Source organism: Arthrobacter sp. 05N425 (assembly GCF_056397125.1).
Genome location: NZ_JBFTMU010000001.1, coordinates 571,330 through 626,625, shown reverse-complemented (window position 1 = coordinate 626,625; position 55,296 = coordinate 571,330). Strand labels below are relative to the sequence as shown.

General features: G+C 67.1%; 54 protein-coding genes, 5 tRNA genes, 1 other RNA gene and 1 pseudogene (2 of these 61 cut by a window edge). 33 read left to right on the top strand and 28 right to left on the bottom strand.

Features of this window, described 5'->3' with window-relative positions; translation table 11 throughout:
* From AC1DGE_RS02895 to aceE, 3 genes are all read right to left on the bottom strand, one after another.
* Nucleotides 1-268, bottom strand: the 5' portion of a protein-coding gene (locus AC1DGE_RS02895) for an ACP S-malonyltransferase (protein WP_476892356.1). 662 nt of this gene lie to the left of the window's left edge; only the first 268 of its 930 coding nucleotides appear in the window; its start codon is at nt 266-268; its stop codon lies beyond the left edge, outside the window.
* Nucleotides 269-356: 88 nt separating this feature from the next.
* Nucleotides 357-1,601 carry a PucR family transcriptional regulator gene (locus tag AC1DGE_RS02890; protein WP_441417521.1) on the bottom strand — a complete coding sequence of 415 codons (1,245 nt, stop codon included), beginning with the start codon at nt 1,599-1,601 and terminating at the stop codon, nt 357-359.
* Nucleotides 1,602-1,742: 141 nt separating this feature from the next.
* Complete coding sequence (aceE, locus tag AC1DGE_RS02885; RefSeq protein WP_476892357.1) at nt 1,743-4,523, bottom strand: pyruvate dehydrogenase (acetyl-transferring), homodimeric type; 2,781 nt, start codon at nt 4,521-4,523, stop codon at nt 1,743-1,745.
* A 420-nt stretch (nt 4,524-4,943) separates the two neighbouring features.
* Here aceE and AC1DGE_RS02880 point away from each other — a divergent pair, with 420 nt between their 5' ends.
* From AC1DGE_RS02880 to AC1DGE_RS02860, 5 genes are all read left to right on the top strand, one after another.
* A complete protein-coding gene (locus AC1DGE_RS02880; protein ID WP_175320867.1) occupies nt 4,944-5,363 on the top strand; it encodes a DUF3052 domain-containing protein in 420 nt (139 codons plus the stop codon).
* A complete protein-coding gene (locus AC1DGE_RS02875; RefSeq protein ID WP_476892358.1) occupies nt 5,360-5,860 on the top strand; it encodes a peroxiredoxin in 501 nt (166 codons plus the stop codon). Before AC1DGE_RS02880 ends, AC1DGE_RS02875 begins: the two co-directional genes overlap by 4 nt.
* 14 nt (nt 5,861-5,874) lie before the next feature.
* Nucleotides 5,875-6,795, top strand: coding sequence for an NAD-dependent protein deacetylase (locus tag AC1DGE_RS02870; protein ID WP_441417524.1), 921 nt, complete (start codon nt 5,875-5,877; stop codon nt 6,793-6,795).
* 97 nt (nt 6,796-6,892) lie between these two features.
* Nucleotides 6,893-6,968 (top strand) — tRNA-Val (locus tag AC1DGE_RS02865).
* A gap of 503 nt (nt 6,969-7,471) precedes the next feature.
* Complete coding sequence (locus tag AC1DGE_RS02860) at nt 7,472-7,762, top strand: hypothetical protein (protein WP_441417525.1); 291 nt, start codon at nt 7,472-7,474, stop codon at nt 7,760-7,762.
* 246 nt (nt 7,763-8,008) lie between these two features.
* On the opposite strand, the gene AC1DGE_RS02855 is transcribed toward AC1DGE_RS02860, so the two are convergent.
* The gene (locus AC1DGE_RS02855) at nt 8,009-8,737 is read right to left on the bottom strand and encodes a FadR/GntR family transcriptional regulator (RefSeq protein ID WP_476916847.1); all 729 of its coding nucleotides are present in this window, start codon (nt 8,735-8,737) and stop codon (nt 8,009-8,011) included.
* Between the two features lie 226 nt (nt 8,738-8,963).
* Between AC1DGE_RS02855 and gndA the strand changes: the two are divergent.
* Nucleotides 8,964-10,388 (top strand): annotated as a pseudogene (gene gndA, locus AC1DGE_RS02850) (NADP-dependent phosphogluconate dehydrogenase); the annotation flags it as partial.
* 37 nt (nt 10,389-10,425) lie between these two features.
* Here gndA and epsC read toward each other — a convergent pair.
* From epsC to msrA, 3 genes are all read right to left on the bottom strand, one after another.
* A complete protein-coding gene (gene epsC / locus AC1DGE_RS02845) occupies nt 10,426-11,010 on the bottom strand; it encodes a serine O-acetyltransferase EpsC (RefSeq protein ID WP_138769044.1) in 585 nt (194 codons plus the stop codon).
* A 37-nt stretch (nt 11,011-11,047) separates the two neighbouring features.
* Nucleotides 11,048-11,983, bottom strand: a complete 936-nt coding sequence (gene cysK / locus AC1DGE_RS02840; RefSeq protein WP_441417528.1) for a cysteine synthase A — start codon at nt 11,981-11,983, stop codon at nt 11,048-11,050.
* 66 nt (nt 11,984-12,049) lie between these two features.
* A complete protein-coding gene (gene msrA / locus AC1DGE_RS02835) occupies nt 12,050-12,574 on the bottom strand; it encodes a peptide-methionine (S)-S-oxide reductase MsrA (RefSeq protein WP_441417529.1) in 525 nt (174 codons plus the stop codon).
* Nucleotides 12,575-12,685: 111 nt separating this feature from the next.
* Between msrA and AC1DGE_RS02830 the strand changes: the two genes are divergently transcribed.
* Nucleotides 12,686-13,585, top strand: coding sequence for a Nif3-like dinuclear metal center hexameric protein (locus AC1DGE_RS02830; protein ID WP_476916846.1), 900 nt, complete (start codon nt 12,686-12,688; stop codon nt 13,583-13,585).
* 62 nt (nt 13,586-13,647) lie between these two features.
* Nucleotides 13,648-14,385 carry a zinc ribbon domain-containing protein gene (locus AC1DGE_RS02825; protein ID WP_441417531.1) on the top strand — a complete coding sequence of 246 codons (738 nt, stop codon included), beginning with the start codon at nt 13,648-13,650 and terminating at the stop codon, nt 14,383-14,385.
* A 59-nt stretch (nt 14,386-14,444) separates the two neighbouring features.
* On the opposite strand, the gene AC1DGE_RS02820 is transcribed toward AC1DGE_RS02825, so the two are convergent.
* The 3 genes from AC1DGE_RS02820 to AC1DGE_RS02810 are packed head-to-tail and all read right to left on the bottom strand — an operon-like array spanning nt 14,445 to nt 16,342.
* Nucleotides 14,445-15,209, bottom strand: a complete 765-nt coding sequence (locus tag AC1DGE_RS02820; protein WP_476916845.1) for a YaaA family protein — start codon at nt 15,207-15,209, stop codon at nt 14,445-14,447.
* Between the two features lie 55 nt (nt 15,210-15,264).
* Nucleotides 15,265-15,462: a hypothetical protein gene (locus tag AC1DGE_RS02815; protein ID WP_476908683.1), complete on the bottom strand. Its 198-nt coding sequence runs from the start codon at nt 15,460-15,462 to the stop codon at nt 15,265-15,267.
* 4 nt (nt 15,463-15,466) lie between these two features.
* A complete protein-coding gene (locus tag AC1DGE_RS02810; RefSeq protein ID WP_476916844.1) occupies nt 15,467-16,342 on the bottom strand; it encodes a slipin family protein in 876 nt (291 codons plus the stop codon).
* A gap of 110 nt (nt 16,343-16,452) precedes the next feature.
* On the opposite strand from AC1DGE_RS02810, the gene rnpB reads away from it, so the two are divergent.
* Nucleotides 16,453-16,846: RNase P RNA component class A (gene rnpB, locus AC1DGE_RS02805), an RNA gene on the top strand.
* Between the two features lie 69 nt (nt 16,847-16,915).
* Here rnpB and AC1DGE_RS02800 read toward each other — a convergent pair.
* The gene (locus AC1DGE_RS02800) at nt 16,916-17,068 is read right to left on the bottom strand and encodes a hypothetical protein (protein ID WP_175320881.1); all 153 of its coding nucleotides are present in this window, start codon (nt 17,066-17,068) and stop codon (nt 16,916-16,918) included.
* A 283-nt stretch (nt 17,069-17,351) separates the two neighbouring features.
* Here AC1DGE_RS02800 and AC1DGE_RS02795 point away from each other — a divergent pair, with 283 nt between their 5' ends.
* The 4 genes from AC1DGE_RS02795 (at nt 17,352) to AC1DGE_RS02780 (ending at nt 20,483) form a co-directional block, all read left to right on the top strand.
* The gene (locus tag AC1DGE_RS02795; RefSeq protein ID WP_476908684.1) at nt 17,352-18,845 is read left to right on the top strand and encodes a glyceraldehyde-3-phosphate dehydrogenase; all 1,494 of its coding nucleotides are present in this window, start codon (nt 17,352-17,354) and stop codon (nt 18,843-18,845) included.
* A gap of 65 nt (nt 18,846-18,910) precedes the next feature.
* Complete coding sequence (locus AC1DGE_RS02790) at nt 18,911-19,120, top strand: hypothetical protein (protein ID WP_175320883.1); 210 nt, start codon at nt 18,911-18,913, stop codon at nt 19,118-19,120.
* A gap of 150 nt (nt 19,121-19,270) precedes the next feature.
* Complete coding sequence (locus AC1DGE_RS02785) at nt 19,271-20,068, top strand: HNH endonuclease family protein (RefSeq protein WP_441417536.1); 798 nt, start codon at nt 19,271-19,273, stop codon at nt 20,066-20,068.
* A gap of 127 nt (nt 20,069-20,195) precedes the next feature.
* The gene (locus tag AC1DGE_RS02780) at nt 20,196-20,483 is read left to right on the top strand and encodes a hypothetical protein (RefSeq protein WP_441417537.1); all 288 of its coding nucleotides are present in this window, start codon (nt 20,196-20,198) and stop codon (nt 20,481-20,483) included.
* Between the two features lie 19 nt (nt 20,484-20,502).
* Here AC1DGE_RS02780 and AC1DGE_RS02775 read toward each other — a convergent pair whose 3' ends face one another.
* Nucleotides 20,503-21,069 (bottom strand): hypothetical protein, encoded by a 567-nt coding sequence (locus AC1DGE_RS02775; protein WP_441417538.1) that lies wholly within the window; start codon nt 21,067-21,069, stop codon nt 20,503-20,505.
* 99 nt (nt 21,070-21,168) lie between these two features.
* Nucleotides 21,169-22,131, bottom strand: a complete 963-nt coding sequence (locus tag AC1DGE_RS02770; protein WP_476892366.1) for a 1-phosphofructokinase family hexose kinase — start codon at nt 22,129-22,131, stop codon at nt 21,169-21,171.
* A 135-nt stretch (nt 22,132-22,266) separates the two neighbouring features.
* On the opposite strand from AC1DGE_RS02770, the gene ppk2 reads away from it, so the two are divergent.
* Nucleotides 22,267-23,208 carry a polyphosphate kinase 2 gene (gene ppk2 / locus AC1DGE_RS02765; RefSeq protein WP_476916843.1) on the top strand — a complete coding sequence of 314 codons (942 nt, stop codon included), beginning with the start codon at nt 22,267-22,269 and terminating at the stop codon, nt 23,206-23,208.
* A 158-nt stretch (nt 23,209-23,366) separates the two neighbouring features.
* Here ppk2 and def read toward each other — a convergent pair whose 3' ends face one another.
* The 4 genes from def to orn form a co-directional block, all read right to left on the bottom strand.
* Nucleotides 23,367-23,939, bottom strand: coding sequence for a peptide deformylase (def, locus tag AC1DGE_RS02760; RefSeq protein WP_306909767.1), 573 nt, complete (start codon nt 23,937-23,939; stop codon nt 23,367-23,369).
* A gap of 46 nt (nt 23,940-23,985) precedes the next feature.
* The gene (locus AC1DGE_RS02755; protein ID WP_476916842.1) at nt 23,986-25,140 is read right to left on the bottom strand and encodes an acyl-CoA dehydrogenase family protein; all 1,155 of its coding nucleotides are present in this window, start codon (nt 25,138-25,140) and stop codon (nt 23,986-23,988) included.
* Between the two features lie 107 nt (nt 25,141-25,247).
* A tRNA-His gene (locus tag AC1DGE_RS02750) sits at nt 25,248-25,320 on the bottom strand.
* Nucleotides 25,321-25,451: 131 nt separating this feature from the next.
* Complete coding sequence (gene orn, locus AC1DGE_RS02745) at nt 25,452-26,099, bottom strand: oligoribonuclease (protein WP_476916841.1); 648 nt, start codon at nt 26,097-26,099, stop codon at nt 25,452-25,454.
* A 158-nt stretch (nt 26,100-26,257) separates the two neighbouring features.
* Between orn and mptB the strand changes: the two genes are divergently transcribed.
* Both mptB and map read left to right on the top strand, forming a co-directional pair.
* Nucleotides 26,258-27,823 (top strand): polyprenol phosphomannose-dependent alpha 1,6 mannosyltransferase MptB, encoded by a 1,566-nt coding sequence (gene mptB, locus AC1DGE_RS02740; RefSeq protein ID WP_476916840.1) that lies wholly within the window; start codon nt 26,258-26,260, stop codon nt 27,821-27,823.
* 40 nt (nt 27,824-27,863) lie between these two features.
* Nucleotides 27,864-28,631 (top strand): type I methionyl aminopeptidase, encoded by a 768-nt coding sequence (gene map / locus AC1DGE_RS02735; RefSeq protein WP_476916839.1) that lies wholly within the window; start codon nt 27,864-27,866, stop codon nt 28,629-28,631.
* A gap of 31 nt (nt 28,632-28,662) precedes the next feature.
* Here the strand turns inward: map and AC1DGE_RS02730 are convergent, their stop codons facing one another.
* A complete protein-coding gene (locus AC1DGE_RS02730; RefSeq protein WP_476916838.1) occupies nt 28,663-29,172 on the bottom strand; it encodes a LapA family protein in 510 nt (169 codons plus the stop codon).
* A 237-nt stretch (nt 29,173-29,409) separates the two neighbouring features.
* Between AC1DGE_RS02730 and AC1DGE_RS02725 the strand changes: the two genes are divergently transcribed.
* Nucleotides 29,410-30,426 carry a magnesium and cobalt transport protein CorA gene (locus AC1DGE_RS02725; protein ID WP_476916893.1) on the top strand — a complete coding sequence of 339 codons (1,017 nt, stop codon included), beginning with the start codon at nt 29,410-29,412 and terminating at the stop codon, nt 30,424-30,426.
* An 89-nt stretch (nt 30,427-30,515) separates the two neighbouring features.
* On the opposite strand, the gene AC1DGE_RS02720 is transcribed toward AC1DGE_RS02725, so the two are convergent.
* Nucleotides 30,516-30,588: transfer RNA gene (locus AC1DGE_RS02720), tRNA-Arg, on the bottom strand.
* A gap of 256 nt (nt 30,589-30,844) precedes the next feature.
* Between AC1DGE_RS02720 and AC1DGE_RS02715 the strand changes: the two genes are divergently transcribed.
* The 3 genes from AC1DGE_RS02715 (at nt 30,845) to ettA (ending at nt 33,694) form a co-directional block, all read left to right on the top strand.
* Nucleotides 30,845-31,387 carry a single-stranded DNA-binding protein gene (locus tag AC1DGE_RS02715; protein ID WP_476916837.1) on the top strand — a complete coding sequence of 181 codons (543 nt, stop codon included), beginning with the start codon at nt 30,845-30,847 and terminating at the stop codon, nt 31,385-31,387.
* A gap of 35 nt (nt 31,388-31,422) precedes the next feature.
* Nucleotides 31,423-31,923, top strand: coding sequence for a DUF6993 domain-containing protein (locus AC1DGE_RS02710; RefSeq protein WP_476916836.1), 501 nt, complete (start codon nt 31,423-31,425; stop codon nt 31,921-31,923).
* Between the two features lie 88 nt (nt 31,924-32,011).
* A complete protein-coding gene (ettA, locus tag AC1DGE_RS02705; RefSeq protein ID WP_346960802.1) occupies nt 32,012-33,694 on the top strand; it encodes an energy-dependent translational throttle protein EttA in 1,683 nt (560 codons plus the stop codon).
* 78 nt (nt 33,695-33,772) lie between these two features.
* Here the strand turns inward: ettA and tesB are convergent, their stop codons facing one another.
* Nucleotides 33,773-34,753: an acyl-CoA thioesterase II gene (tesB, locus tag AC1DGE_RS02700; protein WP_476892370.1), complete on the bottom strand. Its 981-nt coding sequence runs from the start codon at nt 34,751-34,753 to the stop codon at nt 33,773-33,775.
* Between the two features lie 63 nt (nt 34,754-34,816).
* Here tesB and AC1DGE_RS02695 point away from each other — a divergent pair, with 63 nt between their 5' ends.
* Nucleotides 34,817-35,476 (top strand): DUF8185 domain-containing protein, encoded by a 660-nt coding sequence (locus AC1DGE_RS02695; protein ID WP_476916835.1) that lies wholly within the window; start codon nt 34,817-34,819, stop codon nt 35,474-35,476.
* Nucleotides 35,477-35,519: 43 nt separating this feature from the next.
* On the opposite strand, the gene AC1DGE_RS02690 is transcribed toward AC1DGE_RS02695, so the two are convergent.
* The 4 genes from AC1DGE_RS02690 to AC1DGE_RS02675 form a co-directional block, all read right to left on the bottom strand.
* Nucleotides 35,520-36,149, bottom strand: a complete 630-nt coding sequence (locus AC1DGE_RS02690; RefSeq protein WP_476916834.1) for a CG0192-related protein — start codon at nt 36,147-36,149, stop codon at nt 35,520-35,522.
* 36 nt (nt 36,150-36,185) lie between these two features.
* Nucleotides 36,186-36,566, bottom strand: coding sequence for a GNAT family N-acetyltransferase (locus AC1DGE_RS02685; RefSeq protein WP_476916833.1), 381 nt, complete (start codon nt 36,564-36,566; stop codon nt 36,186-36,188).
* Between the two features lie 198 nt (nt 36,567-36,764).
* Nucleotides 36,765-37,223 (bottom strand): globin, encoded by a 459-nt coding sequence (locus tag AC1DGE_RS02680; protein ID WP_441417552.1) that lies wholly within the window; start codon nt 37,221-37,223, stop codon nt 36,765-36,767.
* Nucleotide 37,224: 1 nt separating this feature from the next.
* Nucleotides 37,225-37,884: a mechanosensitive ion channel family protein gene (locus tag AC1DGE_RS02675; protein WP_476916832.1), complete on the bottom strand. Its 660-nt coding sequence runs from the start codon at nt 37,882-37,884 to the stop codon at nt 37,225-37,227.
* Nucleotides 37,885-37,972: 88 nt separating this feature from the next.
* Between AC1DGE_RS02675 and AC1DGE_RS02670 the strand changes: the two genes are divergently transcribed.
* Nucleotides 37,973-38,980: an NAD-dependent epimerase/dehydratase family protein gene (locus AC1DGE_RS02670; RefSeq protein ID WP_441417554.1), complete on the top strand. Its 1,008-nt coding sequence runs from the start codon at nt 37,973-37,975 to the stop codon at nt 38,978-38,980.
* Here AC1DGE_RS02670 and AC1DGE_RS02665 read toward each other — a convergent pair.
* Both AC1DGE_RS02665 and pepN read right to left on the bottom strand, forming a co-directional pair.
* Nucleotides 38,968-39,495 carry an OsmC family protein gene (locus tag AC1DGE_RS02665; protein ID WP_441417555.1) on the bottom strand — a complete coding sequence of 176 codons (528 nt, stop codon included), beginning with the start codon at nt 39,493-39,495 and terminating at the stop codon, nt 38,968-38,970. The genes AC1DGE_RS02670 and AC1DGE_RS02665 overlap by 13 nt on opposite strands.
* A gap of 105 nt (nt 39,496-39,600) precedes the next feature.
* The gene (gene pepN, locus AC1DGE_RS02660; RefSeq protein ID WP_476916831.1) at nt 39,601-42,153 is read right to left on the bottom strand and encodes an aminopeptidase N; all 2,553 of its coding nucleotides are present in this window, start codon (nt 42,151-42,153) and stop codon (nt 39,601-39,603) included.
* 144 nt (nt 42,154-42,297) lie between these two features.
* Here pepN and AC1DGE_RS02655 point away from each other — a divergent pair, with 144 nt between their 5' ends.
* From AC1DGE_RS02655 to AC1DGE_RS02645, 3 genes are all read left to right on the top strand, one after another.
* Nucleotides 42,298-43,299: a hypothetical protein gene (locus tag AC1DGE_RS02655; RefSeq protein ID WP_441417557.1), complete on the top strand. Its 1,002-nt coding sequence runs from the start codon at nt 42,298-42,300 to the stop codon at nt 43,297-43,299.
* A 72-nt stretch (nt 43,300-43,371) separates the two neighbouring features.
* Nucleotides 43,372-43,866, top strand: coding sequence for a ribose-5-phosphate isomerase (locus AC1DGE_RS02650; RefSeq protein ID WP_476916830.1), 495 nt, complete (start codon nt 43,372-43,374; stop codon nt 43,864-43,866).
* A complete protein-coding gene (locus AC1DGE_RS02645; RefSeq protein WP_476916829.1) occupies nt 43,866-44,798 on the top strand; it encodes an Fpg/Nei family DNA glycosylase in 933 nt (310 codons plus the stop codon). Before AC1DGE_RS02650 ends, AC1DGE_RS02645 begins: the two co-directional genes overlap by 1 nt.
* 94 nt (nt 44,799-44,892) lie before the next feature.
* Here AC1DGE_RS02645 and AC1DGE_RS02640 read toward each other — a convergent pair.
* Nucleotides 44,893-44,963: transfer RNA gene (locus AC1DGE_RS02640), tRNA-Gly, on the bottom strand.
* 131 nt (nt 44,964-45,094) lie between these two features.
* Here AC1DGE_RS02640 and AC1DGE_RS02635 point away from each other — a divergent pair.
* From AC1DGE_RS02635 to AC1DGE_RS02600, 8 genes are all read left to right on the top strand, one after another.
* Nucleotides 45,095-45,169: transfer RNA gene (locus tag AC1DGE_RS02635), tRNA-Pro, on the top strand.
* Between the two features lie 68 nt (nt 45,170-45,237).
* Entirely contained in the window at nt 45,238-46,659 is a 1,422-nt protein-coding gene (gene tig / locus AC1DGE_RS02630; protein WP_476916828.1) for a trigger factor, read from the top strand.
* A gap of 246 nt (nt 46,660-46,905) precedes the next feature.
* Nucleotides 46,906-47,517, top strand: a complete 612-nt coding sequence (locus AC1DGE_RS02625) for an ATP-dependent Clp protease proteolytic subunit (RefSeq protein WP_175321079.1) — start codon at nt 46,906-46,908, stop codon at nt 47,515-47,517.
* A 38-nt stretch (nt 47,518-47,555) separates the two neighbouring features.
* A complete protein-coding gene (locus tag AC1DGE_RS02620) occupies nt 47,556-48,215 on the top strand; it encodes an ATP-dependent Clp protease proteolytic subunit (protein WP_441417867.1) in 660 nt (219 codons plus the stop codon).
* A 210-nt stretch (nt 48,216-48,425) separates the two neighbouring features.
* On the top strand, nt 48,426-49,706 hold the full coding sequence (gene clpX, locus AC1DGE_RS02615) for an ATP-dependent Clp protease ATP-binding subunit ClpX (RefSeq protein WP_441417561.1): 1,281 nt from the start codon (nt 48,426-48,428) through the stop codon (nt 49,704-49,706).
* 159 nt (nt 49,707-49,865) lie between these two features.
* Nucleotides 49,866-50,471 (top strand): mycothiol-dependent nitroreductase Rv2466c family protein, encoded by a 606-nt coding sequence (locus AC1DGE_RS02610; RefSeq protein WP_441417562.1) that lies wholly within the window; start codon nt 49,866-49,868, stop codon nt 50,469-50,471.
* A gap of 336 nt (nt 50,472-50,807) precedes the next feature.
* Nucleotides 50,808-52,637 (top strand): glycoside hydrolase family 15 protein, encoded by a 1,830-nt coding sequence (locus AC1DGE_RS02605; protein WP_476916827.1) that lies wholly within the window; start codon nt 50,808-50,810, stop codon nt 52,635-52,637.
* 96 nt (nt 52,638-52,733) lie between these two features.
* Nucleotides 52,734-53,027, top strand: a complete 294-nt coding sequence (locus tag AC1DGE_RS02600; protein ID WP_441417564.1) for a putative quinol monooxygenase — start codon at nt 52,734-52,736, stop codon at nt 53,025-53,027.
* A gap of 127 nt (nt 53,028-53,154) precedes the next feature.
* On the opposite strand, the gene valS is transcribed toward AC1DGE_RS02600, so the two are convergent.
* Nucleotides 53,155-55,296: the 3' portion of a valine--tRNA ligase gene (gene valS / locus AC1DGE_RS02595; protein ID WP_476916826.1), read on the bottom strand. It continues 477 nt past the right edge of the window; 2,142 of the gene's 2,619 nt are visible here — the last part of the coding sequence; its start codon lies beyond the right edge, outside the window; the stop codon is at nt 53,155-53,157.

Below are 55,296 nucleotides of genomic sequence, written 5' to 3'. Positions count from 1 at the left end.
AGTGTCCGGCGAGGATGACCGGGAGGGTGCCCAGTTCGACGTCGAAGAGCGACTTGGCGGCCACGAGTCCGGCGGCGACGATCAGGGGCTGCGCGACGGCGGTGTCCTTGATGGTCTCCTCATCGGAGGTGGTTCCGTGGGCGGTGAGGTCGATACCTGCTATTTCGCTAAGGGAGGCCAAATGGCCTGCGACGGGAGGCAATTCCAGCCAGGGGGCTAGAAAACCAGGGGTCTGGGAGCCCTGTCCAGGGCAAACGATTGCAAGCACGTATCCAGCTTTCCAAATTGCCGCGTGATTCATCGGTACTCTCATGCACCAAGCTCACTGGGTCAGATTGTAGGAAGTCTACAACGGGTCAGGAGTTGTTGCGCGACGGCTGGCGTTCCGCGGAGGGCCTGGGCGGGGCCGAGAGCCGGCCCACCACGAGCGCCGCCTGGAGCACAAAAGCCTCCCGGGGGATCAACGGATCCCAGCCCGTGACGTCGCAGACACGCTTGAGCCGGTAGCGCACGGTGTTGGCGTGGACGAAAAGCTCGCGGGCGGTCGCTTCAAGCGAGTGGCCGAGTTCGAGGTAGGTCCCGAGGGTCTCCACGAGGCCGTTGGACGCCGCGACCAGCGGCCGGTAAATGTTCTTGACCAGGGAACGCCGGGCCGCGTCGTCACCGGAGATCACGCGCTCGGGCAGGAGGTCATCGGCAGCCACGGGACGCGGCGCGGAGGGCCACGCCTTGGCTGCGGTCAGGCCGGCGAAGGCGGACTGAGCGGAGCTGCTGGCCTCCAGCAGGGATCCGGCCTCGGCGCCGTAGACCACCGGCCCCGGGGCGAAGAGCTCGCTGAGTTTCTGGCAGGCCGTTTCGCGGTCCTGCACGCCGCCCAGGATCAGGATCAGCCGGTCGCCCTGGATCCCGACGAGGGCGTCCTCGGCGAAGCGCCCGGCCGTGCGGCGGAGTTCGCTGACGTAGCTGGCGCTGGGTTCCGACGGGGAATTCCCCACCATCACGGTGAAGCGTTCCTGGGCTTTCCAGCCCAAGGCGGCGATCCGGGAGCGCAGCGCGTCGGTGTTTTCGCCGCGCAGGATCGCGTCGACAATCAGCGCCTCCAGCCGGGTGTCCCAGGAACCGCGGGTCTCGGCGGCGCGGGCGTAGACGTCGGCCGCGGCGAAGGCCACCTCGCGGGAGTAGCGCAGCACGGCCTCGCGCAGGCCGGCCTGGTCGGCTTCCGGGGCGATGATCGGCACCTGCTCCTCGACCACCTCCACGACGATCCGGATCAGCTGCAGCGCCTTCTGCAGGCTGATCGAGCGGGTCAGCTCGGTGGGGGCGGTGCCAAAGACATCGGAGAGGATCCAGGACGGAGAGCTGGGCCGCTCGAACCAGGTGACAAAAGCGGCAATGCCGTTCTGCGCGACCATGCCCAGGGCGGAGCGCTCATCGGAGTTCAGCCGGCTGTACCAGGGCAGTGATTTCTCCAGCTGCCGCAGGGTCGTGGTGGACAGCTGGCCCACGCTGGCCCGGAGCTTCTTCAGCGTCTCGGCCTTCTCCGGGGTGAGCGCCCGCACGGACGGCTTGCGTTTTGCGGGAGTGGTGGTGGGCTCTGCCATGCATCGAGCATACGGTGCCCGCCGTCCAAGCTCCATTTGTGCAAAGGCTACAAGTCCCTTTGGGCTGCGTCACAGGCTTAAACGCCCGACGGCGGCCCCCACCCGAAGGTGGGAACCGCCGTCGTGCGTTCGCTTTGGAGACTAAGAGTCGCCGCCCGCGTTGCCGGTGGTGCCGGCGTTGACGTTGAGCAGGCGGTACTTCTCGATTGCCTGGGCCGGGGCCTGGGCGTCGACCTCGCCGCGGCGGGCCAGCATCTGCAGGGAACGGACCACGATCGAGTGGATGTCGTTCTTGAAGAAGCGGCGAGCGGCGGCGCGGGTGTCCGAGAAGCCGAAGCCGTCAGCGCCGAGCGAGGCGAACTCGTTCGGGATGAACTGGCGGATCTGGTCCGGAACGGCCTTCATGTAGTCCGAGACCGCCACGATCGGGCCGGTGGCGCCGGCGAGCTGTTCGGTGACGAACGGGACGCGGGCCGGCTGACCCGGGTTGAGGAAGGCGTCTTCCTCGGCGGCCATGGCGTCGCGGCGCAGTTCGGTCCAGGAGGTCACGGACCAGACATCGGCGGAGACGCCCCAGTCCTCGGCGAGGAGCCGCTGGGCTTCGAGGGCCCAGGGGACGGACACACCGGAGGCCAGGATCTGCGTGCGCGGGCCGTCGATCTTGGCCGGTGCCAGCAGGTAGATGCCCTTGATGATGCCCTCGACGTCGAGTTCGGCGGGTGCCGGCGGCTGGACGATCGGCTCGTTGTAAACCGTGATGTAGTACATCAGGTTCCGGGCCGGGTCGTTGTCCGCCGGGCCCGGACCATACATCCGGTGCAGGCCATCACGCATGATGACGCCGATCTCGTAACCGTAGGCCGGGTCGTAGGTGACGACGGCCGGGTTGGTCGAGGCAAGGATCGGGGAGTGGCCGTCGGCGTGCTGCAGGCCCTCGCCGGTCAGCGTGGTCCGTCCGGCGGTCGCGCCGATGATGAACCCGCGGGTCATCTGGTCGGCGGCGGCCCAGAAGGAGTCGCCGGTGCGCTGGAAACCGAACATCGAGTAGAAAACATAGATCGGGATCAGCGGTTCGCCGTGCGTGGCGTAGGACGTGCCCGCCGCGGTGAAGGCGGCGACCGAACCGGCCTCGTTGATGCCGGCGTGCACGATCTGGCCGGCAATGGATTCCTTGTAGGCCAGGACGAGGTCGCGGTCCACGGACAGGTAGTTCTGGCCGTTCGGGTTGTAGATCTTCGCCGTCGGGAAGAACGCGTCCATGCCGAAGGTGCGTGCCTCATCGGGGATGATCGGCACGATCCGGGAGCCGAAGTCCTTGTCCCGCATCAGGTCCTTGAGCAGCCGGACGAACGCCATGGTGGTGGCGGCCTGCTGCTTGCCGGAACCGCGGTTGGCGACCTCGTACGCCTTGTCGCCCGGCAGGGTGACGTCGGTGTGCTTGGAGCGGCGTTCGGGGACGAACCCGCCGAGGGCGCGGCGGCGTTCCATCAGGTACTGGATCTCCGGGGCGTCGGCGCCGGGGTGGTAGTACGGCGGCTGGTACGGGTCGGCCTCGAGCTGCTCGTCCGTGACCGGAATGCGCAGGTGGTCGCGGAAGGCCTTCAGGTCCGCCAGCGTGAGCTTCTTCATCTGGTGGGTCGCGTTGCGGCCCTCGAAGTGGGTGCCCAGGCCGTAGCCCTTGACCGTGTGGGCCAGGATGACCGTCGGCTTGCCCTTGAACTCGGTGGCGGCCTTGTACGCGGCGTAGACCTTGTTGTAGTCGTGGCCGCCGCGCTTGAGGTTCCAGATCTCCTGGTCCGTCATGTCCGCGACCATGTCCTTGGTCTGCGGGGTCTTGCCGAAGAAGTGCTCACGGACGAATCCGCCGGATTCGGCCTTGTACGTCTGGTAGTCGCCGTCGACCGTCTCATTCATGATCTTCACGAGCGAGCCGTCTTCGTCCTTGGCGAGCAGGTTGTCCCACTCGCGGCCCCAGACGACCTTGATGACGTTCCAGCCGGCGCCGCGGAAGAACGCCTCGAGCTCCTGCATGATCTTGCCGTTGCCGCGGACCGGGCCGTCGAGGCGCTGCAGGTTGCAGTTGATGACGAAGTTGAGGTTGTCCAGCTTGTCGTTCGCGGCGAGCTGCAGCAGGCCGCGGGACTCCGGCTCGTCCATTTCGCCGTCGCCCAGGAACGCCCAGACCTGCTGGTCCGAGGTGTCCTTGATGCCGCGGTTGTGCAGGTAGCGGTTCGACTGCGCCTGGTAGATGGCGTTCATCGGGCCGATGCCCATGGACACGGTGGGGAACTCCCAGAACTCCGGCATGAGGCGCGGGTGCGGGTAGCTGGAGAGGGCGTGGCCCTCCTTGGACTTCTCCTGGCGGAAGCCGTCCAGGTCCTCCTCGGTCAGCCGGCCTTCCATGAAAGCGCGGGCGTACATGCCGGGGGAGGCGTGGCCCTGGAAGAAGACCTGGTCGCCGCCGCCGGGGTGGTCCTTGCCGCGGAAGAAGTGGTTGAAGCCGACCTCGTAGAGGGTCGCCGCACCGGCGTAGGTGGAAATGTGGCCACCGACGCCGATCTCGGGACGCTGGGAGCGGTGCACCATGACGGCGGCGTTCCAGCGCAACCAGGCGCGGTACTTGCGTTCGATCTCTTCATCGCCGGGGAACGGCGCTTCCTGGTCCACCGGGATGGTGTTGACGTAGTCGGTGGTGGTCACCATCGGCACGCCCACGCTCTGCGCGCCGGCCCGCTGGAGCAGGCTCCGCATGATGTATTGGGCACGCTCGGTGCCCTGTTCCTGAATCAGGGTGTCCAGGGACTCCAGCCATTCGGCGGTCTCTTCCGGATCACGATCAGGCAGCTGGTTAGTCAACCCGCTGAGGATATGGGAGGTATCTTCTCCTGCAGCCACGTCCAACCTCTCTTTGAGCGCATTCATCGGCACCCTCAGCTCCGGCAGGGTAACTGCCTGGCGTGAACGCGACGTGTGCGACATATCGGTAACAGCAGCCCGGTCCTGTACGCCGGGCTAGGTCCAATCACAACCATGCCTGCCTGTATTAGCGGTCGGTTGTCCGCGCAGGCAAAGTCGTCATCAGCCACTCTAGCCGTGTCAGTCCGCGGATGCGTAGCTGTCCTATGGGGCCACCGCCGTATTTCACGGGCATACTGGTTCTGTGACGTGGACCCCCTCCGGGGCCCGCGGAACGGCCGGTGTGACGCAGAATATGGCGGATCGCGGCGTTAGCAGCTTGAAGCAAAGGCCCAAAGGGTGTTGGCTTGTAGTAATGGAAATCACTAGCACCATTGGGTCCACCAAGCAGTACACCAAGAAGTACAAACAGCATAGGAGCAACACGTGAGCGAGGCCGACGCCGCCACTTCGGTAAATGTGGCGGAAAAATTGGGTTTCAAAAATGGAGATCTGATTCAAGAATTCGGTTATGACGACGACGTCGACTTCGACTTGCGCGACGACATCGAGGACCTCACCGGCTCGGAACTCTTCGACGAGGACGACCATGAGGTGGTCGACGCCGTGATCCTCTGGTGGCGGTCCGACGACGGGGACCTCGTTGACACCCTGGTCGGCTCGCGCACCACTCTGACCGAGGGCGGCGTGGTCTGGGTGCTCACCCCGAAGAACGGCCGGGTGGGCTACGTCTCACCGGCCGACATCCAGGATGCCGCGCCCACCGCAGGCCTGCACTACACCACGTCCGCTGGCGTCTCCAAGGAGTGGAGCGCCACCCGGCTGGTCACGCGGAAAAACAAGTGACCCAACCCGGCGCAGGAGTGGCGCTGGCAACCGCCGTGCCGGCGGTCGGCCAGCCCGCCCCCGACTTTGAGCTGGTCAACCAGTTCGGTGAGCCGGTCCGGCTGTCGGAACTGCGCGGACGCAATGTGGTCCTCGTGTTCTTCCCGTTCGCGTTCTCCGGCATTTGTACGGGCGAACTTTGCGAAATCCGGGACAACCTTGCGCTCTTCGAGGACGCCGACGCCGCCGTGCTGGGGGTTTCGGTGGACAGCAAGTTCGCGCAGCGCGCCTACGCGGAAAAGGAGGGTTACTCCTTCGACCTCCTTGCGGACTTCTGGCCGCACGGTGCCGTGGCCGAGCGCTATGGCGTCTTTGACCCCGACAGCGGCATGGCCAAGCGCGGCACCTTCATCATCGACGCCCACGGAACGGTCCGCTACGTCGTGGTGAACCCCCGCGGCCAGGCCCGGGATTTCACCGAGTACCGCGCCGCCCTGGCGGGGCTCGCAGGGAACTGACGGGGACAGGCGCGATGCGGCAGCGGCGACCCGGCGTCGGCATGACTGGCTTTGCCAGCCTGCCGCCGGTCGTTGCCGCCGAACCGGCGCGGAGCGAACTCGAGGTCCTGCGGGAAATCCACGGCGTCCTCGCGGGGGAGCGCTTCGCGTTGCTCACCGGCGCCGGGCTCAGCACGGATTCGGGCATCCCGGATTACCGGGGCCCCGGGGCGGCTCCGCGGGCGCCCATGACCTACCAGGAATTCATTGGCGACCCCGAGAACCGCCGTCGCTACTGGGCGCGGAACCACATCGGCTGGTCCCATCTGCGCCGCGCCGATCCTAACGACGGCCATGCGGCCGCCGCCCGACTCGAGCACCGCGGGCTCCTCACCGGCCTGATCACCCAGAACGTGGACCGGCTGCACGAGGACGCCGGGAGCGTCAACGTGGTGGACCTGCATGGCCGCTTCGACCGGGTGGTCTGCCTGGCCTGCCATCGCCGCTACAGCCGCTCGTTGCTGGCCGGCGTGCTGGAGGAACTCAACCCTGACTTCCTGACGGAAGCACTCGCCGCCGGTGTCGTGGAAATGGCCCCCGACGCCGACGCCACCGTGGAAGATTCGGAGCTGATCGCGGGTTTCGTCGTCGCCAACTGCCCGGCCTGCGGCGGCACACTGAAACCCGACTTTGTCTACTTTGGCGAGAACGTGCCCAAGGACCGGGTTGAGCGCTCCTACGCCATGGTGGACGACGCCGCGGCCCTGCTGGTGGCCGGTTCCTCCCTGACCGTGATGAGCGGACTGCGGTTCGTCCGGCACGCCGCCAAGCAGGGCAAGGCGGTGGTGATCATCAATCGTGGGCAGACCCGCGGCGATGACCTGGCCACCATCAAGCTGGAGGCAGGCGTCAGCGAATCGCTGACCTGGCTCGCCGCGGAGCTCCCCTCACTGTGAGGCGTTCCGGCCCGGCGGACGATTGGCGTTTCCGGCGCCGTTTCGGGTAGAGTCATTGTTCGTTGGTGGACGCACTGAAGTGCGGAAACAGCATCTTGGGTCTTTAGCTCAGCTGGTAGAGCGCCACGTTTACACCGTGGATGTCATCGGTTCGATCCCGGTAGGACCCACCAAGGAAAACCCCGTCGCGGCAGGCCTAAACGCCCGCCGCGGCGGGGTTTTTTGCTCTCCATGTGCTGTGTCCTGCACTATTCCCGCGCCTAAAAGTAGCCGGAACTATCTGTGTGCTCACATATCGGTTGGCAACGCGCGGGCGCTACGCTGCTGGCCCCGAGGGCCACTGCTCGCCGCGGGGGTCGGCAGGGGGCGCCCCGGCCGAGCAGGGAGTGGGGGATTCCGAACCGATAATAAGCTAAGTGATATTGTTATCTTACTTATTTGGGGGGCGACTTGTTAGGTTTACGTTCTTTTTTTGCCAGGTTTTGGGCTACAAAATGCCGGCTATGCGGGATTCCTGTTCCGGATTCCCGGGTCCCTTACTGCAAGGAGCAGCACCAGACGGAGTTCGAATCCGCAAACGCCTGGTAGTGGAGCGCGGCCCCGCTGCCCATGCGCTGTCGGCCATCCAAGTCCGGACTGCACCAAAATGTCGGTGCCTGTCCGTACCGTCACCGGCATGGAACATGTGATCGTAAAAACCGGCCCTGACGGACATCCGCGGGCCGTGGTCCGCGGTGGCCGCGAATGGGTGGTTGGCGCGGAACCCGTGCGGTGGTTTGAGCGCGTGAGCTGGTGGGAGGCCGAGCGCCGGATGCCGAAGGGACTGAGCCGGGTCGATGTCGAGGTGTGGCAGGTCCAGGCCAGGCTGGGCCGGAACAGCGGATCGGCCCTAACTACGATGGAAATCATCCGGGACGGCCTCGGCGGAGGCTGGCGGCTCCGGGACGCGGTGGCGGACGCCGCCTGACCAGCGCTCACCCGCGGCAAAAGCTTCCGCGCAATGGAAAAGCCTGAGGGCAATGGAAAAGCCTCCGGGCAATGGAAAAGCCTTCCACCGCGACTATTGGGGGATGCCGCGGTGGAAGGCTTGTTAGAAATATACCGTGAATGCGTCCAAATGTGAAACGCCTAGCGGTTGAATTTGACCATCGACGGGACTAATCCGGGCCCCGCGACTGTCTATCGGAAGCCGTGCCGCTGCCGTGCGGGCGGACTAGCGGGGCTGGACCGGGACGAAGACGCGGGGCTGGTCCTTCCAGCTGGGTTCCATGTCCGCGATTGTCTCGCGCATGATCTTGTTGGAGGCCTCGCGGGCGGCCACGCCGTCGCCGGCCGCAATCGCCTCCGCCACGTCCACGTGCCACTGCAGCGCGGAGGCCCTCGGATGGTCCGGCATCAGACCGTGGACGGTGCGGCCGGTCAGCGTCTCGGCCACCTGGCCCACCATGTTGGCGAACATCTCGTTGCCGGAACCGGTCAACAGCAGGGAATGGAACTGGATGTCCAGCTCGAGGAACCGAGGCACGTCGCCGGCCACGCCCGCCTCCCGCATGGCGTGGGAGATTTCCACCAGCCGGCTGCGGAGTTCATCCGGGGCGTTGGCGGCCGCCAGTTCGGCGGCCACCGGCTCCACCGCGGTGCGCAGCTCGGCCAGGGAGCGCAGCTGGGCGCCGCGGCCCTCGCCGGCCAGGCGCCAGCGGATCACGAGCGGATCGAAGGGATTCCAGCGGCTGGCGGGGAGCACCCGGATGCCGACACGTTTGATGGTCTCGACCAGCCCCAGGGACTGCAGCACGCGCACCGCCTCGCGGACCACCGAGCGGGAGACCTTCAGCTCATCCTCGAGGTGCTCGGCCAGCATGACATGGCCGGCGGGGAGCTCGCCGGCGACGATGCGGGCTCCCAGATGCTCGATGGCGCGGTGATGCAGGCTGGTCGACATAGTCGTAAGCATAGTGGCGCAGGCCGCAATCCCGGGGCTACAGGCGCAGTGGCCGCCGAAAATCATAGACTGTTTGTGACGCGCCGTATTCCGCCACGTGGGCGCTGCTTTCCTGCAGTCAGCGGAAATACATATGGTTTATTGACAGCCACTGATCCCAAGAAGCGTGTTCCGCAGCAACTGCGGGACGAACTGCACTCGATGCACAGAATGAATTGGAGTTTTGATGTCAGCACACATCGGTGTCACCGGCCTTGCGGTGATGGGGGCCAACCTGGCCCGGAACCTGGCCCGTAACGGCTTCACCGTTGCCCTGCACAACCGTTCCGTGGAGAAAACCGACGCGCTCCTCGAAAAGCACGGCCAGGACGGCGACTTCGTCCGCACCGAAACGCTGCAGGAACTCGTTGACTCGCTGGAGAAGCCGCGCCGCGTGCTGATCATGGTCAAGGCCGGCAAGCCGGTGGACTCCGTGATCGAACAGCTCGAGCCGCTGCTGGAGGCCGGCGACATCATCATCGATGCCGGCAACTCGCACTACGAGGACACCCGCCGCCGCGAGGCCGCCCTCGCGAAGAAGGACCTCCACTTCGTCGGCATCGGCGTCTCCGGCGGCGAGGAAGGCGCGCTCAACGGCCCCTCGATCATGCCCGGCGGCTCCAAGGAGTCCTACGAGGCGCTCGGCCCGCTGCTGGAAAAGATCGCAGCCCACGTCGACGGCCAGCCCTGCTGCGCCTGGATCGGCACCGACGGCGCCGGCCACTTCGTCAAGATGGTGCACAACGGCATCGAATACGCCGACATGCAGGTCATAGGCGAGGCCTTCGACCTGCTGCGCTCCGGCGCGGGCATTGAGCCGGCCGAGCAGGCAAAGATTTTCGCCGAATGGAACAAGGGCGAGCTCGCTTCCTTCCTGATCGAAATCTCCGCCGAAGTCCTCGGCCACGTCGATGCCAAGACCGGCAAGCCGTTCGTCGACGTCGTGGTGGATGCCGCCGGCCAGAAGGGCACCGGCCGCTGGACGGTCATCTCCGCCCTTGAACTGGGTTCCCCGACTTCCGGCATCGCCGAATCGGTCTTCGCCCGCGCGTTGTCCTCGCAGGCGGAGCAGCGCAAGCTGGCCCAGGAACTGCTGGCCGGCGGCGAGGCCGCCGTCGAGGTCCCCGAGACTTTCGTCGAGGACGTCCGGCAGGCACTGTACGCCTCCAAGCTGGTCTCCTACGCGCAGGGCCTGGACATGCTCACCTCCGCCGCCAAGGAATACGGTTGGGACCTCAAGCTGGACGAGATCGCCTCGCTGTGGCGCGGCGGCTGCATCATCCGCGCAGAGCTGCTGAAGGAGATCACCAAGGCCTACGCCGCGGACGAGAAGCCGGCGAACCTGCTGTTCGCGCCGGCCTTCACCAAGGCGATCGCCGAGGTCCTCCCGGCCTGGCGGCGCGTGGTGGCCACCGCGGTGCAGCTGGGCATCCCGGTGCCGGTGTTCTCCTCCTCGCTGGCGTACTACGACGGCCTGCGGCGCAAGCGCCTCCCGGCCGCCGTGATCCAGGGCCAGCGCGACCTCTTCGGTGCACACACCTACGGCCGCATCGACACCGAGGGCACCTTCCACACCCTCTGGGGCGAGGACAAGTCCGAGATCTCGGCAGTTTTGGGGCCGCCGGCCGCTGTCTTTATGACTGCGTGCCTTAGATGCGGTACTCGATCAGGTACTCGGCCGGGTCGACGGCGGGTTTGGTTTCGCGCTGGGCGTCGCGGTGCCGCCAGGTGGCGGGCACTCCGGTCAGGATCGATTCGGCCGGGGCGTCCTTGACTACGACGGCGTTGGCGCCGATGGCGCTGTCCCGGCCGATCGTGATGGGGCCCAAGACCTTGGCTCCGGCGCCGATGACGACGCGGTCCTCGATGGTGGGGTGCCGCTTGATCTTTGCGAGCGAACGGCCGCCGAGCGTGACACCGTGGTAGATCATGACATCCTCGCCGATCTCGGCGGTTTCGCCGATCACAACGCCCATGCCATGGTCGATGAAGAAGCGGCGGCCGATCGTGGCGCCGGGGTGGATCTCGATGCCGGTCAGGAAGCGGGCCAGCTGGGAGATCAGCCGCGCAGGGAAGCGCAGCGAAGGGTTCTGCCAGAGCCGGTGCGTCAGGCGGTGCGCCCAGATCGCGTGCAGGCCGGAGTAGGCAAAGAAGTTTTCGAAAGAACCGCGCGCCGCCGGGTCGTGGGACCGGGCGGCGTCGAGGTCTTCCTTCAGTCTTGCGAAGAAGCTCACAAAGACCTTTCTACGAAATCTTGGGACAGGGCTGGGCTTAGCCGCGGATGTCGTCGTACAGCACGGTGGAGATGTAGCGCTCCCCGAAGTCGCAGACAATGGCAACAATCAGCTTACCGGCGTTCTCCGGGCGCTTCGCGAGCTCCAGGGCCGCCCAGACGATCGCGCCGGAGGAGATGCCGCCGAGGATGCCTTCCTTGACGCCCAGCTCGCGGGCCACGCGGACCGAGTCCTCCAGGGTGGCGTCAATGACCTCGTCATAGACGTTGGTGTCCAGGATTTCCGGCACGAAGTTGGCGCCGAGGCCCTGAATCTTGTGCGGGCCCGGGGCGCCGCCGTTGAGGATGGGGGAGTCCTTGGGCTCGACGGCGATGATCTGCACGTCGGGCTTGCGCTCCTTGAGTACCTGGCCGACACCGGTGACGGTTCCGCCGGTGCCGACGCCGGCGACGAAGATGTCCACCTTGCCGTCGGTGTCCGACCAGATTTCCTCGGCGGTGGTGCGGCGGTGCACCTCGGGGTTGGCCTCGTTGGCGAACTGCTGCGCCCAGATGGAGTTCTCCGTGTTGGCGACGATCTCCTGGGCCTTCTCCACGGCTCCGCGCATGCCCTCGGAACCGGGGGTCAGCACAATTTCTGCGCCGTAGGCGCGGAGCATGACGCGGCGTTCGGTGGACATGGTCTCGGGCATGGTGAGGATGACCTTGTAGCCGCGGGCGGCGCCGACCATGGCCAGGGCGATGCCCGTGTTGCCGGAGGTTCCCTCGACGATGGTCCCGCCGGGCTTGAGTGCACCGGACTTCTCCGCGGCGTCGATGATGGCGACGCCGATCCGGTCCTTGACGCTGTTGGCCGGGTTGTAGAACTCCAGCTTGACCGCCACCGTGGCGTCCAGGCCTTCGCTCAGCCGGTTGAGGCGGACCAGCGGGGTGCCGCCGACCAGCTGGGTAACATCGTCATAGATCCGTGCCATGGGTAGGTGTGCCTATCTGTGAGGAGGAATTCTAAGGTCAGCGTAACGAGGGCGCTCAGGCCCTAGCTAAGCATTAAGCCATGCAGAGTAATATTTCCTGGCCTTCGCCAGCTTCGGGTTGATGATCACCTGGCAGTAGCCCTGTTCGGGGTACTTCGCGTAGTAGTCCTGGTGGAAATCCTCCGCCACGTGGAAGACCGGCAGGCGGCTCACCTCGGTGACGATCGGGTCCGACCACAGCTCCTGGTTCCGGCCGATCGCTTCCTCGAAAAGGATCTTCTCCTCGGTGGTCTCGTAGAACATCGAGGACCGGTACTGGGTGCCGACGTCGTAACCCTGCCGGTTCAGCGTCGTGGGATCGTGCAGGGCGAAGAACATGTCCAGGATGACCTCGGCCGGGATCACCTCCTCGTCGAAGGTCACCGCCACCACCTCGGCATGGCCGGTGGTGCCGGAGCACACGCTGTAGTAGTCGGGGTTGCGGTCGTGGCCTCCGGTGTAGCCGGAGACGACCGAGCTGACACCCTTGGTCTTTTGATAGACGGCGTCGAGGCACCAGAAGCAGCCCCCGCCGAGGACGAAAGTTCTCATGTCCTGTTCAATGGACGAAGGGCCCGGATCATTCCCGAACCCGGCATTCCGCCAGCATCCGGGACTCCCGGCAGGGGTGGCTGGCACCGCGGATAGGGTAAAAATGAGGTTATGGAACCTGAGAACACCGACGTTTCAGCGCAGCCCGACGAAGCTACCCGCCCCGGCGAGGCCGCCACGCTGGGCATGATCCTGCTGGCCGTCGAGGAGCTCTGGCCCGAATCGCTGGCGGAGGAGTGGGACGAGGTAGGCCTGGTGGCCGGGCACCCGTCCGCCGAGGTGAGCAGGATTCTCTTCGCCGTGGACCCCACCCTCGAAGTCATCGAGGAAGCCGTCGCCTGGGGCGCCGAACTGCTCATTACGCACCATCCTCTGCTGCTCAAGGGCGTCACCTCCGTTGCCGCCAACACCCCCAAGGGCAAGGCGGTGCACCGGCTGATCGAGTCAGGGACCGCACTGCTGACAGTGCACACCAACGGTGATTCCGCCGTCGGAGGCGTCTCCGACGTACTGGCCGACGCGCTGGGCCTGCAGGACGTGGTGCCGCTGACGCCCGCCGCGAACGGCCTTCCGGAGGAAGGGATCGGCCGGGTCGGGGACCTCGTCGACGTGCAGACGCTGGGGGACTTCGCCGCGCGGGTCTTCGGCATCCTTCCCTCCGTGGCCGGCGGCGTCCGTGTTTCCGGCGACCGGGACGGCCTGGTGCGACGTGTGGCCCTGTGCGGCGGCGCGGGCGACTCGCTGTTCAACGAGGTCCGCGCGAGCAACGCCGACGTCTACCTGACCGCGGACCTGCGCCACCATCCGGCGTCGGAGGCCCGCGAGGCTGCCGTCAATGACCGGCCGTACCTGATCGACGTCTCGCACTTTGCGAGCGAGTGGCTGTGGCTGCCGGCGGCCGCCGAGGCCTTGGGGAATGTGCTGACCGACCAGGGCCACGACATTGAGATCCGGGTCAGCAGCACCAACAGCGACCCCTGGGACTTCATTCTGACTCCGGGCGGCGACTAGAGTCTAGGGAGCGCCGGTACGGTGCCCGGCTCCGGCCGGTAAGTGAACAAGCGGAGGAAATAGTGGCCAAGGCAGCACCGGCGGAACAGTTGAAGTTGCTCGAATTGCAGGGACTCGATGCCAGGCTCAAGTCCCTGTCCAACCGCCGCCGCAGCCTTGAAAGCGACTCCCGGATCACCGACCTGGAGGCTGCCCTCAGTGTGGCCAACGGAGAACTCGGGACCGCGAAGGTGGCGGTGCACGACGCCGAACTGGAACTCAAGCGCGCCGAGGCCGACGTCGAGCAGGTCGCCTCCCGGATCGAACGCGACGAGGCCAGGCTCAACAGCGGCACCGGGCTGTCCAAGGACCTCGTGGCCCTGCAGCGCGACATCGCGTCCCTGAACAAACGCCGCTCGGATCTTGAGGACGTTGAACTCGAGGTCCTGGAGCGGCTGGATTCGCTGCGCCTGCGCCAGGCCAGCCAGCAGCAGATCGTTGACGATATCCAGGGTTCCTTTGGCACCATCCGCGCCGAACTGGACGAACAGCTCGCCGAAGTGGCCGCGGAGATGACCGTGGTGCGCGGCCAGCGCGCCGAGTTCGCCGAGGGACTGGACGCGGGAATGCTCGCCGTCTACGAGAAGACGCTCGCCAAGCGCGGCGTCGGCGCGGCCCGGCTCTTCCACGGCACCTCCGAAGGATCCGGCATGCAGCTGAGCCCCGGTGACCTCGCCGAGATCAAGGCCGCAGCCGAGGACGACATCGTCTTCTGCCCGGATTCCGGGTGCATCCTGGTCCGCTCCGCCGAGTGGGCCTAGCCCCCAAGTGACTCGCAGTTGTTGTCGTTTAGAGGCGTCTAAACGACAACAACTGCCAGCTAGTTGGGCAGGATGAGGTTGAGGGTGTGCGGCTTCCGGGCCGTGCCCTGGACCAGCTCCGCGGACCATTTCTCGGCGGCGGCCTTGTGCAGCTGCGCCGGGGTCTGCGGGGTCTTGCCGCGGCGGGCCAGCAGGTGCCGGGCAAGCTCCCCGCGGGTGTGCTTGGCGAAGTGGCTCACCACCTTTCGGACGCCGTTGACCTCCGTGAAGACGTTCACCGCCACGGTCCGCTCGGGCGGGGGAGCCCAGGCCGCGGCGTAGGTGCTGGAGCGGCAGTCGACCAGCAGCTCGCCGTCCGTTGCGGCGGCCAGGGCCTCAGTTAGCTGCGGCTTCCAGAACGAGGCCAGCCGTCCGACGTCGGGCAGGGACGTGCCCATCGATAGCCGGTACGCCGGCACCCGGTCCGCAAACCGGATCGCGCCCCAGAGCGCGGAGATCACCAGCACGTTTTCGTCCGCCTTCTTCCGCTGCGCCGGAGTCAGCGAGCGGTAGTCCAGGGCGTCGTAGAGGACGCCGGAATACACCTGGTGGGCGGGCGCGGCAGGCTCGGCGTGCAAGCGGGTGTTGCGTTCGACGTCGGCCTTCAGCGAGGCGCCGACGCCCAGCAGCGCCAGGGCGTCTTCGTGCGCGCTGACGGTGCCGAGCGCCTCGAGCACCTTTGCGCGGTAGGCGTTGAGGCCGGGGAAGCTGAGCGAATCCGCGTCGACGGCGTCACCGCCGGTCGCGGGGGTCTTGCCTTCGGAGGGCGGCAGCAGAATTAGCACCGTACGATCCTACCGGCGGCCAGGCGGCTGCAGCCGCGCGCGGCCCGGCGTCGGGCTAGCGCCGATGTCCGGTGTTGTCGAGGCCCACGAAATTCGACTGGCCGACTGTCTTGGCCCGCTGGATGTCCCGCCGTGCCCGCTCGGATTCCGGGTCGCTGCCCAGCCGCGCGTGCTTCCGGCGGGTCAGGAGGTCACGCACGACGGTCGCGACGACCAGCAGTCCGGCGCCGACGGCAAGGAGCAACAGTTCCATGAGGTCAGGCTACCTTCGTTGGCGCCGCCGGGACAGGGGGAGGCGCCGTGGTCGCCACGGGGGTGGGGCCGGCGGCCTGGGCCGGCGCCGCTACCGCTGCCTGGGCGGCCTTGGTCTCCCGGGCCAGGAACGCGGACAGCTCGCCGATGGTGCTCATCAGCGGCGCCGGGAAGACCACGGTGGAGTTCTTGTCCACCGCAATCTCGACGAGGGACTGCAGGTTCCGCAGCTGCAGGGCCAGCGGATGCGCCATCATCATGTCAGAAGCCTCACCGAGCGCCGCAGCCGCGATCGACTCGCCCTCGGCGGCAATGATCTTGGCCCGCTTCTCCCGCTCGGCCTCCGCCTGCCGGGCCATGGCGCGCTTCATGCTTTCGGGAAGCTGGATGTCCTTCAGCTCCACGAGCGTGACTTCGACGCCCCACTCCAGGGTGAGTGCGTCCAGGATTTCGCGGATGTCGCTGTTGATGTGTTCCGTTTCGGACAGGGTCTGGTCCAGGCTGTGCCGGCCGACCACCTTGCGGAGCGTCGTCTGGGCGATCTGGTTGATCGCGGCAGCCACATTTTCGATCGCCACCACCGACTTCACGGCGTCGATCACCCGGTAGTAGGCCACCGCGGAGATATCCACGCTGACGTTGTCCTGGGTGATGATGCCCTGCGACTGGATCGGCATGGTCACGATCCGCAGGCTGACCAGCTGCAGCCGGTCGATCACCGGGATGATAAAGCGCAGCCCGGGCATCCGGACTCCGATCACCCGGCCCAGCCGGAACAGCACGCCCTGCTCATACTGGCGCACAATCCGGATCGAGGCCCGGGCCAGGATGAGCACGAGCGCGGCGATGATCAGCCAAATGACGACGGCGGTGAAATCCATCCGAATCGCTTCCTTGCCTGGCGGGGTTGCTGCTTTCATTCTCCCACCGGCAGGCCCAAAAGGCGCCGGTGCGGTGAGCCTGCGGGGCAGCCCGTAGAATGAGAACCGGATGGGTTGACCAGGCGGCCGCGCGTCACGCAAGTGGCTCGAGGAACGTCCGGGCTCCGCAGGGCAGGGTGGTGGGTAACGCCCACTCGGGGTAACCCGCAGGCCAGTGCCACAGAGAATAGACCGCCTGCCCCAGGGCCGTGTCCGCACGGTCGGGGGAGCAGGTAAGGGTGAAACGGTGGTGTAAGAGACCACCAGCTTCCCGGGTGACCGGGAAGGCTAGGTAAACCCCACCCGGAGCAAGGCCAGACAGGACACGTTTGAGGGCTGCCCGCCCGAGTGTCCGGGTAGGCCGCTGGAGGGCGTCGGCAACGGCGTCCGTAGATGGATGGCCGCTACTCCCGCGCCGGCAACAGCGCGGGAACACAGAACCCGGCGTATCGGTCAACCCATCCAACCAAACGAAAAGGACCGGCACCGTGTGGTGCCGGTCCTTGCCGTTTGGATCGAGGTGTAGGTGTCGGATCAGGCCTTGGCCTTCCGCTTCACCCAGCCCCACGCCGCCGTGGCGACGAACAGGACCAGGCCGATGACGGCCAGCCAAAGCAGGCCCTTCACGACGAAGCCCAGGATCGAAAGAATGAGCCAGATGACAAGTAGTGCAACTATGAGTCCCATCTGGACATCCTACGTCAAGGGCTGGGTGACGCGGCGGACCCCGCTCGTGTGAGTGATTTCACGCCGCCTCCGGCCCCCTGGACCGGCGCCCCGCTCTAGAATGGATAGCGAACGTAGATGTTCTGCCACCGGGTCTGCGTTCGCCGCCGGTGGCTTTTTCTTTGCGCTCCATGCAGGCGCCCGGGGTGGACCGAATCCCCGCCGCGTCCAGGTTCCGGAGATCCGCCGGCAGCCGACTTCCGCATACGAGGACGTATGTGGTGGATTTTAGGAAGGTAGTTCTGTGAGCCAGACGTCAGATTCTTGTCTTGATACGTGGATGGGCCGGGAGGCGCTCGCCGAGGCCATGATTCCGGTGATCGGCCGGCTGTACCGCGAAAACAACGTGGTGACGTCCATCCACGGCCGGAGCCTGATCAACAAGTCCACCATGAACATCCTCAAGGCGCACCGTTTTGCCCGCCGGATGAGCAAGGAAGAGCTGCGCCTCGAAGAGACCGCGCCCCTGCTCGACGCCCTCACCAAGCTGGACCTCGGCGCGGCAGCCATCGACATTGCCCGCCTGACCGAAAAGTACCGCGTAGAAGGCAACGGCATCAGCCTGGACGACTTCCTGCGCGAGGAGCTGGCCGAAGTGGTCGGCAAGCGCGGCGGCGACGACCGCACCAGCACCGACGTCGTCCTCTACGGCTTTGGCCGCATCGGCCGGCTCCTGGCCCGCCTCCTGGTCGAGAAGGCCGGCGGCGGGCACGGCCTGCGGCTGCGCGCGATCGTGGTGCGCCGAGGGTCGGACAACGACCTCACCAAGCGCGCCAGCCTGTTGCGCCGCGACTCGGTGCACGGGTCCTTCGAAGGCACCATCAAGGTGGACCTCGAGAACGACACCATCACTGCCAACGGCGTCCAGATCCAGGTCATCTACTCGGACAACCCGGCCACGGTGGACTACACCGCCTACGGCATCCACGACGCACTGGTGGTCGACAACACCGGCCGCTGGCGCGACGCCGAGGGCCTCTCCCAGCACCTGCAGAGCAAGGGCGTTTCCCGCGTTCTGCTCACCGCCCCGGGCAAGGGCGAGCTGAAAAACATCGTGCACGGCATCAACCACGCCACCATCACGGATTCGGACAAGATTGTTTCGGCGGCGTCCTGCACCACCAACGCCATCACGCCGGTACTAAAGGCGATCAACGACCGCTACGGCGTCGTGCACGGCCACGTAGAGACGGTCCACTCCTTCACCAACGACCAGAACCTGATCGACAACTTCCACAAGGGTGACCGCCGCGGCCGCTCCGCCGCGCTGAACATGGTCATCACTGAGACCGGTGCCGCCAAAGCTGTCGCCAAGGCCCTGCCCGAGCTCCTGGGCAAACTGACCGGCAGCTCCATCCGCGTCCCCACCCCGGATGTCTCCCTGGCCATCCTGAACCTGAGCCTGGAAAACGGCACCACCAAGGATGAGGTCAACGACTACCTGCGCGAGATGTCGCTGCACTCGGAGCTGCGCAAGCAGGTCGACTACATCGATTCGCCCGAGGTTGTCTCCACCGACTTCGTCGGCTCCCGCCGCGCCGGCATCGTCGATGGCCTCGCCACCATCAGCAACGAGAAGAACCTTGTCCTCTACGTCTGGTACGACAACGAATTCGGTTACAGCTGCCAGGTGGTCCGTGTGATGGAGGAAATGGCCGGCGTGAACCCGCCGTCGTTCCCGGCCAAGGACGCGGCCGCGACCCTCGAAGCTGCCGGGCTGCCGGTCGAGGTCGGGTAGCCCCACTTTGGACCTTCCCGGCCGGTTCGCTGGAATCGGCCGGGAAAGGGAACCACAATGGAGCCATGGAACAGAACTCGGCTGTGGAGCACGAAACCACCCTGGAACATGCCCTCGACGTAGCCCGGCGGAACGCCAAGGAAGCCAAGCGCCTCCTCGACGACGCCCGAGCCAAACGCGAGGCCGGCGAGATCGACGACGCGCGGGTCAGCCAGTTGGAAGCGCTGCTGAATCTCGCCGAGGAGGACCTCCGCCGGGTCACCAAGGAACAGTGACCGCTCGGCACTGACCAGCCGGCGGCCGTCCGGCCGCCAGCCCCGGGGCATAGCCTGTCCTGTCCTGCACACTGTGGACAACCGGGCCGCTGTCGGTGCCCCGGCCTAGGCTGATGAGGTGCAGCAGCCCCATCCCTCCCCGGAACTTCCGTGACCGTCACCTGGCGCGACTTCAGGCGCGCCCGGCGCCGGTCGCGCCAGGCCTGGGCATTGCTGGGCGCCACGATGCTGGCGTTGCTGGCTGGCCTCGGCTGGTTCTTCACCGCCGGCCAATTTGCGATCGCAGAGCCGAGGGTGGCGGGGCCCACCGAGGCTCCCGTGCTGGCGGCGGGTTGGATGAAACCGGTCGCGCCGGTTCGGGCCGTGCCGTCCGGTCTCGCCGTGGACCTCCTGTCGGTGCTGCCGGTCAAGGGCCGCGCAGCCAGCGGCAACTACAACCGCAGTGCCTTTGGCCAGGCGTGGCTCGACGTCGACCGTAACGGCTGTGACACCCGCAACGACATCCTCCGCCGAGACCTGGCCGGCGCCATGTTCACCGAAGGCTCCCGCTGCCGGGTCGGATCCGGGACCTTCCAGGAGCCCTACACCGGGCGGACCATCGCCTTCCAGCGCGGTGCGGCGTCCAGCAAAGCCGTGCAGATCGACCACGTCGTGGCGCTGGGGGACGCCTGGCAAAAGGGGGCCCAGCAGCTGAGTCCGCTGCAGCGCCAGCACCTCGCCAACGATCCGCTGAACCTCATTGCCGTGGACGGGCAGGCCAACCAGGACAAGAGCGCGTCCGACGCCGCCACCTGGCTGCCGCCGAACAAGGCGTTCCGCTGCCACTACGTCGCCCGGCAAATCTCGGTGAAGGCCGCCTACGGGCTGTGGGTAACGCCGGCCGAAAAGGACGCGATGAAACGGGTTCTCGGTGCCTGCCCGGGGCAGCAGACCATCGTGCCGCGCTGATGTCCGGGCTGATTCGCGCTGCTGTCTGCGCTGTTGGGAGCGGAACGATTCCCGGCTCATTGACACCCGACACTGCCAGGTCTAGGACTGGAATCGTCAGCTACGGCCCACCACTCGAGGAGTAGAAATGGCCTACGGAGTTGTGCACTTTTTTCCGGGAGGAACCAAGGAACAGTACGAGGCGTCCATTGCCGCGGTTCATCCCGGCGAAGGCCGCTTGCCGGAGGGGCAGGTCTTTCATGCCGGCGGCGCATCGGCCGGTGGATGGACAATCATGGCGGTCCACGATTCCCAGGAGAGCTGGGAGAAATTCCGTGACGGCATCCTGATGCCCAAAATGCAGGCCGGCATCGAGGGCGGCTTCACATCCCCGCCGGAAGAGACCGTCATTGAGCTTTACAAGGTGATGCCTTAGGACACAGGCCGTCCGGCAGTCAGAACAGCAATGAGACGAGGCACCAGCAGGCCACGACCAGCCCCACGACCAGCATCGGGACGTTCCACTCGGACACGACCGTGCGCTCGGCCGAACTCTGGCCGGGGCCGCTGGTTGCGCCCGGCTGCCTGGCATCCTGCCAGGCCCGGACAATCGCATCCCGTCCGCCCGACGTCGGAGGCTGGCCCATGCGCTCATTGGACGGCAGCATCCCGAAGGGGCGTTCCTTCCAGTCCCGGGCCTGTTCGAACCCGGTGCCAAAGGCGCTGGGCGGCGTCGGGGCACCCCAGCTGACATACTTCCTACCGGCAGCCCTCACCGTGACGGAGTAGCGGACCTCGACGTCGTCCACGGCGGCGAACGGGATCCGGTGCCGTCGGAGCCCGTTGACCACGTCAAACTTGTCGGCTCCCACGATCAGCCTCGGCTGCCACTGCGTCAGATAGACCAGCAGGGCCGCGGCAGCCAGCCACGGCGCGGCCGCCACGGCAGCCCCGCCCCTTCCCGCGAGCATCAGCCAGCCCATGCCGGCAGCGCTGCCTCCCCAGACCAGGAGCGATACCACCCGGCCGGATGGCTCCTTGAAGGTGCGCGGCCTCGGTCTTGAGCTTGTTTCGGTTTCCCCCATGCGCCACATCATGCCAGCGGAGTGCCGGTTTCCCGGCTAGGCCCGGGCGGCTTGTTCCGCGAGTTCTGCTTCGAGCCGCTCGACGTCGGCCCGGTGGCAGAGCTCGGTGGCGCGTGTGGTGACAGTCGCGCTGCCGGCAGCGACCGCCGAACGGAACGCATCAGCCAGCGTGCGCCCCTGCGCCAGCCGGAGCACGAAGGCTGCCAGGAAACTGTCGCCGGCACCGACCGTGCTCTGCACCCGTACCGGCGGCACGGCCAGACGGAGCGTGCCGCCCTGGGACGCCAGGACTGCTCCCTGGCCGCCCAGGGTCAGCGCGACATGTTCGGCGGATCCGTCGGCCACCAGCGCCATGGCGGCGTCGAGCTCGCTTTGCTCGGTCTCCAGGGTCGTGCCGAAATGCAGCCCGAGCTCCCGCCGGCTCGGTTTGACCAGGAAGACCCCCTCGGACAAGGCGGCGGCCAGGGCCGGTCCTGAGGCGTCGACGACGCAGCGCGCATTCTGCTCGCGCGCGAGCCTGGCCACCTCGGCGTAGAAGTTATCCGGTACACCGGGGGGCAGGCTGCCGCTTGCCACCACGTACCCGCCGGGCTGGATGGAATCCGCCACGAGCGCCAGGCACAGCCGCCACTCGGGTTCACTCAGCTCGGGTCCCTGCAGGACAAAGCGGAACTGCTTGCCGGTGGAGGTCTCATCGACAGTGAAGTCCTGCCGGGTGCTGCCCTGGATCGGAACCACCAGTGTGGGGAGCCGCTCCGCTTCGATCAGTCTCCGGTAGGCCTCGCCCGTGGGGCCGCCCGCCGTGTAGATGGCCAGGGGACGTCCGCCGAGCCGTTGGACCACCCGGGCCACGTTCACGCCGCCGCCGCCCGGATCCAGGCGGCTGGGTCCGCAACGGAGCTTATGACCGCTGGTGACCACCCCGGTGGTGGTGCTGATGTCCAGGGCGGGGTTCACGGTGACCGTGAGGATGGGCTGCGCCGGCGTGGTGGCTTCCATGGGGCCAAGCATAAGAGCACGGCGTTCACACTGTCCCCGGGCCTAGATCCCCTTGTGGGCAGTGGGGCGCTCCGCAAGAATGGGCGCGGCAGGACAGGAGGCTGGAATTCAGCCGCCATTACTGGGACGGGAACCATGGCACATCGCAAGGCAGGCGCCGTCAAAGGCAGTGCCGTCAAGGGCAGTGCCGGCAAGGGCAGTGCCGGCAAGGGTAGCGCCGGGCGGGAGCCCACGCGCCATAAGGACGGCCCGGGGGAGGAGCCGGGGCAGCCTGGCCGGCTGCCTCTCGGCGTCTACACCGCGGAACTGGCGCGGCTCCAGGCGGAGCTGGTTGCGTTGCAGGAATGGGTCCGCAGCACGGGCGCACGGGTTCTGGTGATCTTTGAAGGGCGCGACGCCGCCGGCAAGGGCAGCGCCATCAAGCGGGTCACCGAGTACCTGAATCCCCGCGTTGCCCGGATCGTGGCGCTGCCGGCGCCGACCGAGCGGGAGCGCGGTGAATGGTACTTCCAGCGCTACGTACAGCACCTGCCGGCGGCCGGGGAAATCGTGCTGATGGACCGCTCCTGGTACAACCGCGCCGGCGTCGAACGGGTGATGGGATTCTGCACGCCCGCGGAACACAAACGCTTTATGTCCCAGTGCCCGGTCTTTGAACGGCTGCTGATCCAGGACGGGATCCTGCTGTTCAAATACTGGTTCTCGATCAGCCACGCGGAGCAGGAACGGCGGTTCAGGTCCCGGCTGGAGGATCCGCTGCGTCAATGGAAGCTCTCGCCGATGGATCGGGAGGCGATCCTGCGGTGGGAGGACTACTCGCGGGCCAAGGACGACATGTTCATGCAGACGGATACCGCGGAATCGCCGTGGTTTGTGGTGGAGGCAGAGGACAAACGCCGGGCCCGGATCAACATGATCGCCCACCTGCTCTCCAGCATCGACTACACCGAAGTCAGGACGGAGCCGGTTACCCTCCCGCAGAGGCCGCGCGCCGTCAATTACACCCGGCCGCCGCGGGACTTGTTCCGCTACGTCCCCGACCATGCCGCCCAGCTGCTGAAACCGAACGAGGACTAGCCCGCCGGGGCGTAACTCCACGGCGGAAATTCCACACTTTTGGGGGCGGCCGCCGGCGCGTCCCGCGAAATTCGCGGCGATTTCCTGCGTGTTGGCGTCAAAGGTGGGGAGACTCCGCGCCTGCTGGCGCAGTCCGAACGGGGACTAGCCCGCCGGGGCTAGTGGCCGAAGGGATCCGGGTCTACACCCGGCATCCAGGTCAAACCGGGGACGCCCCAGCCGCTCTTCTTGGCCTGCTTCATCGCCTTACGGGCGTAGCGGTCGATCAGCCTATTGACGTACAGCTTGCCGTCCAGGTGGTCGTACTCGTGCTGGATCACGCGCGCGAACCAGCCCGTCGCCTCGAACTCGACGGGTTTGCCGTCGCCGTCGAAGCCCTGCACCCGGGCCCATTCGGCGCGTTTGAGCGGGTACTGCCCGCCCGGGAAGGACAGGCAGCCTTCCTCTTCCTCGTCCGGGTCCGGCAGCGCCCCGGAGACTTTGGAGAGGGTCAGCACCGGGTTGACGACGACGCCGGAGGGCGGGGCGCCGTCGTCGTTGGCGTACTTGTACACGAAAAGCCGCTTGCCCACACCGACCTGGGGCGCGGCCAGGCCGACGCCGTTGGCGGCGTCGTTGGTCTCGAACATGTCCGCGATCAGGGTGCGGAGTTCGTCGTCGAAGACTTCAACTTCGGCGGCCCGGCGGTGCAGCACGGGTTCGCCCCAGATCGTGATGGGTAGGACTGTCATGTCGAAAAAGTTCCTTTAGTGCTGTTGGCTGCTGGTGCTGCGACGGTCAGCCGGCAATGGTGCGGCCGACGACGTCGCGCATGATTTCGTTCGTGCCGCCGAAGATCGTGAGCAACCGTGCCGCGAGGAAGGCCTGCGCCACCGGGTACTCCAGGATGTAGCCGTAGCCGCCATGCAGCTGCAGGCACCGGTCGGTGACGGACTTGGCCCGTTCGGAGGCCCAGAGCTTGGCCCGCGCCGCCGAGGCGGCGTCGAGTTCACCCGCGTTGAAGGCCCGGATGGCCTGGTCCACGTAGGTTTCAGTGACCTCGACCTCGGTGAGGATGTCGGCCAGTTCGAAGCGGCTGTTCTGGAAATCGATGATCCGCTCGCCGAACGCGTTACGGTCCTTTGTGTACGTCACGGTCGCCTCGTAGACGGCGCGGACGACGGCGGAACTGGCGACGGCGATGGCCAGCCGGCCCTGGGGGAGCTGCTCGGCGGCGTACTGCAGCCCCTTGCCTTCTTCGCCGACCAGGTCCGCGTGCGGTACCCGGACGTTGTCGAAGAACAGCTCAGCGGTGTCGGAGGCCTTCAGCCCCATTTTGTCCAGCTGGTTGCCGGTGTTGTAGCCCTCGGACTTGCGCACCATGAACAGCGTGAAGGAGTCGCGGCCGCCCCGCCCGGTGCTGCCGTCGGTGCGGGCCAGGACCAGGGACGCGTCGCCGGAGATGCCGTTGCCGATGAAGGTCTTCTGGCCGGTGATGAGCCAGTCGTCGCCGTCGCGCACGGCCTTGGTGCGGATGCCGCGGAGGTCCGATCCGGCGCCGGGCTCGGTCCAGGCGACCGAGGTGACCGTCTCGCCGGAGACCATGCCGGGCAGCCAGCGCGCTTTGAGATCGTCGGAGCCGTAGGCCAGCAGGTGGGGGAGGACCATGTCATCGTGCAGGTGGAAGGCCAGCCCCACGGCAAGGTGGTTGCTCTTGGCGAACTCCTCGTCCAGCACGGCACGGAAGCGGTAGTCGTCCATGCCCAGGCCGCCGAATTCTTCGGGAACGGCGAGCCCCAGCAGGCCCTGCTCGCCGGCCGCGGTCCAGAGCGAACGGGGCATCATGTGGTCCTGGTCCCACTGGCCGTAGTGCGGGGCCACCGCCCGCGCGTTGAACTCCGCAGCCATCTCACGGAACATCTCGTGGTCTTCTTCAAAGAGCTGGCGCTTCATCGCGGTTCCTTCCACGCACGGACGAGACTGGACAGACAACAAAGGCCGCACCGGATATCCGGTGCGGCCTTTGGAAAAGGTCGGACAATTCTGCCGTCCTTTGTGAGGGTGAGCGACGGGGGTTGAACCCGCGACCTCCTGGACCACAACCAGGCGCTCTGCCAACTGAGCTACGCCCACCATGTGCCCCGCCATGCCTTCCGGCGAACCGGCTGGCTGAAAAGGCAACGACAAATAGCTTACCTGCTGTTTGGGGGTGGTTTTGCCACTTTCCTCGAATTCGACGAAATTTTCCCTAAACGTGGTGGAGATTACTCCGCGGGTGCTGCTGCCGGCGCCTCGGCGGGGGCGTCCGCAGGGGCCATGATCGACTTCGYGATCCGCTGCGCCGTGGCGCTGTCCGGACCCGGTGCGGGCACAAAGACCGCCTCCCGGTAGTAGCGGAGCTCGTCGATGGAATCCTTGATGTCGCCCAGGGCACGGTGGCCGCCGAGCTTGGCGGGGGACTGGAAGTACGCCCGGGCGTACCAGCGCCGGGAGAGTTCCTTGATGGTGCTGACATCGATCACGCGGTAGTGCAGGTGCTCCACCAGTTCCGGCATGTCGCGGACCAGGAACACGCGGTCGGTGCCCACCGAGTTGCCGCCCAGCGGGGCCTTCTTCGGGTCCGGCACCCACTTCTTGATGTACTCGAGCACGGCGGCCTGGGCTTCGGCCATGGTCTTGCCGTGGGGGAGTTCCGCCAGCAGCCCGGACCGGGTGTGCATGTCACGCACGAAGTCGTTCATTTGGGCCAGCGTGGAGTCGTCCGGCTTGATCACGACGTCCACGCCGTCGCCGAGGATGTTGAGTTCCGAGTCCGTCACCAGGGCCGCAACCTCGATGAGGGCGTCGTTCTTGGAGTCCAGGCCGGTCATTTCGCAGTCGATCCACACGATGCGTTCATTAGATATAGGCACCCGCCCAGCCTACCGTTCCGCCGCCGCTGAGCGGTCCGGTGCTAGGATTTCGGGTACGCGGCCGTCGAAGATTTTCGTCATCGCGGCGTGCCCCATGGCCGGCTTGTCGGTCCGTTGCGGGCCAAAACGAGCCCCACAAGAGATTGGACGATCCTGAGATGACGGCGCCTGTACCTGCGGCGGGGGAAACGGCTGCCGGTACCTCCCGCCAGTCTCCGAAGGCCGTTGTTGCCGATGTGGATAATGCCAGGTCGCCGATCCTTGCCGGATTCCTTGGCTCCGTGTTCATGGCGGTCGGCTCGCTGGGCGTCGGCTGGCTCGCTCCGGTGTCCGAACTGCGGCGCCTACCCTTGTTCATCTGGATGCGGACCGAGGCGGTGGGTGTCGGGCTGAGCATTGTGCTCCTGGCGGTCGGCGGAATGCTCCTGGTCCGCGCCTGGCTCCGGCTGGGGCAGCGCGTGCGGAGCTGGGGCCCCGGGGCCCGCAAGGCGACGCTGCTGGCGGTGGCTGCGTGGGGGCTGCCGATGATGTTCTCCGTCCCCTTGTTCAGCCGCGATGTCTACGCCTATATCGGCCAGGGCCGGCTGATGGTCGAAGGGTTCAACCCCTACGAGAACGGCATCTCGGCGCTGTCGAACTACTTCCAGCTGGGCGCGGACAAGATGTGGACCGAGGCTCCCGTGCCGTACGGACAGCTCTTCCTCTGGATCGAACAGTTCGTGGTCTGGTCCACGAACGTCCACCCCGAGGCCAGCATCATGCTGTTCCGGCTCGCGGCCCTGCTCGGAATCGTGCTCTGCGTGATCTACGTGCCGAAACTGGCCGAGCTGCACGGCGTCAACCCGCACCGTGCCCTCTGGCTCACCGCCGCCAACCCGCTGTTCCTGACCAACTTCATCGCCAGTGTGCACAACGATGCCCTGATGATCGGCCTGGCCCTCGCCGGCCTCTACTACTGCGCCACCAAACGCGTGCTGCTGGGCCTGGTCCTGGTCACGCTTTCCATCTCGGTCAAACCCATCACGATCGTGTTCCTGCCGTTCATTGGCCTGCTGTGGGCCGGCAAGAACGCCAGCTGGCCGCGCAAGTTCGTCTTCTGGGCGCTCACCGCCGGCCTCAGCCTGGCGCTGCTGTACGCGATGAGCCTGGTAAACGGCTTCGGCTTCGGCTGGATCAACGGGCTCTCCGCCCCGGGCAGCATCTGGATCTGGTACGCACCGGTCGGCCTGCTGGGGCTCATTGTCGCCTCGATCTTCAACGCCTTCAGCCTGGACGGCTGGGGGATGGCCAAGTGGGTGTACGACGCCGGGAAGCTGCTGGCGCTCGGCATCGTCGGCTGGCAGATCTTCCGCGGCGACTTCGACCGGCTGATGCGCCGGCTCACCCTGGCCTTCGCCGCCGTCGTCTTCCTGGCACCGATGATCCAGTCCTGGTACGTCGTCTGGCTCATCCCGCTCTTTGCGGTGACCGGCATCCGGGACGACTGGCAGGTCAAGGCGGTGTACTTCATGGTGTCGTTCTTCATGGTCTACGCCATTTCGGACCAGCTGGAAGTCTTCCCCTACCTGCAGACCGACGACCTGGGCCTCGCGCTCGCCCTGGCCCGCAACGCCGCTGCCATCATCGCCCTGCTGTTCGCGCTGTACCTGATCTTCCTCGACCCGAAAACCAAACAGCTGTTCAGCAAGCCATCGGAACCGGTGACCACCCGGCCCGTCATCTGAGCCGCCGGAGCCACCTGCTCCCGCGTCGGAAGGAAGCCCCATGTCCATGATCAAGAGCCCCGAAGAGATCGCCCTGATGCGCGAGGCCGGACGGGTGGTGGCTAACGCGCTGGCGCAGGTACGCGAGGCTGCCGCCGTCGGCGTGTCCCTCAAGGAGCTCGACGGCGTGGCCGCGCAAGTGATGGCCGAGGCGGGCGCCACGCCGGCATTCCTGAACTACCGTCTCCGCTGGGCTTCCGTCCCTTTCCCCGGCGTGATCTGCACCTCGGTCAACGACGCCGTGGTGCATGGCATCCCCAACGACTACCGGCTCGAGGACGGCGACCTGCTCAGTGTGGACTGCGGTGCCTTCCTGGCGGGCTGGTGCGGGGATGCCGCCGTCAGCTTCATTGTGGGCACGGCAGACCCGGTGGACCAGGCGCTGATCGACGCCACCGACGAGGCGCTGGCCCGCGGCATTGAAGCGGCGCGGATCGGCAACAAGATGGGCGACGTGGCGTACGCGATCGGCGGGGCCGCGCGCCGGGCCGGCTACGGGCTGCTCGCCGACCACGGCGGCCACGGCATTGGCCGGACCATGCACGCAGAGCCGCCCGTGCCCAACGACGGCCGGCCGGGCCGGGGCATCAAGCTGACCGAAGGTCTGGTCATCGCGATCGAACCCATGCTGATCCTCGGCGGCAACGGCGACTACTACCACGACGACGACGAATGGACCCTCCGATCGGCCAACGGACGCCGCGCCGCCCACAGCGAGCACACCGTGGCGATCACCGCGGAGGGCCCGGTCATATTGACGCTGCCATAGGGCCGGCGGACGGCGCCGCGCCCGCTGGTGGTCAGCGGCTCCGCGTGGCCTGGCCAGCCAGTCGGATGCGCTGGCGGTGCGTTGCGAGCCGCAGCTGGATGATGCGGGCCGCCCCGGCGATGGCGACCAGCACACCGCCGCCGACCGCCGCGATGAAGAGGGCAACGCCGAGCGGGACGGAGCCCTCCAGGCCGAAGAACTTCACCTGGACATAGACCTGGTTTTGCAGGATGAAGACGATCAGCAGGATCAGCACCACCAGCGCGCTGGCAACCGCAGTCCACACCATGCCCGCGCGGGTGACCCGGCGGGGTTCCGGTGCGGCGGCCGTCGGTTCCGGCGTACCGGCACGGGGAGCTTCTTCGCGCGGAACGGCTATGGCGTCGACGGGGGCCCCGGCGCCGGGGTCGGTGCTGTCTGCCGTGCCGCCGGCGGGGTAGCCCTCAACGGAGCCGGACGGGGCCTCAGAAGTCACCGGGTACTGCGCGGGAGCGGCGTTGCGCGGATCCTGGGGATCGAATCCGTGGGGTGTCTGGGTCATGGCGGCCGTACCTTTCGATTGCGGGCGGGTCGCTCAGGCTTTCCCTGGTGCCCCGCCTGTCACCTCAATACTAAGCGTGCTCATGGCTCGGGAGGCTTGCAGCCTAGGGGTGCGTTGCGGCTCAGTCGGGCCGCGGCAAACGCAGGAAGGCAGGCTGTTGGCACAGGGCGGGCGGGGGTATAGCGTCACAGCCAAAGGGGCGCCCGGAGCGGGCGGTTCAGGCGAGGAGGCATGGCCGTGACGATCGTCGACAACGCCGTCTACGTGGACGGGTACCGGACCGCGGACCCTGAGGACCTGGACGAGACGTATTTCCTGTTGCGGCAGCGCCAGGGCATGGCCTGGATCGGGCTCTACCGTCCGGACGCAGCGGAGCTTCGCTCGGTGGCCGAGGAATTTGACCTGAACCATCTGGCGGTGGAAGACGCGCTCGCCGGCCATCAGCGCGCCAAGCTGGAACACTACGGCGACACCCACTTCCTGGTGCTGCGCCCGGCCCGGTACCTGGACGAGGTGGAGAAGGTCCAGTTCGGCGAGATCCATATTTTCACCGGTCCCGATTTTGTGGTCACCGTCCGCCACGCGGAATCACCGGACCTGGCCCGGGTGCGCCGTCGGATGGAGTCCCAGCCGGACTTCCTGGCCCTTGGGCCGGATGCCGTGCTGTACGCCATCCTCGACCAGGTGGTCGATGAGTACGAGCCCGTTGCCGCCGGCCTGGAGAACGACGTCGACGAGATTGAAGACGAGCTGTTCGCGGCAGATCCGGGAGTCTCCCGCAGGATCTACGAACTCTCGCGGCAGGTGATCATGTTCCAGCGCGCTACGGCGCCGCTCACCGGCATCCTGCAGGCTCTCCGGGCCGGCGCCCCCAACCACGTCCCGGGCCCGGAACTGCAGGACCACTTCCGCGATGTGCTGGACCATGTGCTGCGCCTGAGTGAACGGATCACTGCGTTCCGCGCCCTGCTCCAGAACGCGCTCGCGGTCAACGCCGCCCTCGTGGCGCAGCGACAGAACGATGAAATGCGGCTCCTCACGGAGTCGAGCATCGCCCAGAACGAACAGACCAAGCGGATCTCGTCCTGGGCCGCCATTCTCTTCGCGCCCACGTTGATCGCGTCGATCTACGGGATGAACTTCCGCCTGATCCCGGAGCTCGACTGGGTTTTCGGGTATCCGATGGCGCTCGGGCTGATGCTGGTGATGGGCGTGGCCCTTTACCTGACCTTCCGGCACAACGAATGGATCTGAAGGGGCCGGGCTTCGCGTCAGAGCGGGCTTCGGGGCGGCAGGGGTGCGGCCCTGGGCGGCGGATGAGCCGCGACCAGGGCCGCACGTTGTGCCCCAGGAGGGAATCGAACCCCCGACCGGCGGATTAGAAGGCCGCTGCTCTATCCCCTGAGCTACTGGGGCACGTTCGGCGTGCCGACAGGCTACTGCCGGGGACGCCTCAAGAAGTTTACAGGGCCCCGCGCGCTCCGCCAGTCAAGCGTGCCCGCAAATGCCTGTGCCTGGCCGACCAGGTTTTCCACATAGCGGAATCCCGCACTGCCGTCCGACGCGCCCGCGCGTAAAGCTGGAACTGCTCGGTGGGGCAAGACCAAATCGAGCGAGCGTACTCAAGACAGGGCTTGTTCAGGACAGCGACTACTCAAGACAGGACAGACCAATGAACGACAGCATCACGGTCCGCGGCTTCGTCGCCTCGGAGATCAGGAGCACGACGACGCCGGGCGGGGTCGCCACCGCTTCCTTCCGGCTGGGCTCGACGGAGCGGCGCTTTGACCGCGCCGCAAACGCATGGGTGGACGGAAACACCAACTGGTTCACGGTGCAGGGATACCGCCAGTTGGCCGGAAACATGGGCTGCAGCATCAAAAAGGGCCAGCGCGTCATCATCGTGGGCCGGCTTAAGATGCGCAGCTGGGAAAAGGACGGCCGCGTTTATCACGTGGCAGAAATCGACGCCGAGTCTGTCGGCCACGACCTGATGTGGGGGTCCGCCAACTTCACGCGCACCGCCGCTAATGGCCCGGTGCCCGGACAGGACGCCGCAGCCACCGAACGCACCGGGAGCGGCCACGACGCCCATGACGACGACCGCGGCGTGGACGTCGACGCGGACGATGCAGGGGCCGACGATGCCGGGTCGGGCGACGACGAGCAGGATTTTGACGCAGAGACCGGCGAATTGAAGGGGGCCGCCGCCTGAGGCCGCCGGACTGCAGCCCATGGCAGAATTGCCGGGTGAAGCGAGCCCGGACGAACTCTCAAGACCAGGCGGTGCTGCCGGTGCTCGGGGCGCTTATCCTGCTGCTTGCATCAACGGCGGGTTGTTCGGCGGCCGCTGGGGGCAGTGGGGGAGCGCCGGGGGGCGTCCTCTCCGCGGAAACACCGCCGGGCACGGCCCGGCCCGCACCCGCCCGRATCCCTTCCGCGGCAGCGACAGCGCGCCCTGCCACCTCCGCGGCCGCCGCCCGGCTTGAGGCGGCTTTGGCGAAGCTGGCCAGGGAGGCCGAGCCCGGAACGGAACAGATCCGGGCGGCCCTCGTCGAAGCCGGATTCCCGCGGGACGGCATCGAAGTCACGGCGAGCCGAACCCCTACCGGGCTGCAGGCTGACGCTGTAGAGGCTGCGGTCCGGCAAGACCGGGACTGCGTCGTGGCCCAACTGCGCAACGGTACGGTGGCGGTGACCGTGTTGACAGTCTTGGCGGATGGCCGCTGTTTCGCGGGCAGACCCGCCTAGAGACCGTCCGCAGACCAGGTGCCGGGCCGCCGGCTGGCCGGGGGACCGGAATGTGAGTTATCCGCGTCAAGCCACTAGATTTGTAGGCATGGCGGAATTTATCTACACAATGACCAAGGCCCGCAAGGCCGTTGGCGAAAAACTTATCCTCGACGACGTGAGCATGTCCTTCTTCCCGGGGGCCAAGATTGGTGTTGTTGGCCCGAATGGTGCCGGTAAGTCCACCATTCTCAAGATCATGGCCGGCCTGGACACTCCCTCCAACGGCGAGGCCCGGCTGAGCCCCGGCTACACCGTCGGCATCCTGCTGCAGGAGCCGCCGTTGAACGAGGACAAGACCGTTCTGGGCAACGTCCAGGAAGGCGTCGGCGAGATCTACGGCAAGATCCAGCGCTTCAACGAGATCTCCGAAGAGATGGCCAACCCCGACGCTGACTACGACGCTCTCCTTGAGGAAATGGGCCAGTTGCAGGAAGCCATCGACGCCGCCGACGCCTGGGATCTCGACTCCCAGCTCGAGCAGGCCATGGATGCCCTGCGCTGCCCGCCGGCCGACGCCGATGTCACGCTCCTCTCCGGTGGTGAGCGCCGACGCGTCGCGCTCTGCAAGCTCCTGCTGCAGAAGCCGGACCTGCTGCTCCTTGACGAGCCCACCAACCACCTCGACGCCGAGAGCGTGCTGTGGCTTGAACAGCACCTCTCCTCCTACCCGGGCGCCGTCCTCGCCGTCACCCACGACCGGTACTTCCTGGACCACGTGGCCGAATGGATCGCCGAGGTGGACCGCGGCCACCTGTACCCGTATGAGGGCAACTACTCCACGTACCTCGAGAAGAAGCGCGCCCGCCTGGAGGTCCAGGGCAAGAAGGACGCCAAGCAGGCCAAGCGCCTCTCCGAGGAACTCGAGTGGGTCCGCTCCAACGCCAAGGGCCGCCAGACCAAGTCCAAGGCCCGTCTGGCACGCTACGAGGAAATGGCCGCCGAGGCGGACCGTACCCGCAAGCTCGACTTCGAAGAGATCCAGATCCCGCCGGGACCGCGGCTGGGCGGCCTGGTCCTGGAGGCCAAGAACCTCCAGAAGGGCTTCGAGGACCGCACCCTGATCGACGGCCTGTCCTTCACGCTGCCGCGCAACGGCATCGTCGGCGTCATCGGCCCGAACGGTGTCGGCAAGACCACCCTGTTCAAGACGATCGTCGGGCTGGAGCCCCTCGACGGCGGCGAACTGAAGATCGGCGACTCCGTCAAGATCTCCTACGCTGACCAGAGCCGTGGCGGAATCGACCCGAACAAGACCCTGTGGGAGGTCGTTTCCGACGGCCTCGACTTCATCCAGGTCGGCCAGGTCGAGATGCCGTCCCGCGCCTACGTTGCCGCGTTCGGCTTCAAGGGCCCGGACCAGCAGAAGAAGGCCGGCGTGCTTTCCGGTGGTGAGCGCAACCGCCTGAACCTGGCCCTCACCCTCAAGCAGGGCGGTAACCTGCTGCTCCTCGACGAACCGACCAACGACCTCGACGTCGAGACTCTCAGCAGCCTCGAAAACGCCCTGCTCGAATTCCCGGGTTGCGCCGTCGTGGTCTCGCACGACCGCTGGTTCCTGGACCGGGTGGCCACGCACATCCTCGCCTACGAAGGCGACGAGGAGAACCCCTCCAAGTGGTACTGGTTCGAGGGCAACTTTGAATCCTACGAGGAGAACAAGATCGAGCGCCTCGGCCCCGACGCGGCCAAGCCGCACCGGGTGACGCACCGCCGCCTGACCCGCGACTAAGTCCGCAAGGCGGTCCCGCCAGGGCCTACGCGAAAGGCCCGGCTCCCCACGGGGAGCCGGGCCTTTCGCGTGTCCGCGTCAGCCGCGGTCGGCCTTGCGCATCTGGTGCTCCAGCACCTTGGTCTGGACGGCGCCCTTGACCTTGTTCTTGAAGTCGGTCGGCACCCGGATCATGCCTTCCTGGGCCACCGTCGCGACGTGCCGGCCGTCGCGGCTGAAGATCTTGCCGGTAGCCAGGCCGCGGGCACCCTGGGCGCTGGGGGATTCCTGGACGTAGAGCAACCACTCGTCCACGCGGACGGGCCGGTGCCACCACATGGCGTGGTCGAGGCTGGCGACGGACATTCCCGGGGTAATCCAGCTCATGCCGTGCTTGCGCAGGACGGATTCCAGCAGCGTGTAGTCGCTGGCATAGGCCAGTGCGGCGCGGTGCATCTCCGGGTCATCGGGCATCGGGCCGAAGGTACGCATCCAGACCGCGTTCCGGGCTTCCTTCGGGCCTTTCGCGGAGACGTACAGGGCCGGATCCACATGGCGGATGTCGAAGGGGCGCTCGTAGGCCCAGTGGCGGGCCACCGGGTGGTCGTACTTGCCCAGCAGGTCAGCCGTGCTCGGCAGCGACTCCGGGTCCGGAATCCCGGCGGGCATCTGGGTCTGGTGCTCGATTCCTTCATCCTCGTCCTGGAAGGACGCGATCATCGACAGGATGGGCATGCCCTCCTGGTACGCGTGGACCCGGCGCGCGGAAAAGGAACGGCCGTCGCGCAACCTCTGGACGCCGAAGGTGATGGGCTTGTTGGCGTCGCCCGGCCGGAGGAAATAGCCATGCATGGAGTGGACCCCGCGGCCGTCCGGAACAGTGCGGCTGCCCGCCACGAGGGACTGGGCCAGCACCTGGCCGCCGAAGACGCGCTGCCGGGGCTGCTTCTGTGAGGGGCCCATGAAGATGTCCTCGTCGGTCCGCGCGCCCTCCAGCTCGCCGAGGTTCAGGAGTTGGATGAGCGAGGAGGTGGGGTCCTCGGTGGGCATCGCCTGTAATCCGGCTTCGGCTTCAGTCATGGTTTGACTCTAGACGGCACCCCGGCACGGCTCAAAAGAGGCACAGCCGGTAGAGTCAAGATTGTGTCTGACGTCCTAACCCAGCCCCTGCAGTTCACCGATCCCCGCGACCTCGCCGACCTGCGCACCTTCGCCACCCGCGCCCGGGCCATCGACGACGGCGCCATCCGGTTGAACGCTGCCGGGCCGGTCCTGGCCGCGTACGTCTGCGTGCTCCGGCCGCGGCTGCTGGGGGAGGCAACCCCCACCATCCTGGGGCTCCGGACCGTGGCGCTGGCAGCGCCGGCCGAGCTCGATGTGACCGTCCCGCTCTCTGCCGTGCTGGACCGTCTGGCCCGCGCGGGCGCCGACGACGTCGAACTCCCGGTGCCGCCGATGGCCGTCACCGAATCGTGGGCCGGCGTCGGCGCACCCCGCACCGGCTGGGAGCCGCTCGGCGCGCTGCCGGACACTGTCCTGCGGCAGGCCGCGGAGGCAGGCATCACCGAGATCGCAGCCATCATCCCGGACAAGCCCGGCGCCCTGATCGTGAACAACGCCCGGGCGACCGTCTGGGGCCGGGAGTTGCCCGACGCCGGCGGACTGCCCGCCGGGGCCGCGTTCGCCGCGCTGACCCTGGGCTTCCTGGCCGACGGCGAACAAAGCCTCTTCCGTTCGGGCCGCTGGTTCCGGCTCAGCAGCCCCCGCGGCCACGTCCTGGTCCGCGCCGGCTCGGGACTTTAGAGCCGCCAGGTCCAGAGGGGCGGCCGGCTGGCGGACTACCTGCTCAGTCCGCCGTGACGGACGCGAGTTTGACCGGGATCCGCTGTCCGGCCCAGGTAGCGGTGAGGGACTCAGGGCCAGCGGTCTGTTCCGCCAGTTGAAGCCGGCGGATGACCAGCAGCTCCAGCGCTCCGGTCCGGACCACTGTTTCCGCGTCCGTGCTGGAGGCTGTGCCGGGGCCGAGGGCCGGCGCCGCGGAACGTAGCGGCCCGGTGCTGCCAACGAGAACGGACTCCGGCATCGCCTCGAGCCTGCCATCGACGTCCAAAAAGTGCTGCGCCTGGGGCTCGCCCGTCAAAATGGCGGCAGCCAAGGCGTCCAGGTAGCAGGGATCGCCGACGGCGTCGTAAACCCACCGTTCGCCGAGGACCGAGTGCTGCATGGTGCCGATCAAGGACGCTTCGGCGCCGTGCAGGGGCGATCCCCGGTAGCTCAGCGGCACCTGGAACACGCTACCGTCAGCGGCGACGAGGATCGTCTCGATGCCAACTTCGCCTTCCGGGTCGTCGAACCGGAAGGCGCCCACCTTCCCCAGCGCCGCGGCGGTTGCCGTGAACCAGGGTTGGCGCGGCAGCCAGCCTTGGAGGAGTTCAAGTTTTGTGGGCTGCAGCTCAGCCTGATGAATGATCGCCATGATCGTCAGCCTAGCCGGACCGGGGTGCCGTCCCGGTCAGAACCGGAGGACGCTGAGTTCTTCGGCAGGCTGGAACCCCAGCCGGGCGTAGAAGTTCCGGGACGCAGGCGATGGCGAAAGCACCATCCGGCCCGCGTTGAGGCCCCGCGAGAACTCAACCGCCGCCTGGACCAACTGTGCTCCGATGCCGGCGTTCCGGAAATCCGGCAGCACATAGACGTTGCCGAGGTAGACCCAGCAGGAGGGCGGTTTCCCCGGTTTGGGCATCCGCTCGAAGACCAGGAGGTTGAGCATCCCGACCAGTCGGCCGTCCACCTCGGCGACAAAGAACTTCCGCGGGTTGGCGTCCATCCAGTAGCCGTAGATCTCTCCGAAGCCGTGACCGTCCTGCGGTTCCGGCTCTGTTCCGCGGCCCATGTGGCCCTGAGCGCTGCAAGGGCGGGGCGGTCCCCGGGCCATTCGTCGCGGATTATTGGCATGGGAAGTACCTTACTAATCCCCGCGACGGTCCTGGGACGGAATACTTGCCGCCCCATACCCGGCAGGGTATTCTGGACGCAGAAAGACCCCGGAGGCATTCCCCCAAGTGCCTCCGGGGTCTTTCCACGTCCGGTCCTAGGCCCCGGAAGGGCTGTTGACCATCGAGAGCGCGGCCCGCTCCATGTAGTCCCAGAGGGTCCCCTCGTAGAGCGGCGGCAGGTCCAGCGCATCGACGGCGGTGCGCATGTGGTGCAGCCAGGCATCCTTCGCCTCGGGCGTGACGCGGAACGGCTGGTGCCGCATCCGCAGCCGCGGGTGGCCGCGCTCCTCGCCGTACGTGGTGGGGCCGCCCCAGTACTGTTCCAGGAACATCAGGAACCGCCGCTTGGCCGGCCCGAGGTCCTCTTCCGGATACATCGGGCGCAGCAGCGGGTCGGTCGCGACGCCGTCGTAAAACACATCGATCAGCTTCACGAACGTGTCGTGGCCGCCCACGGCGTCATAGAAGTTGTCGGTGTAACCGGGCTGGCTGAACGGATCGTTCTGCATCAGCATCTTGGGCTGGCGGGGTTCGCCGGAAATGGGGATCGACATTCTATTCTCCGGCCTGTTGCTGGGTTGAGGAGCCTGCGTCGTCCGCCAGCCCGCTGTCGGGCGCCACGTAGCTGCCCTGCGAACGGTTGCCCACCCGCAGGATTTCGCCGTTGCGCAGGTACCAGACGGTGCCGTCCTCGGCCCTGACTCGGGTGATGCGCAGGCCCATGGACTCGACCGTTCCCACCACTTCGGACGTTTCGATGATGTCGCCGATGCCGTACTGGTCCTCGATGGTGATGAAGATGCCGGCCAGGAAATCGCGGATCAGCTGCTGGGCGCCGAAACCGATCGCGACGCCGAGGATGCCGACGCTGGTCAGCAATGGGGCGATGTTCACATTGAGGTTCTGCAGGACGTACATCACCGTGATGACGACGACGAGCACGCTGACCACGCTGTTGAGCAGCGAACCGATTGTGTTGGCGCGCTGCTCGCGCCGCTGATGGTCCAGGGCACGAAGCGCGGGTGCCACCCAGCGGAAATGCGGTTTCTTGAAGAACGTGGTTCCGGCGGCAACCCGCTTCGTGATGCCCGCGATCACGAAGGACGCCACCAGCCAGGTGGCGACGCCAACGCCGATGCTGATCAGGACGCCCGGCAGGTTGACTGCCGAGATGTCCSGCGGCGTGAGGGGCTCGGCGGTGGTCAGGCTGTACATCAGCAGGGTTTACTCCTTAGGGGCGCCCGCGTTCGCCGGGCGCATAACATTCTGTTCAGCTTCCACATTAGCGCCGTAGCGTGGCCCCATGCGCATCCTGGTCCTCGGCGGCACCGCCTTCCTGTCAGCAGAAATTGCCCGGCAGGCCGTCGCCGCCGGGCACGACGTCATGTGCCTGGCCCGCGGGAGTCGGTCGGCCCCGCCGGAGGGCGCCAGCTGGCTGAAAGCGGACCGCTCGCTGGGCCCTGCCGCCTACGCCGGCGCCGCCGGCGCTGGGGACTGGGACGCCGTCATCGACGTCGCCCGGGACCCCCGCCAGGCGCGGGAGGCACTCGAAACCTTGGCCGGAACGGCCCGCCACTGGACCTTCGTTTCGAGCTGTTCGGTCTACGCGGACCCTTCCGTCCCGGGCACGGCCGAGGACGCCGCCGTGCTCGCCCCGCTGGCGGCGGGAATCGAGGCGACCATGGAGAACTACGGCGAGGCAAAGTCGGCCATCGAACAACTGACAACGGAACTAGCCGGGGACCGGGCGCACCTTTGCCGGGCCGGGCTGATCGGAGGGCCGGGGGATGGCTCGGACCGCTACGGCTACTGGCCCGCCCGTTTCGCCCGGGACCCGGGGCCGGTGCTGGTTCCGGACATTCCGGCGGATCCCACCCAGATCATCGATGTCCGGGACCTCGCCGCCTGGCTGCTGCTGGCGGCGGAGGCCGGCGTCACCGGGGCGCTGAACGCGGTCGGCGAACCGGTGCCGTTCGCCGAGTACCTCGAAGAGTCACGGCAACTGTCGGGGGGAGCTGCGGAGGTGGTGGCCGCCCCGGCCGACTGGCTCGCCGAACGCGGGGTGAACTACTGGGCCGGTCCGGACTCGCTTCCGTTGTGGCTCCCGCCCGGCCACGAGGGCTTTGCAGCCCGCAGCAACGCGGCGGCCCGCGCCGCGGGACTGCAGTTGCGGCCGTGGACCCGGACGCTGCGGGACACGCTGGCGGACGAGCGCCGCCGCGGACTCCACCGGGAGCGCCAGGCGGGGCTCACCCCGGACGTCGAGCGCCGGCTGCTACTCGAGTTCCAGACCGAGTTTCAGTCCGCCTGAGCATCTGCTGCCGGATCCGCCGGATCCGGTGCACCGGGAACCGGTTCCACGGCGGCTGAGGCCTCGTGCCGGACCGGGAAGTTGACGCTCCGGGCGATGAAGCACACCGCGTTCGCTCCGCGGTGCAGTTCCTCGAAAAGTTCCCCGGCCACCGGGGCCGCCGTCGTGACCCGGGGTTTGAGCGTGACCGATTCGAACTGGCCGCTGCCGTCGCGGTTGGTCCGCATCACGCCCTCGGCACGGTCCTCATAGCCGGTCACCACCACGCCGTGCTTCACGGCGACGTGCAAAAAGGACAGCATGTGGCACTGCGAGAGCGCCGCCAGCAGCAGCTGCTCCGGGTTGTACCGCTCCCGGTCGCCGTGGAACGTGGGGTCCGCAGAGCCCTTCAAGACCGGCAGCCCGGGGATCTCGACGTCGTGGTCGCGCGAGTAGCCCCGGTAGGAGGACGTCCCGCTGCCCAGGTTCCCGGTCCAGCGAACCGTCAGGGCGTAGTGGTGCTCGTCGAGGTTCATGCGGCCAGTCTAACGGCGCAGGAACGGCAGGACCCCGGCGCCGCCGAGAGCGGTGCCGGGGTCCTGAACTGCTGGTCCTGAAGTGCGGGCTAGTTTCCGCCGGGCCTAGACGTCAGCCGCACGTGCGCGCAGGGCGCGGGCGACGCCGTCGCGGTTTTCCAACATCATCCGGCGCAGCGCCGCGCTGTCTTCCGGCAACGAGGCGAGGAACGCGTCGGTGCGGTCCACCGTGGCCTGCGTGGTCAGCTGCGCCGGGTAGAGCCCGACGACGATCTGCTGGGCCAGGGCGTGGGTGCGGTCCCTGACGATGCCCGGCACGGCCTCGAAGTACTTTTCGGCGTACGGCTCCAGCAGCGCGGTGTCCAGCACGCGGGTGAAGCCGGCCACCGCCGAACCCTGCAGGGCGTTGGACAGCTCGCCCTTGACCACAATCGATTCCCAGGCCGCGGCCTTGGCCTCGGCGGTGGGGATGGCCGCCTTGGCAAGGGCCGCGGCGTTCTGTCCGGTGGCGGTGTTGTCGTGCTCCAGTTCGGCGTCAATCTGCTCCTGCCCGGCGCGACCGCCCACCACGAGGGACGCGATCAGCTCCCAGCGCAGGTCCTGGTCGACGGCGAGGCCGGGCAGCTCGCGCGAGCCGTCCAGCAGGCCGGCGACGGTGTCCAGCTGGGTCGCGCTGCGTGCCAGCAGGGCGTAGGACTTCACAAACTGCAGTTGCGCGTCCGACCCGGCCGGGACGCGGGAGGCAAGCTCCCAGAGCCGGTCCGCGGCGGCGGTGGCGGTGGCGTCCTTGTGCTCGGCGGCCACGTAGAAGTTCAGCGTGGTGGCGAGCTGGCGGAGCTGGACCAGGATCACGGAAGAATCGGATTCCTCGGCGATGTTGGCCAGAATCAGTTCCACGTAGCCGCGGGCCGGGGTTTCGCCGTCGCGCGCCGCGTCCCAGGCCGAACCCCAGACCAGCGTGCGGGGGAGGCTCTGGCCGAAGTCCTTCAGGTGCGCCGTTGCGGTGGCGAGGGACTTTGGATCCAGCCGGACCTTGGCGTAGGCGAGGTCGTCGTCGTTGAGCAGGATGAGGTCCGGCTGCGCCAGGCCCGCCAGGGCGGGAACCTCGGTGCGCTCGCCGTCGACGTCGAGCTCCTCGCGGTGGACGCGCTCCAGCTTCCCGGCGCCGTCCAGGTTGTAGAAGCCGACGGCGAGCCGGTGCGGGCGGATGGTCGGCTGCGCCTCGGTGGCGGACTGCAGGATGGCGAACGAGGAAATGCTCCCGTCCTCGCCGACGGACAGCTCCGGCTTGAGCGTGTTGACGCCGGCGGTCTCCAGCCAGAGCCGTCCCCAGTGGTCCAGGTCGCGGCCGCTGGCCTTTTCCAGCTCGACCATCAGGTCACTGAGCTCGGTGTTCTGCCAGGAGTGCTTGCGGAAGTACTCGCGGACGCCGGCCATGAACTCTTCCGGGCCCACCCAGGCCACCAGCTGCCGCAGCACCGAGGCACCCTTGGCGTAGGTGATGCCGTCGAAGTTCACCTCGACGTCCTGCAGGTCGTTGATCTCGGCGAAGATCGGGTGCGTGGTGGGGAGCTGGTCCTGGCGGTAGGCCCAGGACTTTTCCACCGAAGCGAAGGTGGTCCAGGCGTGGTCGAATTTTGTGTTCTCGACGGCGGCGAGGTGGGACATGTACTCGGCGAAGGACTCGTTGAGCCAGAGGTCGTTCCACCAGCGCATGGTCACGAGGTCGCCGAACCACATGTGGGCCAGCTCGTGCAGCACGGTGATGGCGCGGCGTTCCACCTGTGCGTCGGTGACCTTGCTGCGGAAGACATAGCCCTCCAGGATGGTCACGGCCCCGGCGTTCTCCATGGCCCCGGCGTTGAACTCCGGGACGAAGAGCTGGTCGTACTTCTCGAACGGATAGGGGCAGCCGAACTGGGCCTCGAAGAACTCGAAGCCCTGGCGGGTCAGGTCGAAGATGTTGTCCGCGTCGAGGTACTGCATGAGGGACTTGCGGGCGAAAACGCCCAGCGGGGTGACTATTCCGTCCGCGGACTTCACTTCGCTGCGGACCGACTGGTACGGACCGGCGATCAGGGCGGTGACGTAGGAGGAGAGCCGCGGGGTGGGGGCGAACTCCCAGACCGAGCGCGCACCGCCGTCCTCGCCGGGGATGGTTTCCACCGGCACCGGGGTAGGGGAGTTGGAGACGACGTCCCAGTGGGAGGGCGCGGTGACCGTGAAGCTGAAGCTGGCCTTGAGGTCTGGCTGCTCGAAGACGGCGAACATGCGCCGGGAATCCGGAACCTCGAACTGGGTGTACAGGTAGACCTCGTTGTCCACCGGGTCCACGAAGCGGTGCAGTCCCTCGCCCGTGTTCATGTAGGGCGCGTCCGCGACCACCAGGAGCTCGTTCTCGGCGGCCAGGTCCGTCAGCTGGATCCGGATGCCGTCGGAGACCTCCGCGGAATCCAGCTCGCGGCCGTTGAGCGTGACGCTGTGCACCGTGTGGGTCACGGCGTCGATGAAAGTCGAGGACCCCGGCTTGGCCGTGAACTTCACGGCGGTGGTGGAGCCAAAGACCTTTTCGCCACGGGTCAGGTCGAGGCTGACCTCGTAGGAGTCGACGGCGATCAGTTCGGCGCGCTCGCGGGCTTCGGCGCGTGTGAGGTTCATACCGGGCAAGAGGTGCCTCCAGAAATGGTGGGAACGGTGGAAACGATACTGTGAAATTATTCTTTCACGTTGTGGTGCGTTGGCAAGTTGTCCACCTCACAGCGCGTCCCCTCCGGCGGGCCCGGCAGGGGTAGCGTTGGGTTCATGGGAAAGATCCGGGATTCCGTTGACGCCAGGGCCCTGCGTTTCGCCGTGGGTTTCCCGCTCATGCTGGCCGTCGCCTTCGTGGTGTGCGCGCTGCTGATCCGTGTGGACCTGCCCGAGCCGCTGGCCGTCCGCTGGACCGGCGCCGGCGCCGCCGATTTTGCGCCCTTTGGAGCAGTGGTGGGGGTTGGTGCGGCAATGATCGTCCTGGTCGGCTGGGCCGTCCTGCTGCAGGCGGCGCCGCTGTCCCGGCCGGCCCTGATGCGCCGGTTCATGATGGGCGCCGGGCTGGCGGTAAGCCTTTTCGTCACCACCGTCCTTGCCGCCGTACTGGTGGGCCAGCTGGGGCTGGCCGATGCGCGGGAGTCCCGCGTGGACGTGGCCGTCCTGGCCATGGGCAGCGGCGCGGCCCTGGGCCTCGGGGTGGTGATGGGCTTCGTCTTCAAGGCGGACGAGCGGTGGTCCACCGAGGACGAAAGAGCCGCGCAGGCCGCGCTGGAACGGGAGCTGGACCCCGAACTGGCCGGCGATTCCGTGAGCCTCTGGGTCCACGCCCGCAGCTCGGTGTTTGTGATGCTCGGGATTGCCACGCTGTTCCCCGCTGCCCTGCTCACCGTTGCCGTGCCGTGGCTGGCCGCGTTGCTCGTGGCGGTCGCTCTGCTGGCCGCCGTGTTCCTCTTCGCCCGCATCCGGGTGGACCGGAGCGGCCTGCGGGTGTTCGCGGCCGGGTTCGTCCGGGTCATGGATGTTCCAGCGGCGGCCATCGATTCGGCGACGCCGAAAGAGGTCAAGGCCGCCGACTACGGCGGCTGGGGCTACCGGAGCCACGGCGCCACGACGGCGATGCTGGTCAGCAGCGGCCCCGCCGTCGTCGTCGACCGCTCCGACGGCCGACGGCTGGCGGTGAGCGGGGGCAGCGCGACGACGGCGGACAACGTCGCGCAGGTGCTCTCCCGCGTGGCGGCGCGGGCTCGCCGCAACGGCGGGGCGCCCGCGGCGTAGCCCTAGTAGGCTGGGACGAGCCCTGATCAGCCGCGCCGAGAGTCCACCGGCGCCCCACAGAACGGATACGCCGTGACCACTGCCCCGGATTTCCCGCGCGTCCACATCGCCACCGACCACGCCGGCATGGAGCTCAGTGCCCATCTGGTGGCCCACCTCCGAGCGAAGGGCTACGACGTGGTGGACCATGGGCCGAAGGTATACGACGCCCTGGACGACTACCCCTCGTTCTGCATCAACGCCGCCCGCGCCGTTGTGGCCGACCAGGAAGCCGGCACCCCCGCGCTGGGAATCGTCCTGGGCGGTTCCGGCAACGGCGAGCAGATCGCCGCCAACAAGGTCAAAGGCGTCCGGGCCGCCCTGGCCTGGAACCTCTCCACGGCAAAGCTGGCCCGTGAGCACAACGACGCCAACGTCGTGGCCGTGGGCGGCCGCCAGCACAGCGTCGACGAGGCCACCGCCATCATCGAGGCCTTCCTGACCGAGCCCTTCAGCAACGATGAGCGCCACGTCCGCCGGATCGGCAAGATCGCCAGCTACGAAACCACCGGCGAGATCGTCGAGTAGTGCCGGAAGGGCATTCGGTCCATCGGCTGGCGCGCCAGTTCGCGGACGTCTTCGCGGGGGAGCGGCTCGCCGTGTCCAGCCCGCAGGGACGTTTTGTGCACGGTGCCGCCCTGCTGGACGGCCACGTCCTCACCGGGTCCGTGGCGCATGGGAAGCACCTGTTCCTCGGCTTCGACCACGGGCTGGTCCTGCATGTCCACCTTGGGCTGTACGGCGCCTGGGACTTCGGCGGCGATGCGGACTTCCGCGGGGCCTCCAGCATTGGCGCGCCCCGGAAAGTAGGGGAGCGGGAGGTCTACAGTGACGGCGGCGCGGATCCCGTGTACGCGGGCCCACCGGCTCCGGTGGGCGCGGTCCGGGTCCGGCTGGCCGGCGCGCACGGGTGGGCGGACCTGCGCGGGGCGACCACCTGCGAGACGCTGACCGAAACCGAGGCGGAAGCCGTCACGGCACGGCTGGGCCCGGATCCGCTGCGGAACCTCCCGGGGGACCGGGAGGACTTCATCGCCGCCCTGGCGAAAAAGCGCACGCCGCTGGCCACCCTGCTGATGGACCAAAAGGTGATTGCCGGCGTCGGCAACGTCTACCGCGCCGAGCTGCTGTTCCGGCAGCGGCTGGACCCCTGGCTGCCCGGGAGCGCCCTGCCGGCAGGATCCGCCGGGCTGCTCTGGGATGACACCGTGGCGATGATGTCCGACGGCGTCCGCGACGGCCGGATCATCACCACCCCGGCAAGCTACTGGACAGGGCAGGGCGACGGGACAGGGCAGGGCGACGGAACAGGGCAGGGCGACAGGCTGCCGGAGCCTGAGGAAGCGCACTTCGTCTACCGCCGGCAGGGCCTGGACTGCCGGGACTGCGGCACAGCCGTGGCACTGACCGAGCACGCCGCCCGGAAGCTCTACTGGTGCCCGGCCTGCCAGCGGGCCTGAACCGGCCGGTGCACCGCGTCCCCGTGTCGGATCATGGCGGGGTGGACACGAAAAAAGCCCCTCCGGGGAGGGGCCCAAGCTTCGTCATATTCGGAGGGGACGACGGGAATCGAACCCGCGTAATCAGTTTGGAAGACTGAGGCTTTACCATTAAGCTACGTCCCCGGGAATTTGCTGGAACTTCAGCAAAACTTCCGGGCGGCTGTTGAAGCCGGATACAACTAAACCCAATTCAGGCCCCCAGTGTCAAATGTGCAAATCAGCACAGTATGACCGTAGACTGTTCTGTGCACTTACGGGGTGTAGCTCAGCTTGGCTAGAGCGCCTGCTTTGGGAGCAGGAAGTCGCAGGTTCAAATCCTGTCACCCCGACTCTGCAGCAACTGCCAGATATGTGGCGTTGCAGAACCCCATCCCCCAAAACCAGGAGTACTTAGACTGTGAAGAGCGCTGTCGAGAACCTCACCCCTACGCGGGTCAAGCTCAATGTTGAGGTCCCCTTTGAGGAATTGAAGCCCAGCATCGCAGAGGCATACAAGACTGTTGCTTCGCAGATCCAGGTTCCCGGGTTCCGCAAGGGCAAAGTCCCCTCCAAGCTCATTGACCAGCGCGTTGGCCGCGGCTACGTCCTGGAAACGGCCATCAACGAAGGCCTCAACGGCTGGTACCAGGCTGCCGTGCAGGAAACCGGCATCCGCCCGCTGAGCCGTCCCGAGGTCGAAATCACCGAGGTGCCGGATCCGTCCGCCACCGACGGCGAACTGAAGTTCCACGCCGAGGTCGACGTGCGCCCCGAAATCGAACTCCCGGACTACTCCGGCATCAAGGTCGAGGTCGCGGCTGCCGAGTCGTCCGACGCCGACGTAGACAAGGCCCTCGACGAGCTGCGCGGCCGCTTCGGCACGCTCAAGTCCGTTGACCGCCCCGCAACCGACGGTGACTTCCTCACGATCGACATCACCGCCTCGATCGACGGCGCCGAGGTCGACTCTGCGTCAGGCCTGTCCTACCAGGTCGGCGCCGGTACCATGCTCGAAGGCCTCGACGAAGCCGTCACCGGCCTGAGCGCCGACGAAGACGCCATCTTCGACACCACCCTCGTGGGCGGCGACCACGCCGGCGAGGCCGCGCAGGTCAAGGTTGTCGTCAAGGCCGTCAAGGAGCGCGAGCTTCCCGAGGCCAACGACGACTTCGCCCAGCTGGCGTCCGAGTTCGACACTCTGGCGGAGCTCCGCGAGGACCTCGCCAAGCAGGCCGCCGACTCCAAGACGGTCGAGCAGGGCGTAGAGGCCCGCGACAAGGTCCTGGACAAGCTCGTCGAGCTCGTAGAGGTGCCGGTTCCGGAATCCGTCGTCGAAGAGCAGCTTGAGCAGCACTTCAGCGCCGAGAACTCCCACGGCGAAGGCGAGCACGACACCGAGGAACACCGCGCCGAGGTCAAGGCCAACACGGAGCGTGCCTTCCAGAACGAGATCATCCTTGACGCAATCGCCGAAAAGGAAGAAGTCAACGTCACTCAGAACGAGCTGATCGACTACATCGTCACCACCGCCGGCCAGTACGGCATGGATCCGAACCAGTTCGCGCAGATCATCGATCAGAGCGGCCAGGTTCCCATGATGGTTTCCGAGGTGCGCCGCCGCAAGGCACTCGCCGTGGTCCTGGGCCAGGCCGAGGTCACCGACTCCGAGGGCAACAAGGTAGACCTGAGCGACTTCGTCCGCCCCGGCGGCGAAGAGGCCTCCTTCGAAGCCGACGCCACCGACGAGGCAGCCGCAGCCGAAGCACCCGCCGAGTCCACCGAGGACGCGGCAGCTGCCGAAGCGCCCAAGAACGACGACCCCGCGGCCGTGAAGTTCTAGCACCCACGGTTCCCGCAGTTCCTGCCCGCACCCCCGGATCACTGATCCGGGGGTGCGGCTTTTTAAGCCTGCAATGAACCCTTCCGGGCAATCGTGCGCCGTCAGCGAACAGCCCTGCGCCTGAGCACAAAGCAGCCGCGAAAACCGTTAGTGTCCATGTAGGAAAGTTCAGTGATGCCGTCCAGTGGCGTCACCGTCGCCAGCGAGAGGTAAGTACACATGTCACAGCAAGCAGGGGCACCCCGGATGGCTACCGTCGATCCGGCAGCCCAGGATAACTACATTTACAACCGCCTGCTGAAAGAGCGCATTATCTGGCTCGGCTCCGAGGTCCGCGACGAGAACGCCAACGCGATCTGCTCGCAGCTGCTGCTGCTCTCGGCCGAAAACCCCGAGAAGGACATCTACCTGTACATCAACTCGCCCGGCGGCTCCGTCACCGCCGGAATGGCCATCTACGACACGATGCAGTTCATCCCGAACGACGTCGTCACCGTCGCCACCGGCCTGGCCGCCTCGATGGGCCAGTTCCTGCTCTCCTCCGGCACCAAGGGCAAGCGCTACGCCACTCCGAACGCCCGCATCCTGATGCACCAGCCCTCCGGCGGCATCGGCGGCACCGCCTCGGACATCAAGATCCAGGCCGAGCTGATCCTGCACATGAAGAAGGTCATGGCCGAACTGACCGCCGAGCAGACCGGACAGACCGTGGAGACCATCCTCAAGGACAACGACCGCGACAAGTGGTTCACGGCGCCCGAAGCCCTCGAATACGGCTTCTTCGACAAGATCGCGGCGCACGCCGGGTCCGTGGCAGGCGGCGGCGGAACCAACGCCGACGCCGGCACCGAAAACTAACCGGCACGCAGACAGAACCGACTTCAGGAGCAATGAACATGGACTACAACTTCGGATCGACTGCCGGTAACCTGCCGACCAGCCGCTACGTGCTGCCGCAGTTTGAAGAGCGGACCCCCTACGGCTTCAAGCGCCAGGACCCCTACACCAAGCTGTTCGAGGACCGCATCATCTTCCTGGGCGTCCAGGTCGACGACGCCTCCGCCGACGACGTGATGGCGCAGCTGCTGGTGCTCGAGTCCACCGACCCGGACCGCGACATCACGCTTTACATCAACTCCCCGGGCGGCTCCTTCACCGCCATGACGGCGATCTACGACACGATGCAGTACATCCGCCCGGAGATCCAGACGGTCTGCCTGGGCCAGGCCGCGAGTGCGGCCGCCGTGCTGCTCGCCGCGGGCACCCCGGGCAAGCGCCTGGCCCTGCCGAACGCACGCGTCCTGATCCACCAGCCGGCCCTCTCCGGCGGCCAGGGCGGACAGGCCTCCGACCTGGAGATCCAGGCCGCCGAGGTCATGCGGATGCGCTCCTGGCTGGAGGACACCCTGGCCAAGCACTCCGGCCGCACCTCGGAGCAGGTCAACAACGACATCGAACGCGACAAGATCCTCACGGCCGCCGAGGCCATGAGCTACGGCCTGATCGACCAGGTGCTTGACTCCCGCAAGATCAAGCCGCAGGCGATCACCAAGTAGCAACACGGCAGTTCAACCACGACGCCGGTGCAGCTCAAGCAGAAATGGGCCGCACCGGCGTCTCCTTTCCACCCATCAGGCCGAAAGTGACCTAGAGTGGAAGTTGTCACGGCCTCACGTCCCGCGAGGAACGTCCGTGATTCCAGTAACGGGTGCAGCGCTGCACAGGAGCACGACCCAGCCGGCAGCAAGATACTAAGGGGTTCACATATGGCTCGGATTGGCGAGAGCACCGATCTGCTGAAGTGTTCTTTCTGCGGAAAGAGCCAGAAGCAGGTCCGCAAGCTCATTGCCGGGCCCGGCGTCTACATCTGCGACGAGTGCATTGAACTCTGCAACGAGATCATTGAAGAAGAACTCGCCGAAGTAGCTGACCTGGGGAGCTTCGAGCTGCCCAAGCCCCGCGAGATCTTCGACTTCCTGCAGGAATACGTCATCGGCCAGGAGCCCGCCAAGCGGTCCCTCGCCGTCGCCGTGTACAACCACTACAAGCGGATCCAGGCCGGCCACGCACCCAAGAGCGGCACCCTTGCCGAGGGCGGCCACCACGACGACGTCGAGATCGCCAAGTCCAACATCCTGCTGATCGGACCTACCGGCTGCGGCAAGACCTACCTCGCACAGACCCTCGCCCGGCGCCTCAACGTCCCCTTCGCCGTGGCTGACGCCACCGCCCTGACCGAGGCCGGCTACGTCGGCGAGGACGTCGAGAACATCCTGCTCAAGCTGATCCAGGCCGCGGACTACGACGTCAAGAAGGCCGAACAGGGCATCATCTACATCGATGAGATCGACAAGATCTCGCGCAAGAGCGAGAACCCCTCCATCACCCGGGACGTCTCGGGCGAGGGGGTGCAGCAGGCGCTGCTGAAAATCCTCGAAGGCACGGTCGCCTCCGTCCCGCCGCAGGGCGGACGCAAGCACCCGCACCAGGAATTCATCCAGATCGACACCACCAACGTGCTCTTTATCGTGGCCGGCGCCTTCGCCGGCCTGGAGGAGATCATCGGGTCGCGCTCGGGCCGCAAGGGCATCGGCTTCGGCGCCCCGCTGAACGAGGTCAAGAACAACGCGGACTCCTACGGCGAAGTCATGCCCGAGGACCTGCTGAAGTTCGGCCTTATCCCCGAATTCATCGGCCGGCTCCCGGTCATCACCACGGTCTCGAACCTGGACCGGCCGGCGCTGATCCAGATCCTCTCCACGCCCAAGAACGCGCTGGTCAAGCAGTACCAGAAAATGTTCCAGCTCGACGGAGTCGAGCTGGTGTTCGAGGACGAGGCCCTGGACCTGATCGCTGACCAGGCCCTGGAACGCGGCACCGGTGCCCGCGGCCTCCGGGCCATCATGGAGGAAGTCCTGCTCCCGGTGATGTTCGACCTGCCGAGTCGCGACGACGTCGCCAGCGTGGTCATCACCGAGGACGTTGTGGCCAAGAAGGCCCCGCCCACCTTGATCGCCCACGACGTCAAACGCCGTAAGTCCGCCTGATCCGAACCGCGCAGCGCGCCGGGGAAGTTCCGGAATAAATCCGCCGGCAGCTTCGCTATGACTAGCTGATGCTCCGTGCCGTCCGCGGCCATTTCCGCCGGCCCGCCGCGGTTCCGCGTCCCCGTTGACTTCCAAAGGAGAACTCCTGTGCCTGAGACCATGACGAATAAAGCTGACTTCTGGTTTGACCCCATGTGCCCCTTCGCCTGGGTGACGTCGCGCTGGATCAGCGAAGTGGAAGATGTCCGCGACATCAAGACCGAATGGCACGTGATGAGCCTGGCCGTCCTGAACGAAGGCCGGGACGAGCTGCCGGCCGAGTACAAGGAATTCCTGGTCAAGGCCTGGGCCCCGGTGCGGGTGATCGTGGCCGCCGCCGAGAAGCATGGCGCCGAGTACATCAAGCCGCTTTATGACGCCATGGGCACCAAGATCCACAACGAGGGCAACAAGGACATCGCCGAGGTCATCGCCAAGTCGTTGGCCGAGGCAGGACTGCCGGCCGAGCTCGCGGCCGCCGGCCAGAGCGACGAGTTCGACGCCCAGCTGCGCGCCAGCCACGAAGGCGGCATCTCCCTGGTCGGCCAGGACGTCGGCACCCCGGTGGTGGCGTTCAACGGCACGGCGTTCTTCGGGCCCGTGCTCACCCGCATCCCGCGCGGCGAGGACGCCGGCAAGTTGTGGGACGCCACCGTCGCTCTCGCCTCCTTCCCGTACTTCTTCGAACTCAAGCGCAGCCGCACCGAGAGCCCCGTTTTCAGCTAGGCAGCCCCCGGCAGCGATCGCGAGGGCCCCGGAAGAACTACTCCCATGTAGTTCCGCCGGGGCCCTTGTGCATCCACAACCTCGGGAGAACAATAGAACTTACCCACTTCGAAAGAAGCGGGACGCAGGAACCAAAGATTCAGTGACACTCATCCGACGCAGCCTTCGGCAAAGTCAGATGATGGCTACCAGTGACGAGGTAGGAAGACCTGAAATTCCAAGGATCCCGCCAGATTACCTAAGACGTCACGTGGTGATCGAAAAGTCGAAGCCCCACCAACCGCAAAAAGCTGATGGGGCTTCCCCTTTGCCCAAAAATGGCCTCAGATTGGTGCCATGAGCACCGAGCCCATCGCGGACTACGCCCTGCTGTCCGACTGCTGGTCCGCCGCGCTGGTCAGCGCCGCAGGCTCCGTGGACTGGCTTTGTTTCCCCCGCTTCGACAGCCCCTCGGTCTTCGGCCGGCTGCTGGGCGAGGAGGCCGGCTTTTGGTCCATCCGGCCTGCCGGCGAGTACACAACCACCCGGCGGTACGTGGGCCCGTCCATGGTGCTGGAGTCGCTCCACACCACCGCCCGCGGGCGACTGACGGTGAGCGACGCCCTGGTCCTCGGCTCCGGCCGGCGCGGCCACGACCTCGGCCAGGCGTCCCCCGGAACGTTGCTGCGCCGGCTGGCCTGCACCGCGGGGACCGTGGAGGTTGAGGTCAGTTTCGCGCCGCGGCCCGGCTACGGCCTCATCCTTCCAATGCTTCACAACGTCGACGGCGGCGTCCTGGCCCGCGCCGACGCCGAGGAACTCGCCCTTTCCTCCCCGGTGCCGTTCGAGCTCGACGGCGGCACGGCGCGCGCCGTCCTGCGCCTCCGCGCCGGTGACGCTGTTGGCTTCGCCCTGCACCGCCAGCGCGGCCAGGACGAAGCGCCGTCGTTCTGGAGCCAGCAGGAGATGGCCGGCCGGCTTACGGACACCGTCGAGGGCTGGACAAGCTGGTCCGGAATCCACCAGAGCTACAGCGGTCCGTGGCAGGAGCTGGTGGCAGGCAGCGGCCGGGTCCTGCAGGCCCTGAGCTACTACCCGAGCGGTGCGATCGTGGCCGCACCGACCACCTCGCTGCCCGAGGTTGCCGGCGGCACGCGCAACTGGGACTACCGCTACACCTGGGTCCGGGACGCCAGCATGACGCTGCAGGCCCTGTGGGTGGCGGCCTGTCCGGACGAGGCGGGCAAGTTCTTCCAGTTCCTCGCCACGGCCGCCGCCCGCCAGCTCGCCGGCGGCGAAGAGCTGCAAATCATGTACGGGATCGGGGGAGAACGGGACCTGCCCGAACGGGTGCTGCACCACCTCCCCGGCTGGCGGTCCAGTGCACCGGTGCGCGTCGGCAACGGCGCCTGGAACCAGCGGCAGCTCGATGTCTATGGCGAACTGCTGGACGCCGCAGCCACCATGCCGGAATTCCTGGCGGAGCTGGCACCGGAAACCCTGCGCTTCCTCGCCGACGCGGCCGACGCCGCCATGGCCCGCTGGCAGAATCAGGACCAGGGGATCTGGGAGGTCCGCGGCGACCCCCGGCACTACCTGTATTCCAAGCTGATGTGCTGGGTGGCGGTGGACCGTGCGATTACCCTCGCCGGGATGCTGCAGGCGAGCGACCGGGTGCCCCGCTGGACGGACGCCCGGGAACAGATCGCCGCCTCCATCCGCGACAACGGCTGGAGCGAGGCCGCGGGCGCGTACACCCAGGCGTACGGGAGCGAGCAACTCGACGCCTCTGCCCTCATGCTGGCGATCGTCGGATTCCTGCCGGCCGGCGATCCCCGGTTCCTGGCCACCATCGAGGCCATCGAGCACCGGCTCACCGACACCCGCGGGCTGGTCTACCGGTACCACGGCGACGACGGGCTCCCGGGCGAGGAGGGAGCGTTTTTGCTGTGCACGTTTTGGCTCGCACACGCCCTTGCCCTGGCCGGGCTGACGGAACGGGCCAGGGCGGTCTTCGCGCGGGCCGCCGGATTCGCCACCGGCCTCGGACTGATGGCCGAGGAGGTGGCCCCGGACAGCAGTGAGCTGCTGGGCAACTTCCCGCAGGCGTTCAGCCACATCGGACTGGTCAACGCGGCCTGGGCCATCAGCGAGGCGGAACGGCGAGGCCGGGGTTCTGCCACCTAAGGGCGGCAGAGGACCGGCACGGCGTCGAGGGAACAAGTCCGGAAGCGCCGCTGTTGCCTCCAGTGAGCAAGCTGACCACGCGACCATTGGAGTGCCATGCCCATCACAGCCCACCTTGACCTGACCCTCAAAGCGGAATCCCTGCCCACGGCGCCGGCCGTGCTCCGCGACATTCTCGCCGACACCCGGGCGTTCGACGGCTGCCTTGGCGTCGATGTGCTGGTCGACAACGCGGATCCGGCGCACATCCTTGTCGTGGAACAGTGGGCGTCCCTGGAGCACGACTCCGCCTACCGCGCCTGGCGGGCGGGCGAGGGAGCCAGCGGGCTGGGAGACCTCCTGGCCGCCCCGCCGGTCCTGACGCACTTCGAGGCCACCACCGGGATCTGAGCCCGGAAGACCCAGAACGGAAGACCCAGAGCAGAAGACCCAGAACAGAAGACCCAGACAGAAGAGGGCCCTCCGCCCGGCGTGAGCCGGCCGGAGGGCCTTCTTCTTTGTTGTCGCTTTGCGTGGGTTACGCCTGGGCGGGCTCCTCGGCGGGGACCAGCACGACGTCGCTCACGGTCAGTTCGCCCTCGCCGGCCACCAGCGCCAGCTCACGCGCGTTGGCCGCGGCCTTGAGGTCGCCCAGTCCGGCCTTCAGCTGCGTGGTCAGGGACTCCGACGCCGTGATGGTCGCGGAGAGCACCTCGGTGCGCTGCTTGACCTTGGCCTCGGACTTGGCCTTGCGGATGCCGCCCAGCGCCGCGCCCACGGTGGCGAGCAGGGTGGTGTCGCCGTCGATGTCCACGGCGGCCGGCCACTGCGCGCGGTGCACCGAGCCGGTCCGCCACCAGCCCCAGACTTCCTCCGTGGCGAACGGCAGGAACGGCGCAAAAAGCCGCAGCAGGGTGTCCAGGCTCGTCGCCAGCGCGGCCAGCACGGACGCCTGCTGGGCCTCGCCGGCGGCACCGTAGGCGCGGTCCTTGATCAGCTCCACGTAGTCATCGGTGAAGTGCCAGAAGAAGCTTTCGGTGATCTGCAGCGCCCGGGCGTAGTCGTAGTTCTCGAACGCTTTGGTGGCCTGCTGGACCACGTCTGAGAGCTGGGCAAGCACGGCGCGGTCCAGGGGATTGGTGAGGACCGAGAGGTCGGAAGAGACCACCGAGTCCTCGGTGGCGCCGAGGTTCAGCACGAACTTGGACGCATTGAGGAGCTTGATCGCCAGACGACGGCCAATCTTCATCTGCGCGATCTCGTAGGCGGTGTCCGCGCCGAGCTTGGCCGAGGCCGCCCAGTAGCGGACGGCGTCCGAGCCGTATTCGTTGAGCACGTCGGTCGGGACGATCACGTTGCCCTTGGACTTGGACATCTTCTTGCGGTCCGGGTCCAGGATCCAGCCGGAGATCGCCGCGTGCTTCCACGGTGCGACGTCCTGCAGGGCATCGGCGCGGACGGCAGTGGAGAACAGCCAGGTCCGGATGATGTCGTGCGCCTGCGGGCGCACGTCGAACGGGAAGACCTTGGCGAAGAGTGCCTCATCGGTGCTCCAACCGCCCACGATCTGCGGGGTCAGCGACGAGGTGGCCCAGGTGTCCAGGACGTCCGCGTCGCCGGTGAAGCCGCCCGGCACATCGCGCTGGGCCTCCTCGTAGCCGGGGGCCGCATCCGCGGCGGGGTCCACCGGCAGCTGCCCGTCGGCGGGCAGGATGGGCGCGTCGTAGTCCGGGTTGCCGTCGGCGTCGAGCGGGTACCAGACCGGCACCGGCACGCCGAAGAACCGCTGGCGGGAGACCAGCCAGTCCCCGTTCAGACCGGTGATCCAGTTCTCGTAGCGGGACCTCATGAAGGACGGGTGGAATTCGATCTCGTTGCCGCGGCCGACTAGGCGTTTGCGCCGCTCCTCGTCACGGCCGCCGTTGCGGATGTACCACTGGCGGGAGGTGACGACCTCGAGGGGCTTGTCGCCCTTTTCGAAGAAGTTCACCGGGTGCATGATCTTCTTCGGTTCGCCGTCGAGCAGGTCCGCGGCGGCGAGCAGCTCCACCACGCCTTCCTTGGCGCTGAAGACCGTCTTGCCGGCGATCGCCTCGAACGCGGCCCGGCCTTCCGCGGACGTGATCCAGTCCGGGGTTTCGCCGATGACGCGGCCGTCGCGGCCGACGATCGCGCGGGTTGGCAGCTGCAGCTCGCGCCACCAGGTGACGTCAGTGAGGTCGCCGAAGGTGCAGACCATGGCGATGCCGGAACCCTTGTCCGCCTTCGCGAGCGGGTGGGCCTTGACCTCCACCTCGACGCCGAACAGGGGAGAGGTCACCGTCTTGCCGAAGAGCGGCTGGTACCGCTCGTCGTCGGGATTCGCCACCAGGGCGGCACACGCGGCGAGCAGCTCGGGGCGGGTGGTCTCGATGTAGATCTTCTCGCCCTCGGCGGTGAAGAACGGGTAGCGGTAGTACGCGCCGGCGACCTCGCGGTCCTCCAGCTCGGCCTGGGCCACTGCGGTGCGGAAGGTGACGTCCCACAGCGTGGGCGCCTCGGCCATGTAGGCATCCCCGGCGGTCAGGTTGGCCAGGAACGCCCGCTGCGAGATGGCGCGGGACTTGTCGTCGATGGTGCGGTAGGTCAGGTCCCAGTCGACCGACAGGCCGAGGGTCTGGAAGAGGTTCTCGAAGACCTT

Bases quoted from the DNA above. Each gene is read 5' to 3' on its own strand.
- tesB (WP_476892370.1), bottom strand. From the start codon at position 34,753: ATGACTGAAGCCGAAGCCGGATTACAGGCGATGCCCACCGAGGACCCC.
- AC1DGE_RS02665 (WP_441417555.1), bottom strand. From the start codon at position 39,495: ATGAACCTCGACGAGCACCACTACGCCCTGACGGTTCGCTGGACCGGG.
- ppk2 (WP_476916843.1), top strand. From the start codon at position 22,267: ATGGCACATCGCAAGGCAGGCGCCGTCAAAGGCAGTGCCGTCAAGGGC.
- AC1DGE_RS02815 (WP_476908683.1), bottom strand. From the start codon at position 15,462: ATGGAACTGTTGCTCCTTGCCGTCGGCGCCGGACTGCTGGTCGTCGCG.
- pepN (WP_476916831.1), bottom strand. From the start codon at position 42,153: ATGAACCTCACACGCGCCGAAGCCCGCGAGCGCGCCGAACTGATCGCC.
- AC1DGE_RS02870 (WP_441417524.1), top strand. From the start codon at position 5,875: ATGCGGCAGCGGCGACCCGGCGTCGGCATGACTGGCTTTGCCAGCCTG.
- AC1DGE_RS02810 (WP_476916844.1), bottom strand. From the start codon at position 16,342: ATGGATTTCACCGCCGTCGTCATTTGGCTGATCATCGCCGCGCTCGTG.
- AC1DGE_RS02890 (WP_441417521.1), bottom strand. From the start codon at position 1,601: ATGGCAGAGCCCACCACCACTCCCGCAAAACGCAAGCCGTCCGTGCGG.
- AC1DGE_RS02620 (WP_441417867.1), top strand. From the start codon at position 47,556: ATGGACTACAACTTCGGATCGACTGCCGGTAACCTGCCGACCAGCCGC.
- AC1DGE_RS02600 (WP_441417564.1), top strand. From the start codon at position 52,734: ATGCCCATCACAGCCCACCTTGACCTGACCCTCAAAGCGGAATCCCTG.
- def (WP_306909767.1), bottom strand. From the start codon at position 23,939: ATGACAGTCCTACCCATCACGATCTGGGGCGAACCCGTGCTGCACCGC.
- AC1DGE_RS02690 (WP_476916834.1), bottom strand. From the start codon at position 36,149: ATGGCGATCATTCATCAGGCTGAGCTGCAGCCCACAAAACTTGAACTC.
- AC1DGE_RS02830 (WP_476916846.1), top strand. From the start codon at position 12,686: ATGGAACCTGAGAACACCGACGTTTCAGCGCAGCCCGACGAAGCTACC.
- AC1DGE_RS02770 (WP_476892366.1), bottom strand. From the start codon at position 22,131: ATGGAAGCCACCACGCCGGCGCAGCCCATCCTCACGGTCACCGTGAAC.
- AC1DGE_RS02655 (WP_441417557.1), top strand. From the start codon at position 42,298: ATGGGAAAGATCCGGGATTCCGTTGACGCCAGGGCCCTGCGTTTCGCC.
- AC1DGE_RS02610 (WP_441417562.1), top strand. From the start codon at position 49,866: ATGACGAATAAAGCTGACTTCTGGTTTGACCCCATGTGCCCCTTCGCC.
- AC1DGE_RS02790 (WP_175320883.1), top strand. From the start codon at position 18,911: ATGGAACAGAACTCGGCTGTGGAGCACGAAACCACCCTGGAACATGCC.
- AC1DGE_RS02860 (WP_441417525.1), top strand. From the start codon at position 7,472: ATGGAACATGTGATCGTAAAAACCGGCCCTGACGGACATCCGCGGGCC.
- AC1DGE_RS02625 (WP_175321079.1), top strand. From the start codon at position 46,906: ATGGCTACCGTCGATCCGGCAGCCCAGGATAACTACATTTACAACCGC.
- map (WP_476916839.1), top strand. From the start codon at position 27,864: ATGTCCATGATCAAGAGCCCCGAAGAGATCGCCCTGATGCGCGAGGCC.
- AC1DGE_RS02730 (WP_476916838.1), bottom strand. From the start codon at position 29,172: ATGACCCAGACACCCCACGGATTCGATCCCCAGGATCCGCGCAACGCC.
- AC1DGE_RS02855 (WP_476916847.1), bottom strand. From the start codon at position 8,737: ATGTCGACCAGCCTGCATCACCGCGCCATCGAGCATCTGGGAGCCCGC.
- AC1DGE_RS02605 (WP_476916827.1), top strand. From the start codon at position 50,808: ATGAGCACCGAGCCCATCGCGGACTACGCCCTGCTGTCCGACTGCTGG.
- AC1DGE_RS02800 (WP_175320881.1), bottom strand. From the start codon at position 17,068: ATGGGACTCATAGTTGCACTACTTGTCATCTGGCTCATTCTTTCGATC.
- cysK (WP_441417528.1), bottom strand. From the start codon at position 11,983: ATGGCACGGATCTATGACGATGTTACCCAGCTGGTCGGCGGCACCCCG.
- clpX (WP_441417561.1), top strand. From the start codon at position 48,426: ATGGCTCGGATTGGCGAGAGCACCGATCTGCTGAAGTGTTCTTTCTGC.
- aceE (WP_476892357.1), bottom strand. From the start codon at position 4,523: ATGAATGCGCTCAAAGAGAGGTTGGACGTGGCTGCAGGAGAAGATACC.
- ettA (WP_346960802.1), top strand. From the start codon at position 32,012: ATGGCGGAATTTATCTACACAATGACCAAGGCCCGCAAGGCCGTTGGC.
- AC1DGE_RS02680 (WP_441417552.1), bottom strand. From the start codon at position 37,223: ATGTCGATCCCCATTTCCGGCGAACCCCGCCAGCCCAAGATGCTGATG.
- AC1DGE_RS02755 (WP_476916842.1), bottom strand. From the start codon at position 25,140: ATGAAGCGCCAGCTCTTTGAAGAAGACCACGAGATGTTCCGTGAGATG.
- mptB (WP_476916840.1), top strand. From the start codon at position 26,258: ATGACGGCGCCTGTACCTGCGGCGGGGGAAACGGCTGCCGGTACCTCC.
- AC1DGE_RS02715 (WP_476916837.1), top strand. From the start codon at position 30,845: ATGAACGACAGCATCACGGTCCGCGGCTTCGTCGCCTCGGAGATCAGG.
- AC1DGE_RS02685 (WP_476916833.1), bottom strand. From the start codon at position 36,566: ATGGGCCGCGGAACAGAGCCGGAACCGCAGGACGGTCACGGCTTCGGA.
- msrA (WP_441417529.1), bottom strand. From the start codon at position 12,574: ATGAGAACTTTCGTCCTCGGCGGGGGCTGCTTCTGGTGCCTCGACGCC.
- AC1DGE_RS02780 (WP_441417537.1), top strand. From the start codon at position 20,196: ATGGCCTACGGAGTTGTGCACTTTTTTCCGGGAGGAACCAAGGAACAG.
- AC1DGE_RS02670 (WP_441417554.1), top strand. From the start codon at position 37,973: ATGCGCATCCTGGTCCTCGGCGGCACCGCCTTCCTGTCAGCAGAAATT.